This window comes from Mesorhizobium sp. M0998 (assembly GCF_040318885.1).
Lineage (GTDB): Bacteria > Pseudomonadota > Alphaproteobacteria > Rhizobiales > Rhizobiaceae > Mesorhizobium.
Map to the genome: position 1 here is coordinate 1 of NZ_JAMYND010000040.1, position 45,813 is coordinate 45,813.

Annotated in this window: 35 protein-coding genes and 5 pseudogenes; 16 read left to right on the forward strand and 24 right to left on the reverse strand. The window is 59.7% G+C overall.

Going from position 1 to position 45,813, the window contains the following annotated elements; translation table 11 throughout:
* Nucleotides 1-872 precede the first annotated feature (872 nt).
* From NKH59_RS27280 to tnpA, 17 genes and pseudogenes are all read right to left on the reverse strand, one after another.
* A complete protein-coding gene (locus NKH59_RS27280) occupies nt 873-1,481 on the reverse strand; it encodes a hypothetical protein (RefSeq protein WP_353023605.1) in 609 nt (202 codons plus the stop codon).
* A 296-nt stretch (nt 1,482-1,777) separates the two neighbouring features.
* A complete protein-coding gene (locus NKH59_RS27285; RefSeq protein WP_352542952.1) occupies nt 1,778-2,326 on the reverse strand; it encodes a class I SAM-dependent methyltransferase in 549 nt (182 codons plus the stop codon).
* Nucleotides 2,327-2,450: 124 nt separating this feature from the next.
* Nucleotides 2,451-3,281 carry a PA3715 family protein gene (locus NKH59_RS27290; protein WP_352542953.1) on the reverse strand — a complete coding sequence of 277 codons (831 nt, stop codon included), beginning with the start codon at nt 3,279-3,281 and terminating at the stop codon, nt 2,451-2,453.
* Between the two features lie 494 nt (nt 3,282-3,775).
* Nucleotides 3,776-4,132, reverse strand: a complete 357-nt coding sequence (locus tag NKH59_RS27295; protein WP_352542515.1) for a GYD domain-containing protein — start codon at nt 4,130-4,132, stop codon at nt 3,776-3,778.
* Nucleotides 4,133-4,207: 75 nt separating this feature from the next.
* Nucleotides 4,208-6,508 (reverse strand): AGE family epimerase/isomerase, encoded by a 2,301-nt coding sequence (locus NKH59_RS27300; RefSeq protein WP_352542514.1) that lies wholly within the window; start codon nt 6,506-6,508, stop codon nt 4,208-4,210.
* A 1,100-nt stretch (nt 6,509-7,608) separates the two neighbouring features.
* A complete protein-coding gene (gmd, locus tag NKH59_RS27310) occupies nt 7,609-8,679 on the reverse strand; it encodes a GDP-mannose 4,6-dehydratase (protein ID WP_352502827.1) in 1,071 nt (356 codons plus the stop codon).
* A gap of 460 nt (nt 8,680-9,139) precedes the next feature.
* Nucleotides 9,140-9,838, reverse strand: coding sequence for an FkbM family methyltransferase (locus NKH59_RS27315; RefSeq protein ID WP_352542513.1), 699 nt, complete (start codon nt 9,836-9,838; stop codon nt 9,140-9,142).
* 720 nt (nt 9,839-10,558) lie between these two features.
* Nucleotides 10,559-11,335, reverse strand: a complete 777-nt coding sequence (locus NKH59_RS27320) for a phosphatase PAP2 family protein (protein WP_353023608.1) — start codon at nt 11,333-11,335, stop codon at nt 10,559-10,561.
* A gap of 45 nt (nt 11,336-11,380) precedes the next feature.
* Entirely contained in the window at nt 11,381-12,718 is a 1,338-nt protein-coding gene (locus tag NKH59_RS27325) for an NAD(P)H-dependent oxidoreductase (RefSeq protein WP_353023610.1), read from the reverse strand.
* A gap of 46 nt (nt 12,719-12,764) precedes the next feature.
* Complete coding sequence (gene rfbC / locus NKH59_RS27330) at nt 12,765-13,298, reverse strand: dTDP-4-dehydrorhamnose 3,5-epimerase (RefSeq protein WP_352473828.1); 534 nt, start codon at nt 13,296-13,298, stop codon at nt 12,765-12,767.
* Nucleotides 13,299-13,404: 106 nt separating this feature from the next.
* Entirely contained in the window at nt 13,405-14,487 is a 1,083-nt protein-coding gene (locus NKH59_RS27335; RefSeq protein ID WP_352819748.1) for a GHMP family kinase ATP-binding protein, read from the reverse strand.
* 33 nt (nt 14,488-14,520) lie between these two features.
* The gene (locus tag NKH59_RS27340) at nt 14,521-15,576 is read right to left on the reverse strand and encodes an NAD-dependent epimerase/dehydratase family protein (RefSeq protein ID WP_353023612.1); all 1,056 of its coding nucleotides are present in this window, start codon (nt 15,574-15,576) and stop codon (nt 14,521-14,523) included.
* Nucleotides 15,569-16,837: an HAD-IIIA family hydrolase gene (locus NKH59_RS27345; RefSeq protein WP_353023614.1), complete on the reverse strand. Its 1,269-nt coding sequence runs from the start codon at nt 16,835-16,837 to the stop codon at nt 15,569-15,571. The genes NKH59_RS27340 and NKH59_RS27345 overlap by 8 nt, the downstream gene beginning before the upstream one ends.
* Nucleotides 16,834-17,487 carry an SIS domain-containing protein gene (locus NKH59_RS27350; protein WP_353023616.1) on the reverse strand — a complete coding sequence of 218 codons (654 nt, stop codon included), beginning with the start codon at nt 17,485-17,487 and terminating at the stop codon, nt 16,834-16,836. The genes NKH59_RS27345 and NKH59_RS27350 overlap by 4 nt, the downstream gene beginning before the upstream one ends.
* Nucleotides 17,488-17,699: 212 nt before the next feature.
* Nucleotides 17,700-19,271 carry an IS66 family transposase gene (gene tnpC / locus NKH59_RS27355; protein ID WP_353023618.1) on the reverse strand — a complete coding sequence of 524 codons (1,572 nt, stop codon included), beginning with the start codon at nt 19,269-19,271 and terminating at the stop codon, nt 17,700-17,702.
* A 31-nt stretch (nt 19,272-19,302) separates the two neighbouring features.
* Nucleotides 19,303-19,680, reverse strand: a complete 378-nt coding sequence (gene tnpB / locus NKH59_RS27360) for an IS66 family insertion sequence element accessory protein TnpB (RefSeq protein WP_353023620.1) — start codon at nt 19,678-19,680, stop codon at nt 19,303-19,305.
* A pseudogene (tnpA, locus tag NKH59_RS27365) lies at nt 19,661-20,132 on the reverse strand (IS66-like element accessory protein TnpA). Before tnpA ends, tnpB begins: the two are co-directional and overlap by 20 nt.
* Nucleotides 20,133-20,227: 95 nt before the next feature.
* Between tnpA and NKH59_RS27370 the strand changes: the two are divergent.
* Nucleotides 20,228-20,347, forward strand: a pseudogene (locus NKH59_RS27370) (bifunctional Delta(1)-pyrroline-2-carboxylate/Delta(1)-piperideine-2-carboxylate reductase); the annotation flags it as partial.
* Between the two features lie 202 nt (nt 20,348-20,549).
* On the opposite strand, the pseudogene NKH59_RS27375 reads toward NKH59_RS27370, so the two are convergent.
* A pseudogene (locus tag NKH59_RS27375) lies at nt 20,550-20,675 on the reverse strand (helix-turn-helix domain-containing protein); the annotation flags it as partial.
* Between the two features lie 271 nt (nt 20,676-20,946).
* Between NKH59_RS27375 and NKH59_RS27380 the strand changes: the two are divergent.
* From NKH59_RS27380 to NKH59_RS27415, 8 genes are all read left to right on the forward strand, one after another.
* Nucleotides 20,947-21,735 carry a WecB/TagA/CpsF family glycosyltransferase gene (locus NKH59_RS27380; protein WP_353023622.1) on the forward strand — a complete coding sequence of 263 codons (789 nt, stop codon included), beginning with the start codon at nt 20,947-20,949 and terminating at the stop codon, nt 21,733-21,735.
* A 162-nt stretch (nt 21,736-21,897) separates the two neighbouring features.
* On the forward strand, nt 21,898-23,217 hold the full coding sequence (locus NKH59_RS27385) for an oligosaccharide flippase family protein (protein WP_352473820.1): 1,320 nt from the start codon (nt 21,898-21,900) through the stop codon (nt 23,215-23,217).
* Between the two features lie 10 nt (nt 23,218-23,227).
* The gene (locus NKH59_RS27390) at nt 23,228-24,952 is read left to right on the forward strand and encodes a GumC family protein (RefSeq protein ID WP_352473818.1); all 1,725 of its coding nucleotides are present in this window, start codon (nt 23,228-23,230) and stop codon (nt 24,950-24,952) included.
* Complete coding sequence (locus NKH59_RS27395; RefSeq protein WP_353023624.1) at nt 24,949-26,310, forward strand: hypothetical protein; 1,362 nt, start codon at nt 24,949-24,951, stop codon at nt 26,308-26,310. The genes NKH59_RS27390 and NKH59_RS27395 overlap by 4 nt, the downstream gene beginning before the upstream one ends.
* A gap of 257 nt (nt 26,311-26,567) precedes the next feature.
* Entirely contained in the window at nt 26,568-27,866 is a 1,299-nt protein-coding gene (locus tag NKH59_RS27400) for a polysaccharide biosynthesis/export family protein (protein WP_352981087.1), read from the forward strand.
* Nucleotides 27,772-29,070 (forward strand): glycosyltransferase family 4 protein, encoded by a 1,299-nt coding sequence (locus NKH59_RS27405; protein ID WP_352473815.1) that lies wholly within the window; start codon nt 27,772-27,774, stop codon nt 29,068-29,070. Before NKH59_RS27400 ends, NKH59_RS27405 begins: the two co-directional genes overlap by 95 nt.
* 277 nt (nt 29,071-29,347) lie before the next feature.
* The gene (locus NKH59_RS27410) at nt 29,348-30,373 is read left to right on the forward strand and encodes a glycosyltransferase family 4 protein (protein WP_352542502.1); all 1,026 of its coding nucleotides are present in this window, start codon (nt 29,348-29,350) and stop codon (nt 30,371-30,373) included.
* A 105-nt stretch (nt 30,374-30,478) separates the two neighbouring features.
* Nucleotides 30,479-30,883, forward strand: a complete 405-nt coding sequence (locus NKH59_RS27415; protein ID WP_352473812.1) for a recombinase family protein — start codon at nt 30,479-30,481, stop codon at nt 30,881-30,883.
* 19 nt (nt 30,884-30,902) lie between these two features.
* Here the strand turns inward: NKH59_RS27415 and NKH59_RS27420 are convergent, their stop codons facing one another.
* The gene (locus tag NKH59_RS27420; protein WP_353023626.1) at nt 30,903-31,814 is read right to left on the reverse strand and encodes a right-handed parallel beta-helix repeat-containing protein; all 912 of its coding nucleotides are present in this window, start codon (nt 31,812-31,814) and stop codon (nt 30,903-30,905) included.
* Nucleotides 31,815-32,334: 520 nt separating this feature from the next.
* On the opposite strand from NKH59_RS27420, the gene NKH59_RS27425 reads away from it, so the two are divergent.
* The 6 genes from NKH59_RS27425 to NKH59_RS27450 all read left to right on the forward strand — a co-directional run bounded on the left by NKH59_RS27425 (nt 32,335) and on the right by NKH59_RS27450 (nt 39,986).
* The gene (locus NKH59_RS27425) at nt 32,335-33,996 is read left to right on the forward strand and encodes a GMC family oxidoreductase (protein WP_353023628.1); all 1,662 of its coding nucleotides are present in this window, start codon (nt 32,335-32,337) and stop codon (nt 33,994-33,996) included.
* Between the two features lie 34 nt (nt 33,997-34,030).
* Complete coding sequence (locus tag NKH59_RS27430; protein ID WP_352542500.1) at nt 34,031-35,191, forward strand: glycosyltransferase; 1,161 nt, start codon at nt 34,031-34,033, stop codon at nt 35,189-35,191.
* A gap of 435 nt (nt 35,192-35,626) precedes the next feature.
* On the forward strand, nt 35,627-37,072 hold the full coding sequence (locus NKH59_RS27435; protein ID WP_352542499.1) for an undecaprenyl-phosphate glucose phosphotransferase: 1,446 nt from the start codon (nt 35,627-35,629) through the stop codon (nt 37,070-37,072).
* A 410-nt stretch (nt 37,073-37,482) separates the two neighbouring features.
* Complete coding sequence (locus NKH59_RS27440; RefSeq protein ID WP_352818828.1) at nt 37,483-38,643, forward strand: PqqD family peptide modification chaperone; 1,161 nt, start codon at nt 37,483-37,485, stop codon at nt 38,641-38,643.
* Nucleotides 38,640-39,641, forward strand: coding sequence for a nucleotidyltransferase family protein (locus NKH59_RS27445; RefSeq protein ID WP_352818825.1), 1,002 nt, complete (start codon nt 38,640-38,642; stop codon nt 39,639-39,641). Before NKH59_RS27440 ends, NKH59_RS27445 begins: the two co-directional genes overlap by 4 nt.
* Before the next feature lie 105 nt (nt 39,642-39,746).
* Entirely contained in the window at nt 39,747-39,986 is a 240-nt protein-coding gene (locus NKH59_RS27450) for a hypothetical protein (RefSeq protein ID WP_352542497.1), read from the forward strand.
* Nucleotides 39,987-41,187: 1,201 nt separating this feature from the next.
* On the opposite strand, the gene NKH59_RS27455 is transcribed toward NKH59_RS27450, so the two are convergent.
* The 3 genes and pseudogenes from NKH59_RS27455 to NKH59_RS27460 all read right to left on the reverse strand — a co-directional run bounded on the left by NKH59_RS27455 (nt 41,188) and on the right by NKH59_RS27460 (nt 43,741).
* The gene (locus NKH59_RS27455; RefSeq protein WP_352922122.1) at nt 41,188-41,607 is read right to left on the reverse strand and encodes a hypothetical protein; all 420 of its coding nucleotides are present in this window, start codon (nt 41,605-41,607) and stop codon (nt 41,188-41,190) included.
* 8 nt (nt 41,608-41,615) lie between these two features.
* Nucleotides 41,616-41,734, reverse strand: a pseudogene (locus NKH59_RS33585) (IS481 family transposase); the annotation flags it as partial.
* A 264-nt stretch (nt 41,735-41,998) separates the two neighbouring features.
* Nucleotides 41,999-43,741: a calcium-binding protein gene (locus NKH59_RS27460; protein WP_352998055.1), complete on the reverse strand. Its 1,743-nt coding sequence runs from the start codon at nt 43,739-43,741 to the stop codon at nt 41,999-42,001.
* Nucleotides 43,742-44,160: 419 nt separating this feature from the next.
* Between NKH59_RS27460 and NKH59_RS27465 the strand changes: the two genes are divergently transcribed.
* Nucleotides 44,161-44,529 carry a hypothetical protein gene (locus NKH59_RS27465; protein ID WP_352818819.1) on the forward strand — a complete coding sequence of 123 codons (369 nt, stop codon included), beginning with the start codon at nt 44,161-44,163 and terminating at the stop codon, nt 44,527-44,529.
* A 271-nt stretch (nt 44,530-44,800) separates the two neighbouring features.
* Here the strand turns inward: NKH59_RS27465 and istB are convergent, their stop codons facing one another.
* Both istB and NKH59_RS27475 read right to left on the reverse strand, forming a co-directional pair.
* Nucleotides 44,801-45,577 carry an IS21-like element helper ATPase IstB gene (gene istB / locus NKH59_RS27470; protein ID WP_353023630.1) on the reverse strand — a complete coding sequence of 259 codons (777 nt, stop codon included), beginning with the start codon at nt 45,575-45,577 and terminating at the stop codon, nt 44,801-44,803.
* 16 nt (nt 45,578-45,593) lie between these two features.
* A pseudogene (locus tag NKH59_RS27475) lies at nt 45,594-45,813 on the reverse strand (IS21 family transposase); the annotation flags it as partial.

Consider the following 45,813-nt stretch of genomic DNA (forward strand, 5'->3'; position numbering starts at 1 on the left):
CTCGTTGAAACGATCGAGGCAACCGAATGCAACAACTACTTCGCAAACGCCGGCTACGCTTCCATCAAAACGTGAAAGGCTCTAAACCCGCGAGGGCCTACATCGTTCCGTTAGCTGCGGCTAAACGGGGTTGGTCGGCGGGCTCTTGCGGCTTTAAGTTCCTCTTATGGGTCCTCTCTGGTTCTCTCTGACTTCGGATAGGAGGCGCGGGGGTCGCTTTCGCCGCTTCGGCGGTCCCGTCCGGCTGTGCTTTTCGGACAAACGCAAGGTATGAGTCCGAAGTATGCTACAATTTTCGGACACGCGTTGGCGGCCTCCATCGTCCTTCGGACGTGGCGCTCGGCCACCAGGCCGCGCGGCTGGTTGTCATCGTCCTCGGCTTCAATGCTTCAATTCACATAGTGGCTACGCAGGTATTATTTGAGAAGTTGCACAGCGCATGGAATTTCAAAGGATACACGGCCTTCGCGCTAATACGATAGCATCCCACCTTCCAGCTTCTCAAATTAAGCGCCTATCCTGACGCCAGTGTCCGTAAGGACCACCTGTCCTGGCATTGCCTATCAGTGCAACGACTTCGAGCGGGCCGCCGAGCCGGAGCAACTGTTGCACAGGACCAAGCAGCGTGGCCCAAATGGCTCAGCGCAGTGCAGCTCTGCCATGCATGCCTTTGATCGATCAGGTGAAACGCGAAGTGGTCCGCGGGGCGTTTCTCGAAACGGCCAAGGAACAAGGAAACCTACTGCCTCGTTAGCATCTGCGACTGAAAGCCCTACTCTCGGCCGGGCTCGAATCTAACAAAGAGCATCGTCGGCTCTGCAGCAAGGCGGCGGTCATGGAACTGGCAAGCGAGGACCCATTGGCTTGTCCGACTATCGTTGCGCCTTCAGCAGACGCTCTAGCGTTGAAAAGTCACTCATGTCGCGGTAGGGCGTCAGGTCAAGATCCTTGGGAATCTTCTTGAGCTTCTCTTCGGAGATCGGTTTTTCGTTCTTTTTGTTGACGGCCTGGTAAGCGGACCAGCCAACACCCGCCGCCTTCACGGCATCGCGTTCGGCTCGAAGGGCGATCTGATGCGCGTGCAGGTAATGAAGCCCGAGTTTGTCCAGGAGCGCCTTTTCAACGATCTCGTGCGTTAGCAGAAATGGGGCAAGCCGGACCTTGGCCGATTTCCAATCCATAGTGCGAGGCATATGGCGATCGATATAAATCGTCCTGCCATCTTTGCTGTAGCCAGCAATGTATGGGATATCGAAATCATGAACGATCTTAACCCGACGATGCAGCGCCCGCACAGCGTCACTCAGTACATCATCGTCCAAGTCTTCGGAAACGTGGCGGACTTCATCTTCAAGCTTCATTTTTTCCACGCTGACACCAGCGGCGCTTCCTCCCATAGACCGGGAGCCTTCCCGTGGACGGCCAACTGGGTGACCGGTGCCGGCCGGAAGAACTGCCATATCGCCGGCCTTCAAGGACAATGTACGGCCCCTGTTGCCCCGAACCGAACCTTGCCGGTTCCGCGCGCAACCCCAAGCATTTCATTTTTGCGGGAATGGTAATGAACGTAGTGGTAGATGCCGTCCCGCCAGCCGCTACTCCAGCCATTGGCCTTGAAAAGCTCTTCCAGCACGGCTGCGGAGTCAACCTCAATGTCAAAGGCATAGGCCCGAAGTCCATCCGCAAGGTGCTTTCTGCCGGCGAATCGGGCTCTCCCGGGACTGCGTTGCAGGCAGGCAGCGGGTCTGCGCCCGCTGCTGCCACATGGATGTCATCTCTATGGCTGCGGATTTCGTAAGGCGGGTTTCTCAAGCACGAGCACATGACTACCAAGAGGCGATGTGTGAGTGCTCTTGACCTGGAACCCCTCGTCAGAAAGCGTTTCGATGAATTCGCCATCCGTTCCAGGCGGAACGCGGGCAACGACGTTTGAGGTGCGCCTCACAATATTGGAAAGCACCCTTCGCGCCTTGCCTGGGCCGATGTTGCGCTGCATGTGCTGGTAGACGGCCAGCAGCAGGACGATATCGTATTTGGGTAGAAGTATATTGCCGAGGCGCCGGCTGCCAAGATTCAGGCGATCGAACCTGGCATGTACCGGGGAGCCGCTCAATAACATCTTTGCGGTCTCGATATGTGGCTTGGCAATGTCGATCCCATGGATCGAACTGGGTTTCAGCTTGGATATCTCATAGGCGACAACACCCATATTGCAGCCAACATCGAGAATGGATTTTCCGGCGTATTCGACCTTTGCGGAGAATAGCCCGTCAAGTCTGTCGTCCCACGTTCCGGCAAAACCCCTTTTGAATCTTGACCACCACAAATCATCAGCTCCTTTGAGAAGAGCCCCCTTGAGCGCCTCCTACCACGAGAGAATTAACGGTCGATACCCGTTCAACTGGAATTGATGACATTGACGAACCAAGGCAGGGACGTGTGCGGCCACCTCACAACCCCATCACCTTGAGTGCCGCGGGAACCGCATAGCGGCTGCCATCATAGCGCATCCAGTAGGTCCGCTTCGCAGGCTTGCCAGGATGGGACTGGCATTCGCCATTATGGTCGGGGGAGGGATTATCGGTATTCGACCGCTCAACCGCGGTGATATCGTGATAGCCATGATGGCTCGCCGGGCTTATCGCCAGGCTGACCTGGCTGGAATGAAAGTATCCGGCGCAACTACCATCGCTATCGCCGCCAGAGCCGGCCACCACGAGGCCGTCGAGCACCACGCGTAGCGTAGCGCCGGTGAGAGCGTATAGCCGCAGGTCGGTTTCAGTGAAGGGAGCGGTCAGCGAATGGTGCGCCATTTCGATGCGCAGGCCGAATGCGCTGACATTGGGGGCCAGTGCATAGCGGCCGGTGTCGAATTCCACCTTCTCGATGACAATCGCATCATCGGTCATCAGACCGGGCTGGAGCAGGCGCTGGCGCACGCGCAGCGTATTCCTGTCGACGACCAGAAGCTCGATATCGCCGACATGCAGGTGGTCGCCGTTAGCGCTGTCAATCAGCGGCACTGCGACCAACATCAGGTCGACATGGGCGGGCCAAATCTTGCAGACCAGGCCAAATGGCGCTTCGCTCTCCGTGAACGTTGAGGTGATGCTAGTATGAGGTTCAAGCGTGAACGAGGTGCCGTCGGCGCTCTTTCGGGCGTTGGGATAGGCCTGCTGCACCAGCGCGGCGGCATCCCCGCAATCGCCCGCCGCGGCCTTGGCGGGCGACAGGCTGGCAAGGGCGGCGCCGAGCAACAGGACAGGCAACACTATTCGCATGGAGTTCTCGCGTCGCAGGGCCGGGTTCGGCCAGGGCCCTTCTACGCGAGATTGGTGGCGGCGCACAGGGCAGGGAAGTGACGGATAGCTCCACTCGCTGCGTCAGGACCATAGGTATCCTGGAAAGTCGTAAAGTCCGAGCACCCTTAGGGATGGTGATCATGAGAACGCCGCCCCAGCGGCCAATTTTTGCCAATGCTGTTCGCTACCTGAAACAGATACTGACAATGTGATCTCGATTGCCTTGTCGCGCTCCGATTAGATAAAGAAGCGCTCCGAGAAGAAGCCTCTACAAAACCGGACCTCGCCGGTCCGTCAAGCGCACCTTCTAGGGTGTACATTCCAAAATTAACTCGGCATGACCTTCGTTTTTGACCCCCTGACCCGGGCGCGTTCGCTGTCGGCGCGGTATTGAAGCAGAACCAATGCCGCGCCTGCTTCGGCTTTCCGAAACCGCAGCGTGTCTTTCCTTGAGACTTGGCAGCACGGCGCGTTCAACGGAACCGTGCTGCCTTCAATGTACAGCCAGTTATCCAATCAGCCGGCGGTCTTGTAAACGCGGCAGCCTTTTTGGCTGCAGCGAGCGCCGCCTTCATGTCGAGTTCTTCCAGGACAACTAGCTCGTTTATCCAGCCGCTTGCCCGGACCGCAAGTGCTAGGTCCATCCCATCGGCCTGGTCCGGAACCTCAGCATTGATGACAATATCATAGGCGCCGCGAGTAAACATCATACCGCATACCTTGCTACCAACGCTTTCCAAAACCGCCTTGATTGCAGCTTCTCGGTCTGAACTTTGCATCAATCCCTTGTAGGCATGGGGCGGACAGTTTCCCAGGATTGTCACTTTCATGGGTATTCCTCCCGATCTTGTACTACTTTCGTCATTGGTCGTTTGACCAACACGGAGCTATCGCGGACGGTTGGGTCAGCCGTAACCCTGCATCGCAACGCTTTTGCTCACATCCAAAGCTGGCAGCGGGAAAGGTTCGACTTGCCCTGCGGTCTTGTCCAGATACTGCATCAAGGCCGTCACGAGGTGGTAGAAAATGCTCGCGGGCACCTCCGTCGCCAGTGACCTTCCGCGCTCGTCAATTCTGTCGATCCACAAGCCTAGCGGTGCGGGATCGATATGCCATTTGAAGAGGCGGGCGACACGTGCTTCGATCTCAGGTTTGAGATCAGGCCCGCCGATGCCGTCCAGGGCGACGGCCGCCTTGACGGCTTCGCATTGCGGCCAGCTGCGGGAGAGCCGGTCGAAGGGAATTCCCTGCCGCGACACGGCTGCATAAGCCAGGCCCGTGGCCCGGTTCAATCCGCTGGCGATCGCCGACGAATAGAGCTTCCTTGCATAGGCTGCCAAGTCTTTCTGCCCGCTTGCCCGCGCGAAATCGATGAGGAGCGAGGCCCATTCGAAATGGTGCCCTGGTTCGGTCCACTGTCCCTCCTCTCCCGGCAACGGTAGCCAATCGACATCGAAATGTTCCCCAAGCGTCCAGCTCTCCTGATCGAAGAAACGGCACCGGAAGAGATCGACGACACGTGCCGCCCGACGGAGATATGCACGCTCGCCGGTGACGCGATGCCAGGCAAGGAAGGATTCCAGCATGTGCATGTGCGGGTTCGAGAACCGCACCCCCTTCCAGCCGGGGGTCTCGAGGAAACCGTTCAGGCTGACGTCCTCGAGATGGGTGTCGATGAAATGGAACGTCTCTTGTGCCAGTTGCAGGGCTTCCTGATGGCCGCATCGGTGAGCGTGGGCAAGCGCCAGGAGCACGCAGGAATGGTCGTAGGCGTCCTCCGTCGGGTCAGCCACGCTGCCATCGGAATTAAGGATGCGCACCCAGCCACCGCGTTCGGTGCGGCCGTGTTTGGCGATAAACTCGATGCCGTGGTCGATGAGCTTGTCGGCCGGTCCAGCCCAGCCGCGTTCTTTGGCCACCGCGAACGCGTAAATCTGGCGCGCCATCGTCCGCATGCGCTTGGGTTTGCCCAACGGCCTTGCATCGAAACCGAGCGCCTCGTGGAAGCCGCCATACGCATCGTCGACACCTGCAGTGGACCACAGCGGCAGGGTTTCGTTGAAGAGCCAGTGCTCGACCCGCTTGCGCCATGACCCGCTGATGATGACCCGGTCGTCCGACCCCGTGAACTTCGTTTCAAGGCGTCCGCTCTTCTCGAGTTGTTCGACGACTTTCTTCGCGTTCTGGCTGTGGCTGACAGGAGCGACGAATACCGCGTCCGGTGTCGTCACCACCGCCACATCCTTCATTCCAATGACTGTCAGCAGTCTGCCCTGGCTTCTGAGATAGGAGTTGCCGCAATCCATGGCGACAACGTCGCCCATTACGACATTGCCGTCGCGGTCCGTCGGGCTGGCTTCGAGCAGCGATTGCCACGATCCAAGGTCGTTCCAGCGGAAGGAAGCCGTAACCATCGCAATACCGCGTGCATGCTCCATGACTGCGTAGTCGATCGACGTCGACGGGACAGCCGAATAGAAGCCCTGGGGCAGGTAGATGCCCAAGACGTTGGTCCGTGCAGCCTTATGGGCCCGTTCCGCGCTGTCCCAGATGTCTGGCCGGAACTCGAGAAATGCCTTCCGCATCGTGTCGGCACGAAACAGGAAGATGCCGGCGTTCCAGTAGAATCTTCCCGAAGCCACATATTTGCCGGCCGTCTCGGCATTGGGCTTTTCGACAAAATGTGAAACGGCGGCCCCGCCGTCACCATTTGCCGTAACCTCGATGTAGCCGTACCCGGTTTCGGGATGGGTCGGCCTGATGCCGAATACGACAATGCTTCCTGAATCGGCGGCAGGCATGCCAGCCTCGACGGTTTGCCAGAACTGCATTTCGGTCGATATCTGATGGTCGGAGGGCACCACGAGCACAAGCGCGTCACCGCCATATTCGGAGATCGTCTGCAACGTGGCTATGGCCACCGCAGCGGCGGTATTGCGGCCGACGGGCTCGAAAATCGGTCTGCCCCCGTTCAGGCCGAGCGGACCGATGTCCGAGATAACGCGGTCGGCATGCCGTTCGGAGGCTATCAGATAGATCGGCGTCTCGCCGTCCGAGCGCGCCTTGAGGCGTCGGACAGTCTTCGCAAGCATCGAGCCGTCGCCCGAAAGGTCGTGGAATTGCTTGGGATTGTCTTCGCGCGACAGCGGCCACAGCCGCGAGCCGACGCCCCCGCTCATCACAAAACTGACGATCCGCTCCGGCATGATCCAGTCCCCTCAAAATTTCTGGTTGTAGGCTCCGACCTCTGGATTGCGGCGCAGCACGGCATCGACAGCCCCGAACATCTCGCGACGAAGCCGAATGCGTTCGGCCTGGCTTGTCCGACTGTGTCCTGGGTCACGCATTTTGCTCGGCTCTTGCGCGGACAGACGTAGCACGCTGCCGGGCGGGAGGCTCCTTCATGAATTGGGGTAGCCCTAACGCCCCGATTGGCACCCCCTAGTCCAATAGGAGCATGCCTGTCGGCGACCGAAAGGATGTCTCGTGCGTGCTGCTCGGGCTGACGACAAGGGTGGGCTGGGCTGCAACATGCCGGTGACCGCGTTCAAGTTCCGGTTCCGCGAGAATGGCGCCGAAAGGCATTTCGGAGGCTGGCTCGCCTCTCAAGGCTTTCAAGGAGTCAGCGAAACGTCGTCTGTTCAGAGAAGGAATGACGGATTAGGCCGCGCTCTCATTGGACCGACGCAAACGGCGAGTACCCGAACGCACGCCCGCGAGATCGATACCTCACGCGGAACTGGCGTTCAACCGCCGATGGCAGATCTCGCCGGAATGAGAGATGTCATTCGTGGACAGGACGAGAGCGGCTGGCGCCCAGGCTGCCAAAGGCGCAGGCCCATAGGTCTAGAATTGGCGGCGTCTATCTTTCGTGAAGTTGCAGGCACGCCTAGGCCGAAATACTCCCAAAGCGAGGTGAACCAAGCGCTTTTCTGGAGTCGGAGAACGTCAACAAGGGACGCTGACCGGCAACTCCCGGCGTGCCAAGTCGATTTTCCGGAACGGCCGCGAAGGCGGCAAGCGGATCGTCTGCGGCTCCGCGCGCAGCGGCGTGTTGAGGTCGGCCGAACGGAGATCGTTTTGCTGACGCTCCTCGTCGGCGTCATGGTCGGGTCGAAATCGAACAGAAGGTCGCCAGCCTTCACGCTCTGTCCATCGCGCACGTGGGTAGCGCGGACAACGCCCCTCTCTAAAGGCTGGTGCGCCCGCTTGGCACGATCTTGCCGGTCGCGTTTGCGACGATATTGATGCTGCCAAGACGCACATCACGGAGCCGGTAAGTGTTGTTCATGACCGGTGGCGCTTTCTAGACGCTACTGTCCCTATGCCAGCGCTCTCGCTCCAGACGTTTCAGATCGGCCGCCACCATTTCCGCCACGAGGTCGCTGAACGTCGTCTTAGGCGACCAGCCGAGCTTTGAGCGGGCTTTCGCCGGATTTCCCATCAGGAGATCGACCTCCGTTGGACGGAAATGGCGTGGGTCGATTCGGACGAGGATTTCTCCTGTCTTGCCATCCCGGCCGATCTCGTTCACCCCCTTACCTTCCCAGACGATGACGCGGCCGACTGCCCGAAAGGCACGCTCTACGAACTCTCGAACCGAGTGGGTTTCGCCCGTGGCGAGGACGAAGTCGTCTGGCTCGGCGTGCTGAAGAATCCGCCACATGCCCTCCACATAGTCGCGAGCATGCCCCCAGTCGCGTTTCGCATCCAGATTTCCAAGATAGAGGGCGGACTGAAAGCCTCGCTCGATACCTGCAACCGCACGTGTGATCTTGCGGGTCACAAACGTCTCGCCGCGCGTGGGGCCTTCATGATTAAACAGTATGCCATTGGAAGCGAACATTCCGTACGCTTCACGGTAGTTGATCGTGATCCAATAGGCATAGAGTTTGGCCGCCGCATAGGGAGAGCGCGGGTAGAACGGCGTCTTCTCCGTCTGGGGCACCTCTTGGACTTTGCCGAACAGCTCGGAGGTTGATGCCTGATAAAAGCGCACCCGCTCTCCCATCTTCAGGATGCGGATGGCTTCAAGCAGCCTGAGTGTGCCAAGGGCATCGGCGTTGCCGGTATATTCAGGCGTCTCGAAGCTTACCTGGACATGGCTTTGGGCCGCCAGATTGTAGATTTCGGTAGGGCGCGTCTCCTGAACGATGCGAATGAGATTGGTCGCATCGGTCAGGTCGGCGTAGTGGAGAAAAAAGCGTGCGTCCGGTTCGTGCGGATCGACGTAGATGTCGTCGATGCGTTCGGTATTAAAGGAGGAGGATCTGCGTTTCAGTCCGTGGACAGTATAGCCGTTCTCCAGCAGCAGTCTGGCAAGGTAGGCACCGTCCTGACCGGTCACACCAGTTATGAGCGCAATGCGATCTGTCATCGGGTCCCATCCAATCCTTGAGGGCTGTGGTGGCCTCGTCGACCGACGGTCTGCCCCACACTCCTCTAACGAAAGGCGAAAGTGCCTTGTTCTGCCAGAGTGTCTTTGTGGCAGGCACGCCAGCAAAAGAGGTAATCCCCACCGCTCAATGCCCGTCACAGCTACTTCCCGTGCGTCCCTTTCTGCTTGGCTAGCCTCTTCAGCCTATGCTCCTATGGCATGGACGTAGCCGCCCTGCCGCGAGCCGTCACTTCACAAGCGCTTGCGCCACCGCTTCTCCGGGAGCTGCATGCCGGCCATGCTGCCGTCGGCAATGCCGAACATGTGGGTCGGCTGATCAGTGCGGCGCGGGCGATGCCGCCGAGAAACGGTTCTCGGGTCACCTGGCAAGCGTGGCGTCAGGTTGTTGCCGACGATCCCGCCACCGACGGCGGCTTGTCGAAAGTTCTCGTAAGGCTTGCTATCGCGTCAGCAAAAATGACAACTCGTGGCCCGCAGGAGAAACATGGAACAGGGTGTAACCCTGGCCCTTTATCGCTTCCACTGTTCGGTAGGTTTGCTCCACGGGAGTGCGGTGCCACCAGTGGTGAAACTCGACGAGAATCTGTCTCGGTAAGACATCAGATCCAAGCACCTCTGGAAGGACGTCGTGCTCTGCCCCCTCGACGTCGAGTTTCAGCACATCGACAGTTGCCAGTCCGAGCATATCCAGGATAGTAGAATAACGCCTCACGTTGCAGACAATGCTCTTGCCTGTAACCAACTTCGTGGAAAAATTGCTGCGTGTGTCATCTTCGGACACAGCAAACGTTTGCTCCCCGTCGAAATTAGATATTCCCAAGGGGTAGATCCGCACAGTGGGGGGTAATTCCTGAGCGGCAATCCAGTCAAGACTGGCCGGAGTCGGATCAAACCCAAAGACCTTTGCACCGAATACTTTGCTGACTTCCAGATCAAATGAAATATCGTCCCCTAAGCCAAAGGAAAGAACAATAGGGGAGGGAGCAGCTAGAAGAGGCTCGACCGCAACGACCCAACCTCCATATGCGGAGCCGAGTTTTTGTGTAGGAATAGAGCATTCGGGCCGGAGAAGATGATCGAATCCTAAGGCCGCTCTTACAACTCGCTTACAATACCGGAGCCCATCTGGATTGTACATCAATGGTTGCCTTTGGCTTATTCTTAGTAGCTGTTCCGCTTGACTGCGCCGTCCTCACTGTGTCCGCCGTCCTCACTGTGTCCAAAATAGACAACAGCGCCAGATGGGGTTCAGTCTGGCCTAACGCGGAGCGGCTATCGACCTGTGAATTTTATATCGATTCCCTCCCGCGACCAGAGTGTCATTGTGGCAGGCGCTCCAACAAAAGGAGGTAATCCCGTCGCTCGGCGTTCGTAACAGATGCTGCGGAGCATCGCCTTGGGCTCGGCCAACGTCGTCGCCCTACCGCGTAGGAAGTAGGAGCCGCCCGCTGCGAGCGCCGGCTCACGAGTCGCCTCGTCCCCGGGGCCGTGCCGGCTACTGCGGAGCCAAAGAAGTGGCAATCCTGTTCGTTGCGGAGCTGAACGCAGGAAGGGCCGGCAGTTCGAATCGGTCTTGGCGGGTTGCAACGAAATTGACCTTGGGTTCGCCGAGCGAAGAGATCGGGCTTGTCGAACAGCGCGGCGCGCGCAGTGTGCTGGCTACCTCAAAATGGCAGAGGTAGTAGGGCCAGTGGAAGCCGTAGAGCGGCCTTATCCAGCTTGCCGGATGCCTAATCCGCTTCATTGAGGTAATCCGCCGCTGTTGCGAACACCTTTCAGCATGATTGTTGTTGTCCGGCCAAGATGACGCTTCAGCGCGGCGATGCACGTCATGTCGTTGGCGGCTTCACACCAGTTCCTATTGCAGAAGCCCTTTGGCAAGTTCTCGCAACGCCTGGAACGCAACAACAAGGTATGAGGCCAGAAAGCTGCACAGATAGAAGCTTGATGGGGCGCCGCGCTCCCACCGGAGAACCAGGGCGCCGAGTTCAAGGCTCGGGTGCGTTTGTGCTATCCATACCAGGGCGGCGGCCAAGGCGAGGCTACCCAGAGCATTGGTCGGGTAATGCAGCCCCAAGTAGACTCGCGCAAGCTCTACCACCAAGGTGCAGGCCAGGGCGAGGAGTCCGAGTTCGAAGCGAACGGGAAGAATGGCGATCGCTAGACCCGCGAACAGAACCGCTCGCTCGCTGGGGAACCCGGGGGTGCCGGCGAACGGCGCTGAGCGCAGAACGGCAGCGTCGCCCAAAACGTCCGGGATATGAAGTCGAAGTGCGGAGTCAAAAATCGGCTTTGGCGTCGTCGGCAGAGCGCCCTGCAGGAAATGCGCGACGAGCGCCGCGAGGACAGCTGCGCAGACGCCGCTCACCAGCCTTGCCCTCGACTCCGGACCGTCATGGGCGAACCAGCAATACCAAAGCAAGGACACAACTATAGCGCCCTCGGTTGTTGGGTAGACGGCACCGAAAGCGAGCCGGCTGGCGAAGGGCTGATTGCTCGCTACGGTGTTGACGGCCGTTGCGAGGGGCCTGTCGATCCAATCCGGGTTAAGGGCCAGGAAAGTCGTACCCACAAAGAGGAGGCAAAGCGCGGCGGCCTGTGTCAGGCAATGGAAATCGGACATCGGTTCGGCCATCTCAACTCTAAGCTTCGGGCGGCGGAACAACTGGAGTCCCGCTAACTAGGCGGTTGCAGAGACCTCGCGGCGCAGGGAGGCTGCAGAGCGGCCGAAGAAGGCAAGATCCTGCTCCCGGCGCAGTGTGTCGCAAAGCCGCCCGATCGGAAGCTCGATGTCGTCATAGCCGAGCACCTCGTCCCGCTTCACGTCGCGCAGCAGCCGGCAGCCCTCGGCGAGCCCGATCGGCACAAGCCGCTCGGCGTGCACCGTTCGCGCGTTCTCGCAGAGCCCGTAGGTCATGTAATGTCCAAGGCCATCGAGGATCTCTCCGGCACTAAGGTCCCGCTTGGCGGCGGCCACCACATCAACGGTCGGCGCGCCCAGGGGCGCAATCGCAGCATCGCGGAATATTGCGGCCCTCGCCACCGTGGAGGGCACCTCAAAATGACACAGATGATAGGGCCAATAGAAACAGTAGAGCGGTCCGGGGCCCATCTTGTAGAGTGAGAGATAGTGCTTCTCGACGGCATCCTCTGTGGTGCCAAGAACGAAGATGCCGGGGTTGGGCATGGCGCCGACACAATAATCAACTATCCCCGGCCCCTCGAGGAGCTGATTGAGCGGATACCACCCGACCGCCTCCTGGATCGGGGTACCAGGCTCGACCACAGGCCCGTACATGCCGCGCTTCGCCACCCGCATGCCTGTGGCGTTGGCGACGATGGCGTTCTCGAACGAGATCTTCGTGCCGTCCGCGAAGGAGGTGACCATTGGGGCCTTCATCCCCCACTTCTTGGCAAAACCCTCCTGAGTCGTCGGATTTCGGTAGGGATCGTGCAGGCCCTTGATGTTCCCGCAAAGCACCGGACGTATGCCCAGGCCCCTGACCCAACGGTAGAGGTTCATGATAACGCCGGGCTGATCCCCCTCCACATTGGTGAGGACCACTCCTGCCCGGTCGGCATACACTTTCAGGATCGGTCCGATCGTGCCGTCGAGTTCGGCGTTCATCAGGGCAACATGCTTGCCGTGCCGGATCGCCCGCATTGTGACGTGGGCAGCGAACTCGATCGCGCCTGTCGCCTCGACGACGACGTCGATGTCGTCGGCCTCGCAAATGTGCATCGGGTCCGCCGTGATCGAGCGGCGACCGCGCGCCACGAGATCCTCAAGCGCTTTGGTGCTGGTCGCCTCAGTCACATCGTCTTCACCTGCGGCGGCATAGGCATCTCGCGCCTTTTCCACGTGCCTGTTGGAAATCGCCACGAGTTGCATGCCTGGGACATACCGCAGCATCTGCAGCGCGACGCCTCGGGCCATGAAGCCGGCCCCCACCATACCCACGCGAATTGGCCGCCCCTGAGCCTCGAGCCTCTCCAACTCCCTGTCGACAATGAACATTTACATCTCCCCTGTGCTGCTCCCCGAAAGGTCGGGTGGCGAAAGGTTAGCGGTCATAATCGGGCCAGCTTCGGTCCTTTTCAGAAATCAGCGCCGGCGCATCCACCGGCCACTTCACTGCGAAAGCAGGATCGTTCCAGCGAACACCACGCTCGGCCGCCGGTGTGTAGAATTCGGAGACGAGATATGTCGCCTCGGAGTGGTCCTCCATGGTGAGAAAGGCGTTCGCGCAGCCCTTCGGGATGACCAGCATCCGTTGGTTCGCCGCTGACAGTTCCACCGTGAGGTGCTGCTTATAGGTGGGCGATCGGGAACGCAGGTCGATCAGCACGTCGTACAGGCTGCCCCGGATGCAGCGAAGCATCTTGTCCTCGCACTGGGGAGCCAGCTGGTAATGGAAGCCGCGCAGTGTATGCTTGTGCCTGTTGTATGAAATATTCACCTGCACGACACGATCCGGAAGCCCCTGCTCGGCAAACTCCCGCGAACACCAGCCGCGTGCGAAAAAGCCCCGCTCGTCTTCGAATTTCTGCAGTTCCACCAGGGTGGCGCCTGGAATATCGGTCTTTGTGAAAAGCATCGTAGATCCATTGGTCAAATGAGTGTCACGTCGGGTTGCATCTCCGACGACCTCTGCTCAGGGTGGCTCGCGCCGGCGGTCCTCTTGTGCGATCGAAGGACGGCCATCAGACTTGCGCCGGATGCAAGAGGCGCGAGCCGTGGACTTCATAGCCGATAGGCACATAGGCTAGGTGTGAGAGTGCGCGTCTTACACTTTCCCGGCGTTCCGGCTTGACCGCGAACATAAGGAATCCGCCGCCGCCGGCGCCGCACAGCTTGCCGCCTTCCGCACCTGCGTCCCTGGCGAGGTCGTAGTGGCCATTGATCGCCGCGTTGCTCACGCGGGACGCCAAACTCCGCTTCATCTCCCACCCTGCGTGAAGGACGGCACCGAAGCGTTCTACGTCGATGACGGGCTCCGCAAAGATCTCCTGAAGCATGAAGGCATCGTCCCGCATCCGCCTGAGCGTATCGAGATTGCTTGACGTTTTCGCCTTCTGCTCTGCCAGCACGGAACTGGCCGGCCGCTGATGCGACGTCCAGAACATCATCAGGTTGCTGAAGAGATGTTCGATGGCGCCATTGCGCACCCGCTGCGGCTCGACCGTTACCGCGCCGCCCGGCTGGAAGCGGAACAGGTTCATGCCCCCGAACGCGGCGGCATACTGGTCCTGCTTGCCAATCGGCTCCTCGAGGATGTCCATCTCGATGTGACATGCCTCTTCGGCCAGTTGGCCAGGGGTGACACGTTCTCCCCGGAATGCATGCAGGGCATTGAGCAGTCCCACCGTGAACGAGCTCGACCCCCCCATGCCCGTCGAGGCAGGCATGTCTCCGACCGTCGAGATGTAAATCGGCGGTTCGATCTCCAGGAAACGCAGGCATTCGCGAGCGATGTTGTTCTTGATCTCGCCTATGGTGTTTACCTGCTCCGTCTGTGAATAGTTCAAGCGGATGGGTTCATTAAAGATCTCGCTGTGACGCTTGACGGTGACATAGATGTACTTGTCCACTGCCGCGCTGAAGACCGCGCCGCAATCGAGATTGTAGAAATCGGGCAGATCGGTACCGCCGCCAGCAAAACTGACGCGCAAAGGAGTGCGCGTCAGGACGAGAGACGGTAGACGCTGTGCAGCGCGATCGATGATGGTCGGAAGGTCCAGTCCTGACCGGCGCTCCACCGCTTTGGTCCCGTCTAGCTGTTCCATATTTTGCCCCCTCGAAAATCGACGGAATGAAAATTAGGCAACACGCGGCTGTGCGGTTCGCCAGCGCAGCTGACCATCGAGCATCCCCGCCTTGAGCAAATGATCGAGCCAGCGCAGCCGCGTGAAGCGCTTGTCGGTAAAGTCTTCAAATCTAAGTGCGATCGAGCGGAACGCCTCGCAAAGGTCGTGTGCTCCCTTTCGCGCTGTCCACTGAAACTCGAAATCCGGGAAAGTCCGTGAGAACTTGCTGAAGTCCGCCTTGTAGGTCCTTTGATCCGCGCCCAGCTTCGGTGTCATTGTCAGCTGCGCGCCAGCGACGGCCTCAACGGCGATCTCCGCTATCTCGCGCACCTGAAGATTTAGGCTTTCAACACCCATGTTGAACGCCTCATTGTGGATGTCCTGTAGTGGCGCCTCCAGCATCAATTTGAAATAGCGCGCGACATCCTGGACATGAACCACGGGCCGCCATGGCGTGCCATCGCTATGCACTTCGACACGTCCAGTGGTGAAGGCGCTGCCCATGAAATTGTTCAGCACGGTGTCGAAGCGCATTCGCGGCGACAGACCATAGACGGTGCCGTTGCGGCAATAGACGGGCGAGAACCCGTCGTCCGCCAGCGCGCGCAGCGCTTCTTCGGCAACAACCTTCGATCTTGCGTATTCTGTTTGCGGCGCCAGCGGGGCGGTTTCGTCGACGACGGCGGCTTCCGACATGCCATACATGATGCAAGAGGAGGAAAATAGGAACCGCCGGATGCCCGCCGCCTTGGCCATCGTGGCCAGACGAACTGTTCCTTCCGCATTGATCTGCCTCGTCCAATCCGCGTTGAGATTTCCGATCGGGTCGTTCGAGAGTGCCGCCAGATGGATCACCGCGTCAAAGCCCTGCAGATCCGGGGGTTCGATGGCGCGTAGATCCTTTGTGATCTCGGGCACACTGGTATTGTCGGCTCCCAGGGTGCACGCACGAAAATATCCCATATCCAGCCCGACCACCTCATAGCCCGCCGCCTGCAACACGGGCACCATGACAGAACCGAGATATCCATTGTGTCCGGTGACGAGAACGCGTGTTGGTTCATTCATGTCTGCCCTCGCTCCGCTTCGAAAGGAGTTGACGGGTGAGGTCCAGAAGGGAGCATCGCTCGCTTACTTGCGCATATAGGCAGTCCGCGGCTTCGGCCGCTTGACGGTCACGATCGTCATCGCCGACAAAGAGTGTGCGTGTGAGGTCGAGATCAAAGTCGCGCTGTGCCTGATACAGCATACCGGGTTTGGGCTTGCGGCAGTCGCAGCCGTCGTCCCAGCCGTGTGGGCAGTGGTAGATCTTCGCGATCTTGCCGCCGACGGCTTCGCACTCGGCGCACATGCGCTGGTGAAGCGCCTCGAGATCAGCGGCGGTCATCGCTCCGCGCGCTATCCCTGCCTGGTTGGAGATGATGATTATGCGGTAGCCAGCCTCGTTCAGAAGGGCCAACGCCTGCTTTGCACCCGGAACCCACTCCCACTGGTCCCATGAACACACATATTGAGCCCGTGGCGGTCTGCAGTTGAGTACGCCGTCCCTGTCTACGAGCATGGTTTTTTCGCGGCTCATAAAGCGCTCCGTCGCGGGTAGACGCTCGATCGAGCCCACGCTGTAATAGCGGTGCTCGCTCACGAAGCCGGCGAGGCGATGCTGCGTCGCGAGCGGCGTGTAGATGGCCTCCTCGAAGAGGGTGTCCTCGTCGGGCAGGAGTTCGAGGGCGAGATCGGTTAGTATGGCATAGCTGATCTCGACTCCCTGCAGCCCGGGCGTGGTGCGGAGCCGGTCGAAGACGGTCACATTGTCGTTCGCATCAAGGATCACGCTGCCGCGTGAATAGCCGTCCTTGTTGCTGTAGACCGTAATCATTCCAGGCTTGCCGGCCGCACAGAAGCGTTGCCACAGCCGCTCCATGCGCATCGGCCAGTAATTGTCGCAATACAGCAGCAGGAAGCACGGATCTATGAGGTGACGGGCATTGGATACCCGGCTGCTGGTGAGGTCGTCGGGACGGGTGACGGCATATTCGATACTGAGCCCGAACCTGCTGCCGTCGCCGAAATGGTCCATCACCACATGGGGCAAATACCCGAGTAGAAGAAGAACCCTTTCGAACCCCTCCTGCCGCAGCTGTTCGATCTGGTATTCCAAAAAAGGGCGGCCGAGCACCGGCACCATTGGTTTCGGGCGATCGAGTGTGATCGGCCGCATGCGCGTGCCACGCCCGCCGGCCAGGATGACCGCCTGACGCGGCCGGCTGTAGCCGCGGCCTTCGACATCTGCCTTTTGCAGGCAGGGCGAGCTCGGCAGGACAATATTCATTGACCGCGCTCCGGTCGGTCGGCGATGAGGTATCGCGTGATGGCATGACAGATCGCGGCGTGGACGTCCTCGACGAGTTCGTAGGTGCCTTTTTCGGACCGCACCCATACTGGCTGATCGACGAGCTCTTTAAGCGTGCCGCCGTCAAAACCGACAATGCCGATGGTGGCTACCTTCCTTTCGCGAGCGAGTTCGACTGCCCGCACGAGATTAAGCGAGTTCCCGCTGGCTGAAATCACTATGAGCACGTCACCCGGCTTGGCGAAGTTCTCCATCTGGCCGGCAAAGATACGCTCGTAGCCTTCGTCATTGCCGAGTGCCGTCATCCAGGAGACGTTGTCTGTCAGGCCTATGACCCGGATTGGCTGCCTTCCCGAGCGTTTCGTGGCCTTACCGAGGTCATTGACCCAGTGGGAGGCGGTCGCTGCGCTGCCGCCGTTGCCGGCGACGAAGACTGTGCCGCCCGCATCGCGTACGGCGCGCAGCAACTGTATCGCCTCCTGCACGGCGTCCGTATCGATCTGCGCCAATGCGATGCAAAGCGATGCCAGATAATCCTGCGTGAATTCTTTAGGCTGCAACCAGAGGGCATCATCCCGCGAAGATTTGCGACATGCCGTCACTACCTGATCGATCGCGAGCTCTGTCATGCCACCCTCGATTGCTGCAATGGTGAGCGATCATCACAGCGTGCGAGCACTTCGAGTTCAATTGCTATTCCGAACGGGAAGCTGGCGGGCGGCGCTCATCGGAGGTACTTAAAAGGAATATCCCTTGTTCTCCGTAAGCGCGATTTTCCCTGCACGTTGACGCCGGCGCTTTCGACGGATGGCCTTCGAATTGGGAACGGTATCTGGTCTGATCAGACTGCTGTTGCTTTGGCGAAGTTGAAGGGCAGCAGATCGTAGATATCAGCGTCCTCGTTGCGTTGAGGTAGTTCAGTGAGGACGTGGCGCAGCCACGCTAACGGCTCGACGCCACAGGCGCGGCAGGTCAACATCAGGCTGTAGATGACGGCGCTGGCCCTGGCTCCGTCGACGGTATCGCTGAACAGCCAACTTTTCCGGCCAGTGGCAAAGATTCTGATGTCACGCTCGAGAAGATTGTTGTCGATCGGCATGCTGCCGTCCTCGGTGTAACGAGTCAGATATCCCCATTGGTTCAGGGTGTAGGAGACGGCGTCGCCGAGCTTGCTGTCCGGCAAGACTTTTGGGGCGATGTCGTCGAGCCATGCCTTGAGAGCCTGGAGGATCGGGACACTATGTTGCTGGCGGAAGCGGCGAATGCAGTCATCTCGCGTTTCGCCGTCATCGGGGATTTCGTTCCGCGCCTGCCTTTCAACCCGATAGAGCTGTTCGAAGAACCGGAGTGCCTGTTCCGGCGGGCCGCCGCCTTTCTTCCTCGCCTTTAGGGCATCGACGAAGCGCCGCCTGGAATGGGCCATGCAGCCAAGATGCGTTGCCCCTTCCAGCGTGCGCCAGGCGGAATAACCGTCACTCATCACGATGCCGCGGTAATCGCCCAAGAAGGTCTGCGGGTGTATCTGGCCGCGACCCGGCTGATAATCGAGCAGCACGATCGGCTCGTCACTGTCGTGGCCGCTCCGGTATGCCCACATGTACGAGGTGCTGGTGGCCTCTCTGTCCATTTCCTTCAGCACCTGGACCGTGGTCTCGTCGCCATGAATGAGGGGCTGCGATCTGAGCCGCAGCTTCAGCACCTCATAGATGCGGGCGAGATGCTTTTCGCTCGAGCCGATCACCCAGTGACCCAGAGCGCCACGGCTGACAGGAACGCCCGCGCGCTCGAAGGCCTGCGCCAGGCGGTAGAGCGGTGTGCCGTCGACGTATTTGTGAACGAGCGCGAAGGCCAGCGTCGAAGCCGTGGCGATGCTGCCCGGCAAGGGTTGCGCGGGCATCGGCGCGGTCACGACCGGCGTGTTGATGCCGGTACGCTCACAATGACGGCAAGCATACTTGAACCGCACATTCTGCAGGACCTTCGCTTTCACCTCGATATGAAGTTGCTCGGTAACGGCCTCGCCCATGCGATGCATCTGGTGACGGCAGCAAGGACAAGCCTTCTGATCGTCGGGAAGGTCATACTCGACGCGCTCGCGCGGCAGGTTTTCCGGCAAGGCCTTGCGGCCGCGCTTCTTTCCCGTCGCCCCTTCGCTCGCCGGCAAGCCCGTGTCCGGCAGGACAACGACGTCGCCATCTTCGTTGTCGGCGGCGTCCTCATCCGCGGCCTGTTCGGCTTCATTGAAGAGGCGGTCAATGTGCTTTTCACTGCGCGGCGCAAAACGATGCAGTCGTGCAAGCGCCAGCTCTTCCTCGAGTTTGACGACGCGTTCGGTGAGTTGACGGTTCTGCGCCTGCAGCGCAGCAATACGCGCCATCAACGCTTCAACAGTCGGTTCGCCGGGTCGATTCATCAGATTCTTGAATCGAAAGCATGCCGCCGCGTCAACCGCTCAATTCGAGAGCCCTCAACCCGCAACCTGATATTGCCGCACCGGATGGCGGACCAATCGCATCGATGTCGATGCCGTCGAGGATCCAGTGCAATTGCTCGGGCGTAAGCGTGACCACCGCTGCCTCCCGGCGCGGCCACCGGAACTTGTCCTCGGTCAGCCGCTTCAGGACCAGCACAAAGCCCGACCGATCGAAGAACAGGAGCTTCATCCGGTCGCGACGGCGATTGCAGAACGCAAAAACCGCCGGAGCAAACGGATCGAGCGCCATCGTCTCTTGGACCAGAACCGCAAGGCTGTTGATGCCGGCCCGGAAGTCGATCGGCTCGCGGTGCAGGTAAACTTTCAGGTCAGCGCCCAGTCTGAACATGACCCAGTGCTCCGATGGTCGCCGTCAACGCATCCACATCACCGCATTCCAGCGTCAACTTCACGCCGTTCGGCAGCGACGCGCTCACCTTGGCTGGAGAGGAAAAAGGCGCTGTCCTTTTCGATGCCGACCTACGTGCCCCATCGCAAGTCCCCGGCAAATCCACCGCAGCCATGCTGCTCTGTCGCAGCAAGGCCCGATCGGAAGTGCGTTCAATCTGAACCGGGATGAACGCCGATGGTGGGGGCTGTGGGAGGGACTGGGTCTCCGCCCGCTTCTTTATCCACTTCCGAAGAAGGTTCGCATTGACCCCATGTTCGAGCGCAAGCCTCGATACCGACACGCCAGGCTCAAGACAGGCCGAGACAAGACGGTCCTTCGATGCCGGGTCGTATCGGCGTCGCCCCCCGACCGACAAGCCTCACCCGCAGTTTCTGCTCATCTTCTTCCATCACAAGGTGTCCACCTATTTTGGTGGACACCTCATGCATCAGAGCACTCAACAGCAAAAGGTGCGGGGAAATTCGCGCTTACTGTTCTCCGTACAGCTGACACGTCGGCACATGGCCATATCGGCGTCAAGCTCGTCACGGTGTCGCCCGACAACAATGGCGTAGGCAAACCCGCGGTGATGGGGCTTTACCTCCTGCTCGACGGCGCGACGGGCCGCTCCTTCCATGCGCTCTTTCGGCAGCACGGAGAGAACAAGTTGATAGATGGGTAACGCTTTGAACCGGATACCCGACGAGACGCTCCAGTTCGCCGATCCGAGCCAATGCCTTCGAAAGCTCGTCAAGCGCTTCCGACGGCAATGCCGGCGCTGCACCGCCCGGGTCGTCCGCCTCACCTAGCCGGCGTACCGCTCGCGGCGGACCCATGCGACCGCGCAGAGCTGCTGGCCCGCCTGCACGAAACTGCTTCTGCCAGCGATAGAGACCCTTGCCAGAGATGCCGAGCTCCCGCGCCAACTTGCTCATATTGGCGCCCGCAGCCATGCGTTACACCGCCGCTCTCTTGAATTCGCCACTGAACCGCCGCCCCGGGTTCTTCTCTCCTCATCAGCTCTCCTTAACGAATGGAGAACTGTTACCCTTTTCGTGTCTCAGAATCGGGGTGCACCACACCGGTTCGGACAGGATATTCGGATATTCCTTTTAAGTACCTCCGATGAGCGCCGCCCGCCAGCTTCCCGTTCGGAATAGCATTTGCACTCGAAGTGCCCGCACGCTGTGATGATGGCTCACCATTGCAGCAATCGAGGGTGGCATGACAGAGCTCGCGATCGATCAGGGAGTGGTGCGCGAGCAAGTGCTTGGGGTACCCGTGCACGCGCTGGGCTTGGCGCAGGCAGTCAACTGCGTCTTCGACTGGGCCCTGCGGCGGGAGAGCCGAACGGTTTTCCTGTGCAATGCCCACAGTGTCGTCACCGCCCGCCGCAATCGCGCCCATGCCGAAGCGATGGATAGCGCCGATCTTGTCGCGCCCGATGGAGCGCCGGTGGCCTGGATGCTGAGACGGCAGGGACACGTGGATCAGCCGCGCATCGCCGGACCGGACCTGATGTGGATTTGTTGCCGGAGGGCATCGGAACTGGGCTCGGCAATGTTCCTGTACGGCGGCAGCCCGGGCACTCTCCAGCGTCTCGAACAGTGCATTCGAACCGAGTTTGCCGGCATAAACATCGTGGGCTCTTACTCACCTCCGCCCCGCCCTCTGTCGGCCGAGGAGGATGAGGCAGTGGTCGGAATGATCAATCAGTCCGGTGCGAGGATCATGTGGGTGGGGCTCGGATGTCCCAAGCAGGAAAGCTGGATGCAGGCGCATCGCGGCCGGATCAATGCGGTCATGTTAGGGGTAGGAGCAGCTTTCGATTTCCACGCCGGAGACGTCAAACGGGCGCCGCAATGGATGCAGAAGAGCGGGCTGGAATGGCTGCACCGGCTCTTCCAGGATCCCCGCCGGCTGGCGAGCAGGTATCTCGTGACGAACAGCCTGTTCATCCTGGCTTTGTTGCAGGCAACGCTGCTTCCCAGGCGCAGACTTCGTGACGGTTAGAGGGAGGCGGAACCAGTGAACACACTTGGACCGCCGTATTGCCGATCTGCGCCAACTTCTTCACGGCCGGCTGTTCTTTGGCGCTGCTTCTGGGAGGCGGCGCTGCCATATCTGGACTGGGTGGTTTGCATTGCCTCGACAGGCACCTGACTGGAGGCTACCATGACCCTGAGCAAACAGGCCGCCAGTCTGGCTGTCCTGCATGTCACCGACGTCCTGCAGCCGCTGATCATCTTGCCCTATGCCGGGCGTGTCCTCGGACCCATGAGTTTCGGGCGCTACGCGTATGCGCTCGCCATCGGACAACTCGCTGCCGTCGTTGTGGCCTATGGATTTCATTGGACGGCGCAGCGCAGGGTAGCTTCCCTCCGATACGAGCCGGCGGCGATCGCGTCCCTGGTTGCTCAGGTCATGGCCACCAAGGCAGTGCTGTTCATTGCCGTATGCCTGGTGGGCCTTGTGCTGGCCGGCGACGTGCTGGCGCTCAGTAGGCCGACATTCCTGTGCGCGATGCTCTCGGCCGCCGGCGGCATTATTTTTCCGGCATGGCTCTTCGTCGGCCTTGAACGCGCCTGGCAGGCGGCCGTCGCCGTGGTTGTTGCTCGCGTTCTGGCGCTCGTCTGTTTCGTCGCCATGGTCGCATCACCTGACCAGGTCGCACTCGCCGTTGCCATCCAGAGCGCAGTTCCCGTCGTCAGTGGCGTCATCTGCTTACCTTTCATCCTTCCCATTGGGTTCGGCGGCTTCAGGTCCGTCACGCTTTCGACGATTGGAATGCAGCTGCGCAATGGCTGGAGGGGATGCCTTTTCATAGCCGTGGAGACTGCCCTCGTCACCCTCCCTGTTGCCCTTGTCCAGCATTTCGCAGGCTATGTCGCAGCCGGGCAATATTCTGTCGCCGAAAAGTTTCTGTTAGCCTCGAGAGTATTTTTCAAGTTGCTTATGGATACTTTCATACCGAGGGTTTCATACTACGCTCATGTCGATCCGGCTGCCGGGGTTCGATTGATAAGAAGATCACTATTCACCGTAGCGGGCGGGGCGGCGATGAGTATTGGAATGTTCTTTATTGCTCCATACATAATTTTGATTCTGTTTGGAGATAAATTTTCAGGAGCGACACCTATAGTGCGTGCGATGGCAATCATACCATTTCTTATGAATATAAATACATTCACATCAAATGTATTTATGTTTAGTTACGGATATGAAAACGAATGGGCGGCCCTTAATGCAGCCGGTCTGCTAGTATTCCTGGTGGCCGCATATTCTTTGTCTTTCGTCATGGCGGAGCAAGCCATTGTTTACGCGATGGTGGCGAAGGAAGTCGTCGTGCTGGTGGTTTCAGCCGGCTTCTTCCTCATTGGCGGAGCGGCAGTCCTTCGCACGGCGGCGGCTTGCGACGCAGGCCGGGTGCGAGCACATCCCCCGGCGTCCCAATCCGCGCCGTTGGAGCACGAGGCCGATCGTTTCCAGTCGTAGGAGAGTCTGTATGTTCGCCACCGATCACTTCGTCGTTCAGCCGTCCGGGTCGCCTCACCAGCAGATACCTCCCAAGGATCGCGACGAGCTGACCGTGAAAGACATCTTGAGATTTATTCGAAGCAGTTGGCGCCTTTGCCTCCTCTGGATGGTTGTAAGCCTTGGTGTCGGCGGCGCATATACAGTCCTTTCGCCTGGATATTACAGCGCTTATGCGACGATCCTCCTTTCATCTCCGCCCGCTCCGCAACCGGGCGAAGCTCAGGCGGATGAGAGGGTCTATGTAGAGAGCCAGATACAGGTCATTCAGTCGGACGAAGTCGTCGGACGTGTTGTTGACCACACTGGCTTAGCGGAAGACGAAGAGTTTGTGACGGACGACAGCTTGCGCACCCGGATATCCAGCTATGTGCAGGGCCAATTGGCGTCTCACTTCGGCACCGAACTGCCGACGGCGGAGCCAAATATTCGGGATGAGGCGATGGTCCTTGTGAGGCGCGCGTTTTCCGTTCTTCAGATGGGTTCCTCCAGCGCCGTCGAGATCGGGGTCACCTCTTCCGATCCTCAGTTCTCCGCCATGCTCGCGAACGCGATCGCCGACGGTTACATCGGAAATCAGCGCGAGCGCAGGCAGGCGGCTGGCGCGGAAGAAGCATCTGATCTGCACAAGCGGCTGGCGGAACTTCGGGAAAAGGCTTTTGTGACCGAATCACTGAAGGAACTCCAATCGGACCCTGAATCTGCGGAGAGGGCAAGAGTCCTTTTCCGCGAGCAGCAGAGCGCGGCCGAGGTTTATCGCTCGCTTTACAATGCCCTTCTGCAGCGGACCCTCTCCGATTTTAGCGCCTCGTCGCTGATCCCGAGCGCAAGGGTCATCACCGCGGCCGAACCGCCTCGCCAACGCAGTTGGCCGCCACCCGTCCTGATGGTAGCCCTCTCCGTTATGGCCGGTGGGGTTGCCGGCGTTGGTCACGCATTGATCAGGCAAGCAATGAACCACCGCCTGATAACGGTCGAGGATGTGCACAGGTCGACCGGCCTTGATCGGATTGTAGGGATACGCAGAATTCCCCGCCGCAGGTGGAATGTTGTGGGGCCATGCGAGCAGTCTTTGCAGCCCGTCTACTCAAAGGACGCTCCCGAGCTTCACAGCTCGCTGAGCAAAATTGCCAGCCGTATGCGCGGAGTTCAGGGCCGCCAAGGCGGATTTGTAATCGGCGTTGCTTCACCCCTCGCCAAGTCCGGAAGCTCCACGGTGGCGGTTCATCTCGCAAGGCTCATTGCGGCGACCGGGCAAAAGACACTGCTCATTGATGCCAATTGGCAAAAGCCATCGATGAACCAGCCAATGGTGAACGCGGAGCCAGGTCGCAAGCTCGCAAGGGCGTTTGCCATCATTCCCGCGCATCAGGGAGGGCTGGAAGTTCTGGTTCTCAGGCCCACCGGGTCAATCTCCGAGTTGAATGCCTCGCTCTCCATCTCCGCTGCACTCCAGCATCTGCAGCAAGAATACAGTTGTATAGTGGTTGATTTTCACAGCACCGATCGCATCGCTGATCTGGAAGCTGCCATGGGCGTCATCAACGAGGTCCTTTTGGTGTTGCAGGCACGCCGCACTTTCGCGGATCACCTCAAGGGAATCCTGCGCATCATCCCTGCAGAGAAACTCTCGGCAGTAATTTTGACCAGGATGAACCGTGCGGCTTTCAGTCCTAACCGGGAATACAGGCCATGACCTCGCCAGCGACATTGTCACGCAGGAAGGGTTCAAAGCCGGTCGACCTCGTTTCCAGCCATTCCCCTGACGTGCTCGACTACACCCTCTTTCTCTCGGGCATTTGGCTGGCCTGCGCCCTCGCAATATCCCTGCGCCTGCTTGGCCTTTTCTTCATAGTGGTCCCGGTCGGTGTCTGTCTGGCCTATGCCTTGCTGCGGCAGACGGTGCCGCCTCGTCTGCTCGCGGTCTACACCGCCTTCTGCCTCTTCATTGCCCTGCTGTCCAGATACAGGCTGATGCCGGATTCCTGGCAGGTTCACTTCCTTCAAGAAGCAGTCACAAGGCAAATCGTCCCGATTGCTGGATTCTTCGCCGTCGCATGGGCGTCCAAGGCTTATTTCCGCCGCAGGCTGATGAGCGGCAATGCCTTTTTTGGTGCACCCGTTTTCCTGTTCCTGTCTCTCGTTGTCGCGCCGGCGGTGATGTTTCAGCAGGACGTGCAATATCCGCGCGCATCTGGGCAAGCCGCGATAGTGATTCTTTATGGTGCGCTGATCAACAACATGGTCATTGCCGTGTTTTTCATTGCAGGCGGTATCTTTCTGACGAACGACTGGCGCCGATACGGCGGCATTTTGCTCCTTTTGGGAATAGCCCTCGCCAGCCCCTTGGCTCAGTTCAAGGTGCTTGCGGTCACGACGATCGTCATTCTGATTGGCGTGCCCGGCCGGTTGATGGCCGCAGCTTTGGCGACCGCACTGACTTCGGCTTATGCCGTCGGGCTCAACTTCATACCTCAAACCTTTGCTCTGGACCCGAACTCCGGGATCCGACTCGCGTTCATTTCGGACGCACTCGTATCCGTTGCGGATACATACGGGTTTGGCATCGGATTTGGGAGGGAATCTGTCCGATGGCGATACGAGTTTCCCGGATTCGAGGATATTACCTTTCTTCCCGACACCCATAATATTACGCATGCCAGAATGCTTGAGGTACTCTCGACAGGAATTCACAATTCGTTCTTTCAAGCCATATTGCGGACGGGGGTCATTGGTTTCATTTTGATCGTGTCTGCCATTTTGGTGGCCTTCCCGCCAAATCGACTGCCACGCGGTGTTCGCAATCATGCGTCCACGGTCTTCATCACGATTTTCCTCGCCATGTTCGTCAATCCGGCCCTGGAGAGCCCTCTACAGATTGTGGGAATTGCTTTCTCATACGGCTATTTGATTGCGCTTCGCGCCAGCGTTCCGGCCTTGGCTGTGGAACTTCCTCCAGTTGAACCGGATCGAACGCAGCATTACGCTTGTTCATACATCGGAACGAACATGGATGCGGCCTCCCGACATAGGGCAGGCTATCGGTCTCGGTAGAAGGGATCGCGTTGTACGATTTTGGCGCGGCAGGAGCAGGGGAGCCGTCCACTGATGTGCCCGCTCATGCGGCGGCGCCGTGCCGGTCCGGTCCATCAGGAGTGCCTCGAAAGAGCCAGCGAGCCAGCCATTTTGCCTCGGCCTCGGCTATGCCTCTTCTGGTAGCATAGGGCCATCCACTGCGCAGGTTCGCCCGCGCCGGAGAAACCCGTAATAAGCCGCCCGTAGAGATACGGGGGCAACCCGTTGGGGGACCCATGAAGCTGTTGAGATCCTTGTTGTCGGCGCTGTCGATGACCATGGCTTCGACCCGCCTCGCTTCGTTTGCTGGCGCCATCGCTCTGATTCCGACAGCGGCACTTGCCGACTACAAGCTAAAGCCCGGAGATACGCTGGAAGTATCGGTCCCTGGTATTCCGGATTTCAGGCAGCGATTGCTGATCGGAGTGGACGGCGAGGTGAACTTGGCGCTGGTTGGAGCGGTTCAAATCAGCGGCCTTTCCGTTCAACAAGCGCAGGAAATAATCGCCGGCAGTCTCGCCAGCAAGCCCTATCGGCGGGGGACCGAGGACGGCCGTGAAATAACGCAGCTGATCCAAACGGACCAGGTCTTCGTTTCGCTTGCCGAATACCGGCCCATCTATGTTTATGGTGATGTGGCCAGGCCGGGAGAGTACATCTTCCGGCCGGGTATGACCGTCCGACAGTCTGTGGCGGTTGCGGGTGGCTACAGCGCTGCCCAGGTTCGCATCGCCAATCCGCTCATGGAAGCGGCCGATTTCCGTTCCGAGTACAAAGCCCTATGGGCGCAATTCGCAACGGAACAGGTTCGCATTTGGCGCCTTCGCACCGAACTCGGCGAAGAAGTCGAACATGTCGAGAACGCACCGGTGCCTGAGGCGCTCGCCGAACGATTGAAGCAAACGGCAACAGCGCATATCGAAGCTCGTCAGTCAGACAGTGAAAAGGACAAGGAGCTTCTGCGACGTGCTGTCGAGGAGGCTAACATGCAACTGGGGCTCCTGTCTGAAAAGAAGAAGAAGGACGAGGAGGGAAGCCAGGCCGACACCGACGACTACGAGAGAGTCAGGACGCTGTTTCAGAAGGGCCTGGCGGCGACCACGCGCCTATCTGAAGCCCGTCGAGCGGCGCTTATGTCATCAACCCAACTGCTCGATACGATCGTCCAGGCATCGAACATCGAGCGCCAGCGCGGCGAATATGTCAGACAGATGAACAAGATCGACAGTGAACGACGAATCGCGGCCTTGGGAGAGCTACAGGAGGCCTATATGAATCTGGCCCAGACCTCGGCGCGTCTTGAGGGTACTGCGCAGAAGCTGGCGCTTACAGGTCAAGCGCAATCCACCTTGCTGATAGCCGCGGGTCGGCCCGAGATAACAGTGCATAGAAAGCGAGAGCAGGGCGCCGAGACGCTCCCTGGCAGCGAAGATCTCGGGCTTGCGCCCGGCGACGTTGTGGAGGTCGTTTTGCCAAAGGTCGACTTTTCCGGAGCCGTCGCGTCGTCGCCACCGGCGTCCGGGATGCCGAATTGAGATTCGGACGTGGCGGACTGCGATGCGCGTCTTAATGGTTCATAATTTCTACCAGATAAGGGCCGGAGAGGACAGCGTGGTTCGGGAGGAGCTCGCGTGCCTCAAGCAGAATGGGGTCGACGTCGAGCTGTTCTCCGCCACGAATGACGATATCGTGTCGGTCGCGCGGAAGATTTCTAGCGCCGTGGGGGTCATCTACAACCCTCATTCACGGCGGACCCTGTCCCGAAAATTGGCGGAATTTTCACCGGATGTCGTCCATATCCACAATTTCTTTCCTCTCCTGAGCCCCTCCATCCTGGATGCGTGCCGCGAGGCCGGCGTGCCATCAGTGATGACCTTGCACAATTTCAGGATTCTCTGTCCCAGCGCCTTGCTTTATCCCGATGAGAGGCTTCGGGAGCGAAGTCTCCGCCACGCCTGCTGGTGGACTGTTCCGAAGAAGGTCTACAGGAATTCCCTGGCGGGCACGCTCGCCGTCGCCGCAATGGTCGAGTTTCACAAGCGGGCCGGCACCTGGTCCCGCAAGGTCGACCGCTTCATTGCCCTTACCGACTGGGCCAGGCACAAGCTTGTGGAAGGCGGCCTGCCGGCCGAACGCATCGTCGTCAAGCCGAATGCGGTTGCCAGGCCGCCGATCTTCGGTGACCTTCGTCGCAATGGAGGGCTGTTCGTCGGACGACTGGATGAGCACCACAAGGGAGTGGCCACGCTGCTCGAGGCGTGGAAGGAGATCGACTATCCGCTGCGGATCATCGGCGACGGGCCGTTGGCTCCGCTCGTCGAGCAGTCTGCGGGCGAGCGCGTGGAATATCTCGGGCGTCAGTCGCGCGACACGGTGCTGAAGGAGATGCAGGCTGCAGCATTCCTGCTCTTTCCGTCGAAAGGCTATGAATTGTTTCCCATGACCGTCATCGAGGCCTTCGCAAGCCGGCTGCCGGTCATCTGCACGGATTTGCCGTGGATCAAGGGGGTCGTTGAGCCAGACGTCACCGGCCTTGTCGTTCCTGTCGGCAATGCCGGCGCGTTGGCCGATCAGGTGCGCTGGGCGCTTTCAAACCGATCTGCCTTGCAGGAAGTGGCAGGCAGGGCCTATGCCGCCTATCAGGAGCGGTACACGCCCGAAGCAAACTTCAATCGGCTGATGGCCATCTATGAACCCCTGGTCAGGCGCCCGATCCGGGCCTTAGCGGCAGTGTCGTGAGGTGGGCCGGAACATGGGCTGGCAGGAACCGACCAGGGCGGCCCATAGGGCAGACCAAGCTTCACGCGTCAACAAGCGCAGTGCGGGCCGGGGTACTCCCCATTTGCTCGAGGATCGATCCTGCCGCCTCGCATACTTCGGCGAGGTCCTCTTTTGCTTCCATTGCTGAAACACGGTGCCACTGGAGGCTGCGGCCGCCCGCAGGCACCTGTTGTCACGGTTCGATCGAATGCGCATTGTCTTGACCCGGCGCGAACCTTTGGATTCACCTGATGGTGTGAGCATCTTCATTGTGGCACTTGCCCAGGCGTTGCTCGAACTGGGGCACCAGGTGCAGATCGTGGTCGGCACCTTCGAAAGCGCGAAATTCCAGCGACTTCTTTCGCCTCGCCTCAAGTTGCCGATAATCGGATTGAGCCGCACGCGGTTGACCGGACCGGCCTCAGTCGCGGCATGGCTGCGGGCGATCGGTATCATCAATCGGTTCCGGCCGGACCTTGTCATCCACAGCGAGACGGTGCCGCTACCGCTGCGTGGCACGATCGTCCAGGTCGTTCACGATCTCGAGAGGCGGAAAGGGCCGCTTGCGGCAGTATGGCGAGCCATTCGACGCGCGAGCATGCGGCGCTGCCACTACGTCGTCGCCTCCACGACCGAGCTTCAGGAGGAACTGGTGCGAGATCTTGGGCTGCCAAGCGACCAAATCCTGAAAATTCCCAAATGCATCGATCGCCAGTCATATGCGTCTCGTGGGCTGGCAGAGCGCGAGCGGGCAATCCTCCATGCCGGCACGTCGCCCTACAAGGTGCCAGAGGCGACGATCCGGGCATTCGGCGCCCTCAACGACCCTTCCGTACGGCTCTACCTGACGGGTGACATCACACGACCGGTGACGAAGGCGGTCGACGCTCTTCCTGAAGCGATACGGGGGCACGTGGTCCTTCTCGGGATGGCAGAGGGAGCACGCGTTCGCGAACTACACAGCCGCGTTCGCGTCGCCGCTTTCCCCACGCGCTATACGGTCCCTGTCGCCTCGGCAACGGTGATGGAGGCGATCGCCACCGGCACGCCCATCGTCGGGTCTTCAAGGCTCAGCCGGGATCTGCTCGCGGATGGCGTGAATGGGGCAGTGGTCGAACCACAGGCCGAGGCGATGGCGGCAGCGCTGAAGGCTGTGCTGGACGATGATGACCTTTGGTCGCGTTTGTCGGCAGGTGCCGGCCAGTGGGTGGGACGGTTCGATGCACAGGGAGTCGCAAAGCAATATCTCGAGCTCGCGGATCTCTGCGGACATGGGAGATGACAAAGGGACTGCCGAGCCGCAGCGGCATTCAGGCTCGCAGATCGTCAGCGGCTTCCTCGGGCACCTTGGACCCTCGCTGAAAGCTTCTTACGATTGGGGATTGCGATGATCATCGGCTACTGTCGTATCAACACCTTCGAACCCGCTGCCAGGCTGGAGGCGCAAAAGCTTTATCTTGCCCGCTTGGGAGCCGAGAAGTTCTTCTGCGAGAAGACTGGCATATTCGGTTCGACGCCGGAGCTCGAGAGGGCGATCGCATGTGTCAGGAAAGGAGACGTGATTGCGGTCACGAAGCCGTACCGTGTTGCGCGCACAACCCGCGAAGTGCTGGCGCTCATCGAAAGGCTTGGCAGCAAGCATGTCGGTCTTCGCATCGTCGACACACCTATCGATACGAGCACGACGACGGGACGCATGATTCTTGCATCAGCGCCTCTCTGGACGCTTGGGATGTCGCCGTCGCGGTCAATGCTGTCAGACCTGCTTCTCTTTTGGCGTCGTCGTCGATAGGGCCACATCGGATCTCTGCTCACTGCCAGTTGAAGGCAAGCCGCAATGGCGGTCTGGGATCAAATGGCTTGCGCTCGATGGACCAACCGGCATGCACGGCCGCCCTTTGCCAGATGAGGTTGCGGGGACTGGCGAGCGCGTAGACGCAGCAGTCCCTAACACTGTGCTTTTCAGCGCCTTCTGATATCCGGGTATGGAACGACAGGCCGTTGGATGTCGGGGCGTCCCTGCCGTCCCGTGGCTCATTGTAGGTGTCCCGGCTCCGGCAGCGGTTGAACGAACAACCGCCACTGCCGACCTTGCCCTGCGGAACGGCCGAGAAGGCGCCGTTGCCCTGTTGAACGGCATCGACCTCATCGACCCGGCAATTGAAGCTTCCCTCCAGCATGACGCCAGCGCCCGTGGGACTGTTGTTGTAGAAGACGAGTCCACGTCGAATTGTACAGCGATCCGAGTGAAAGGCGGAAATGTTGTCCTCGGTCCAGGAGGTGGGACCGTTCTCGGCCGAGAATTCTTCCAGGCTGGTATCCGGAGAGCGGTCGAACTGCACATTCTGTCCACGGGGGAACGGCCCGCGCGCGTCGTGGAGTTCGAGGAAGCTCATCTGGGTGCCTGGACAGTCGAAGACATAGATATTGGAGGAGCCGCGGGACGCCTTGACACGGATGATGATCGCATCGGGGCAGCTTTCCAGCTCTATGTTGTTGCGGTTCTGGCTTGGTTCGGTCCCCGGGGGAACGCCGACATGATCGATCTCGAGATCCTGCAAGCGTATTCCGGCGGCTCCGCGGGCGTATATTCCGCTGCCCATGGCATGACGAATGCGGCAGCTGCGTACGATGACGCCCTGATGGAGTGCCGTGATCCCGTTGCCATAGGGGGCGTAAATGTCAAGGTTTTCAATGATCTGCCCATCCGCGCGCGTGAGCACGGGTCCACTTGGACGCGCAAGGGAGACGGCACCCCCGAACCATTTATCGCCCGATCGCCCCTGGGCCAGAGGCACCGCTGCACCGACGGCACCCGAGGCAGGCAGCGCTAGCAGCCCGGCAAGGAGACGGCGCCGATTAAGGCGCCGGGGTTCAAGAGACTGCCGGCCGCGCAACATGAAATTTATCAGCCCGCCCAGTTCGGGTGCCAAACGTCGATTCGGCTTGTGCGGAGACGTCGAGGTGGCCAACGCGATGCAGATAAACCCTACCTCTCGGCAAGGCGGCTTCTTCGGTCAGGTTGTCGTCAGGCATCCCCATTCTTCCCCTGTGCGCCAGCGGCGCAGGTTCGCGAAGAATGCACATCGGCGGCAGGCTTATGCACGCACAGCACTTCGCACACCATCTCTCCATTCTGGCCGCCGCGAAAGCCCTTCATAAGGCTTAACTCCGATGGGCAAAGTGCCATCGGCCGGATTCCCTGCCATTCTCTGAAGCTGGTAATAAGCGGAGCGCGAGGCGATGTCGGTTGAAGCGGACGTCTTTGACTATGTGATCGTCGGAGCCGGGGCGGCAGGCTGCGTCTTGGCCAATCGTCTGGCGGCTGATGGGACCAATATGGTCTGCCTGCTCGAGGCGGGCCCGGCCGACAGCAGCATCCTTCTGCACATTCCGGCGGGACTCTACAAGACATCCTCGAATCCGAAATATGCCTGGCAGTTCGACACGGAGCCTAGTCCGGGGACGGCCAACCGTTCTATTCCGATGTCGCAGGGCAAGACACTAGGCGGTTCGACCGCAATTAACGGGATGAACTACAACCGCGGCGCGGCTGCAGACTTCGACGAGTGGGCCCACCAGGGCAATCGAGGCTGGGGCTACGCCGACGTGCTGTCCTATTTCAAGAGAACCGAGCGGAGGCTTGGGGCATGCGATCCCTTCTACCGCGGGACGGACGGACTGCTTCCAGTTACAGATTGCGATTGGCGACATCCACTATGTGATGCATTCATCGAGGCCGCGCTCAATGCCGGCATCCCGCGTAATCCCGACTACAATGCGGCAAGCCAGGCCGGTGTGGGCTACTATCAGCGCTATATCGATAACGGATGGCGCGTGAGCGCAGCGCGGGCTTTCCTACGGCCGATCGCCAGAAAGAAGAACTTGGACGTCCGCACGAACGCGCAGGCCACGGCCGTCCTGTTCGAGGGAAAGCGTGCCATCGGCGTTCGATATGGACGAGGGGGGCCGGGTCATCCCACCAGCTGTGTGAAGGCCCGTCGAGAGGTGATCCTCTCCGCTGGCGCGGCGAACTCACCAAAGCTGCTGCAGCTGTCAGGCGTGGGTGCTGCGAGAATGCTCTCCGGCTTTGGAATTCCGGTTGTGCACGAATCCCCCGGTGTCGGTGCAAATGTTCAGGACCACTACATAGTCCACCTGATCGCCCGGGTGGAGGGCATCGAAACGGTCAGCGGACACGGCTTCGCCCTCCTGCGCGAGGCAGCGAAATGGATGCTGGGCCGCCCGAACTTTCTCGCCGTCAGCCCGTCGCTCGTCTACGGGTTCGTCAACTCGCGGGATCTTCACTCCACCCCCGATATCCAGCTTGACCTTGCCCTGGGCAATTATACCGATCACGGCGGCGCGCGGCGGTTGCCGGTCATCAAGCTTGGCTATTATCAGTTGCGACCGAAGAGCGTCGGACATGTTCGGGCGGTCTCGGCAGATCCGTCACAAGCGCCGCTGATCCAGCCCAACTATCTCGCCGATGATCAGGACCGACAGGTCGTCATCAACGGCATGAAGACTGTGCAGCAGCTGTTTCGGGCCCCCGAGCTCAGGCGCTACAACTGCACGGAAGAGCTTCCCGGCCCGAAAACAACGGACGACGCCGACCGGCTGCAGTTTGCCCGCGAAACCGGGCTGACAGCCTATCATTTGTGCGGATCGTGCCGGATGGGCCCATCCGCTAGTGTTGAATCTGTCGTGGACGACCAGTTGCGGGTCCACGGCCTCGAGGGCCTGCGGGTCGTTGATGCTTCCATTATGCCCTCCGTTCCCTCGGCCAACACTTCGGCCGCTGTCTTTATGATCGCGGAAAAGGCAGCAGACATGATCCTGGGTCGGCAACCCCTCCCGGCACTGGAGCACTATGCGCCGGGCCAACCTGCGGCGGCCGAATAGTTGAAAGTCGAATGACAAGTGCCGGGAGAATTCCTTGAAGAGACGTACACTGGTTGCCTCTGAATTCAATGCGAAGGACCGGGCTCACTTTGCGTCGGCGTATGAGTTTTGCCGCATCGTTGCCGAATGCGAGGATGCCGATCTGATCGCCCCTGGCATCGACAACTACCTAACGAGACGCTTTCACGCCATTTTGCCAAAGCACGACCCTCACAACGTCCAGCGTGACTTCAACAGACTGACAAACGCGTTTCGCAAAGGGCTGGGGTTAATGAATGCGCCAAGCATTGAGCATGTTCGGCTCACGCAAGATTATGACCTTTTCTTCTTCGTCGCCTGGAGTCCGCAAAGCCTTGTAGAATTGTCTCGGATCCACGACTGGCGCCGCCGATGCAAGGTTGCTGTCGCGTATCTGTTCGAGCTCTGGTCGAGCACTCTCGAAGAGGACCGCCGATATCTGAAGCTCCTGGACCAGTTCGACCACGTGTTCCTGTTGCACAGCGCGTGCATACCTCGCCTGCCTCAATACACCCGCACGCCCTGTTCCTTCCTTGCCACGGCCGTCGACGGCCTCATTGCAACGCCGTACCTATCGCCGGTCAAACGCGTGATCGACGTATACTCGATCGGGAACCGAGCCGCGAAGATACACCGACAGCTTCTGAAGCTGGCCGAAGAGCGGGACCTCTTCTATCTCTACGACACGCTCGCAAGCACAGATTCCCGGGTGAAGGCGTGGCATGAGCATCGTTTGCTGCTCGCCAATATCATCAGGCGCACGCGCTATTTCATGGCTTTCAGTCCAGCGACGCTTGCAAACTCGAAGGCCGTCACGGTTGCCGGCGAGCAGGTGCTGCCTGCCCGTCTTTTCGAAGGGGCCGCGGGGGGCGCCGTCATGCTTGGGACCGCGCCGCAATGCGCCGAATTCGGCGCGCACTTCGACTGGCCAGACGCAGTGATCGAGGTATCACCAGACTCGAGCCATATCGCAGACGTAATTGGCGAACTCGACGCAAACCCCTGCCGTACGGAATTGTTGCGCCGGACAAGTACGGTCCGTTGCCTGGAGATGCACGATTGGGTCTACCGTTGGGATCACATCCTAGCCACGATCGGCATGCAGCCGCTCCCACGCCTCCACGTTCGCAAGCTCCAGCTGCGACGGATCGCCGCCGATGCTATGGCGCTCGCCTAGACGATCAGGCCCTAAAATGAGACCCGGTTTCGGGTTCGGCGCTCAGCGGTGCCCAAAAAAAGAGAAAGAGCGGCAGTTTCGAACCGGTCGCTTCCGTCGGAGCGTCCGCCGCTCCAGGCCTGCGCGCGAGAGCATATCATTTCGAGGTACTCGAAAGACTAACAGGCGCCGGAAGCGGGCAAGGAAGGTCGGTGTGTCCGCCGGCTCTACCCTTTGGGGTTAGAGCTTATGCCGAATTGGATTCGCGCAGTGTCGCTGCCATTCTCTGGCCATTCCCCGTGCTACCGCAGCCACCGCAATCGAACTTCGCGTGAAGGGGCAATGATCGCAGGCGAGGGGTGCCACGTCACGCTGGGCACTCCGGTGGTTTTCAGCAGAGGAGGGGGGTCGTCCGATGTTGGTCGATGAATGCGGCTTCGAACGCAGGTGAACGTCATGGCACTTCTTCATGAAGGCCCCCGTGCGGGCGCCACGTCAAACGCACCGCGGTGGAACGCGCCCCTCAAGGTCAATGTTCTTCTGCAGTCGTCTCCGCTTCTCGAGGCAATGTCCGTCGTGCTGCTCAGCATCGGCTCGGGAATGGTATATGATCTTGTGAGTTTCGGACATTTCGGCGAGTACGGCCGGAACTTCGGGCTCGGTGTTGTTGTAGCCGCCCTTTTTTCGACTTCCGCATATGCGCGCGGCCTGTATCTGAGTTCCGAGCTGCGGTCGCTGGCCTCTCAGATCAAGGAGGTCGCGCTGATCTGGACGGCGGTCTTTCTTTGCCTGTCGGTTGTGGCGCTTGCACTCAAGGTGGGAGACATGTTTTCGCGCCAAGCCCTCATGCTGTTCTTCGTGACGGGACTTGGCGGCATCATCTTCGTGCGCCTTGGCGCCGGACGACTGTTTGCCTCGCTGACCAGGTCGGACATGCTTGCCAAACCGCAAGTAGTGATCGTAACGCAATCGGACGTGCGCGTGCCAAGCGGCGTTGTCCAGGCAATCGAGGCTTCCGGATGCCAGGTCTGCCAAACGATTACATTGCCTGCTGCATCCAGCGAGAGCTCGCTCCTTGAGTGTATGGATAAGCTCATTGAACATGTGCGTCGGCGTTCGGTCGACGAGATAGTCCTTGCTGTCAGTTGGGCTGACATATCCCTGATTGAGAAAATCACGGCCCACCTTTGCGTGGTCGCGGTACCCGTAAGGCTCCTACCGGACCACGTCGTTAGCGCACTCTTGAAGCGACCTGTCGTCAACCTGGGGGGGACGAGGGCGATAGAATTGCAAAGCGCGCCCCTGACGGCGCCTCAGCTCCTGATGAAGCGGCTCTTCGATCTTGTGCTGACCACTGTCGCCCTCCCATTTCTTCTGCCCCCTTTGGCCGTTGTTGCGGCGCTGATTGCGCTCGAATCCAGGGCGCCGGTGCTCTTCTGTCAGCGTCGGGCCGGGTTCAATGGCCGCACGTTCAAGATCTATAAGTTCCGAACGATGACGATCCTGGAGGACGGGCCCATTGTCCATCAAGCCTGCAGGGGCGATCCCCGCGTCACCCGCGTTGGGCGCATATTGAGAAGGTTTAGTATCGACGAGATTCCACAGCTATGGAACGTGCTGAAGGGCGACATGTCGTTGGTAGGCCCACGGCCGCACGCGCTCGCGCATGACAGCGAATACAGCCAGATCATCTCTCTTTATCCGGCTCGGCACAAGGTGAAGCCGGGGGTCACCGGCTGGGCACAAATAAATGGCTGGCGCGGCGCGACGCCTGATGTTTACATGATGATCAAGCGTGTCGAACACGATATGTGGTACGTCAACAACTGGTCGGTCTGGCTCGACGTAAAGATCCTGCTTCTGACCATCCCCCGCATCTGGACGGGGCGAAACGCCGTCTAGCCCAACTTTGCCGATTTATGTGGCAAGTGATTGATTTGCAAGGAGTGGCGGCTGGCCGACGACCCATCGATTAACTGCCAAGCGACACCCCACTCGGAAAAAGCGAACCTCTTCTTCGGTATAAATTGAATACGACTTTGGGTGAGGCTCGACACCATGAGAGGTGCGGCTCTACTACAAAAGGCGCTGTTACAGAACAACTGAATGCAAGCGATGATCAGGGCGAAAAACAGCGACCGCTCAATGCATAACCTGCGACTTCAAGCAAAAGTGCCCGCACGGCAACGGCGTTGGCAAGTTACCGCTTTGGGAGCGGAGGGGGAATGCCATGAAGATCGTGTCTCTCTGGTCGTGAGTTCCACTCGAATCGAACGATCTCCACGCCCAGACAAACGAGGATGACGGCTTCTGTGAGCCCGCAACAAACCCGAACCACTGACCGAACTGCGGGGCCTCCCCTTGTAGAGTACGCTACGGCGAGGTTAGTTCCCCAAGGTCGGCTTGCATGCATCAAAGGGCAAAACATCCTGCTCAGTTCAACGCAGGGGGTAGTCTTTGCGCTCAATGACACTGCGGCGGATATCTGGCGCTCGCTTGAAGAAGGCGTGCCGGTCCAGGCTATCTTGGGCGAGATGGCAGCCCGTGGCGTTGATAGGCAAGAGGCCTATGGCTATGTCGAGGCTGCCCTTCAAGACTGGGAACGGCTCGGCCTAATCCAGCCTGCTCCACCGCCGTGCCCAACCGCAGCTCATCAACATATCTGCCAGGTCGTTGCTGTTCCAGGCGTGTGTGTGCGCATACTGTATCCGGCTGCCGTCGCCTTTCCGGCCGCGACCGTATTTCAGCATCTCGAAGTTCGAAACAGGGCCGTCGACGTCCTATTCCATCTGGTTGAGCGTGGGCAGCGGATCCACCTGTTCCGGGATGGCCACTGGACTAATTCCTGTGGTCGAGACCAGATACCGATTATGGTCAAAGGGCAACTGCTGGCCGAAGTGCTTGGGCACAGTGAATATGAACTCGCCCTGCATGCGGCGGCGCTGTTCAAGAACGGCCGCACGCTCCTCCTTTGTGGTAACCCTGGCTCGGGCAAGACGACCCTGACATTGGCGCTGGTCCACGCGGGGTTTGGCTTCGCGGCAGACGATGTGACACTTCTCGACTCGGCCGGACAGAGTATCGGCCTTGCTTTTGCGCCTTCAGTCAAATCGGGATCATGGTCCATTCTCGGACAATATTTCCCCGAACTCGGCAGGTCTCGGGTTTACCGGCGTCCCGATCGCAGGCGTGTGCGTTTTCTTGTGCCTAGGGATCATGTCCCTACCGTTCCCCGGCCCGTGGGCTGGGTGGTCTTGCTCTGTCGGACACAGGATGCCAAACCTTCCCTGCGCGTGATCGACCCGAGCGAGATCCTGGGTGGCTTGCTGAACGGCGCCTTTGCGCGGAATAAAGAGCTAAGTAGCACTGCATTCGACGCTCTTTGCCAAGTCATCCGCTCGGCAGAGGGCTTTTGCCTGACCTATGCCAAATTGGGTGACGGGTTGGAACTGCTGAAGGCGGCGTGCCGATGAAGCCTACCAGGGATGCGTTCGAGGCCCTGATCGCGGGACTTAACGGGCGCCTGGTGGTAACGGCCGACTGGCTGGCGGTAATTGCACTCGCCAACCACACTCTGCTTACGCCCGTCTTGTGCGCCACTCTTGCGCACACGGGCCAGCTTGACCGGCTCCCCGAAGGGGTGGGCCAGTATCTTCAGTTCATTTACGGCTGCAACCGGGAACGCAATTTGCGCTTGCGCAGGCAGCTGAACGAAGCCGTTGCTGCCCTCAATCAGGGGAGCGTCGTTCCGGTCCTGCTCAAAGGGGCCGTTCCCTTGTTCCTTTCGTCGAGCGGCAGGGTTCCCGACAGAATCATGAGCGATCTCGACTTGGCTGTGGAAACGACAAAAGAAGGGGCTGCCCGGGCTTGTCTTGCCAAGCTTGGCTACGCCGAAGTGACGGTCGCTGGTGGCATGGCGCGCCCGCAAGATGTCGGTCTCCTGGAGCTCCGGCCGTACCGGGAAATTGACCGCGAGCCCCCGAGGCTTGCCCGCCGTCACGGGCTTAGGGCGAAAATCCCCGCCCCACAGTCTAGGGCCCTCCACTGGATCATGCATGATCTCATCAAGGAGGCGGACTACTGGCGCGGAAGGACCGACTTTCGCCACCTTTATGATCTGGCACGGCTGGCGGAGCAGCATAAGCTGGATTGGGCGGAGCTCCGAACATCCTTGCCCGATCAGAATGCGCGGAATGCGTTCGATACTCAACTCTTGGCCTTGAGTCACTTCTTTGGCGTCATAGCACCGGCGCAATATGTGCGGCGTCCCTTGGTTCGCTTTCAACACTGGCGGCGCGTCTTCCCCTTGTACCATCCCGTCCTCGGCGTTCCATTGCGCCTGGTCGGCAATTCGCTGTGGGGTATGTGGCGACTCCTACATGGCGATGGCTGGGGCCGACGGAGTCCGCTCGACTTTGGACGCCGCGCAACCAGCATCCTCCTTGACGGCGATCTCGGGTCAAAAGTGTAGTAATACTTAATTTCCTGGTTGTATCTTGATGGCGCCTTGTCTTCACAAAAGGCATATGTCAAGTTAGAGCGTTGGAGTTGTTACACAAGGATAGGAGTACATTCGATGAAGAGCGGGAAGTCTTCCAAAGGAAATACAGACAGCCAGGTGCCGGAAGAACAGGCGCGTCGAGAATTTCTAAAGAACGCCGGGCGTTTTGCTGTTGTAACACCTCCATCCATTGCTCTGTTGCTTGGCACGAGCTTAAACTCGCAAGCTATTGCCGCATCGCATGGCGCGCGTCCCGGGAATGGATTCGGCGACACGGGCCACGTCCACTCTGGTCCTCCTGGGCAAAATCCTTAGAATGGTTGCTTTGGTCGTTCTGACCGTTCCTCGTCTCTGCGGTCTATCCTGATCCCGGCATACCGGGCCTGAGTTTCTCGCGGACCTGTTCGGGGAACTGAGAGACCTGCACGGAACCTTTCAATTCGTAGTAGGGCTCACGCGTCACTTCCTCATGGGGCGCGTCCGCCGGCAACGGTCTGCACCTCGCCGATCGCGACCGGCGTCGAGCGAGCCTTGAACGAAGGCAGTCGCATCTCGGCAGGAAGGCCCTCGGCAACATTGTTGATGAGTTGATGTCGACAGGCGACTCTTCGCCGGACGGTCAAGTGTCGTCATCAGGGATGATCTCCATCAAGGTTTCGCCGGCGCGAACCGACGGCTCCTATCGTGTGTACCTTAAAGCCGACAACGCTCCCGGACCGCGGTGCGCGCTCGGTCGGTTGAGCACGTCATCTGCAACGTGCAGCTTTTCGCCAGCTTCGGCGAGGTTGGCGACTTGTCTCGGCAATCGTGACTAGTTGCTGCCGTCGCTCGTCGGCCCGAACGTAGCGCCGGCACCGCGGCAGCCCGTCTGGGATGGAGGGCGCGCCGGACGGCCGGCGTCAGAGGCAGGCGTCCGGCAATCGGCGGGTTCTCCTGGAATATGCTTTCCAGGCGCACATGGGCGCTGCGCGCCGACGCGATACTTTTCCATTGCATGATCTCGTCGGGGCAAGCGCCCGACCATAATGAGTGACGCCGCAAACAGGACGCGCCCCGGAGATTTCCTGGTTAATAACCAGGTACGCACCGACTCCCATTATGGCCGTTTGAATGGCCATGCGCAGAAACTTGGATAACGCAAGAAGAGTGCCGCCGCGCTTGCCCGCGCTGACGGACTAACCGAGCCCTTCCTCGGGGATACCGGTGCACGATGACCGTGACAGCGGGCCTATCCCGAGCCGCCGGCGCTACCGTCGGCCGTTCCCAAAGCGGCCTGACGGCATGCTACGACGGCTCGCTATGGCGCAAGATGTCGACGAGACCGAAGTACGATCGGGTAGGTTGGCGTGGAAAAGGCGGGGCTGTGGGCTCTGGATGCCCGCGCATCTGCCTTCCTGCTGGTTAGGAGAGGGACAGCCCGCCAGGCGGTCAATTGTAGGTTGGCCGACAGACGGGTGCTCCCGCGGCGCAACCGGACGCGTTTGCCTGGAGAGAAGCAAACACCGGTTTCCTGCGGCTATAAGGCTTGCCGCGGCGCATATGCGGAATCGGCGGCTCGCTCGCAGTGACGATAGAGCTGTTCCCGACCCGCTACGCAGATCTGAGCCTTTAGCGATCCGACCGGATCGTAATGCCGCATGGATAAACTCGGAATTACACGAACTTGTCTCAGTGCCGAGGCGTCCGCTGCTTCGAGGATCAGAGTATCCGTTCGATGAGAAGCCATGTCGCGCGACGCCGGCGACCCAGGCGCCGGCAATGACGCAGTCGACACGTTATAGCCCGCGGGCAGTCGCAGGATGAAATCGTGAACGCCGGCGAGCGATGCCCGCTCCATGGGGATAGCCGGATCGGCGAGCGCGATGTTCTCGCGAATGGACCGGTTGAAGAGCATGTTCTCTTCAAAACGACGCCGATCTACATCGACCAGCTTCACAGGCCGGCTCGCTTCGACACACCATAGGCCTGCGCCGCAAGGCTTGGGAAAGATGTCGCTCGATGGCCGAACGAGCCAGTTCCTCTCGACGCCACGGCGTCAGACGGGCATTCTTGTGAATATTGATTTAGTACCCTCCGGTGAGTGCTGAAAGTCTGTAACTCCAGTCTCCTCGGTTCGGTCCGCGTGAACTACGGAAAGCTCACAACTCGAGTCTGTTCCATCCCGATGATATCGGGATGGAACTCCATGAGCGTGATCTTCTCCGAAACCGGGCTCCCCTTTTTGGTACGCTGACCTTCGGTTCGGGATCATGGCTTTGAGGTACTGTGATCCAGTCCCTATTTGCCAGGGCAGCCCCTCGCGGGATATTGGTTCCCCGCGTAGTCCTTCAGGTCACAAAGAACGAGGCTGCGGTGAGCGACAGATGTGGGGAGAGGGTGGCGAACTGCGTTTGAGATGCGCCGCCGGCCCCGTCATCGTCGAAAGAGAGAGCCCCGGTTTCACTGTTGTAGATGATATGATCGGAGCTGTCATGCGCGGCTGCACCTACAAAGAAAGCTTTGAACGGAAGCCCTCCCGACTGAAGCCCGGCAAAAACGGTATCGCTGAGATGGAAAGTGTCCTGGGAGCGCTTGAAGTCGGTGATCTTGTCGACATTGCCGGCTCCAAGAGCCGTATTGAACGAGAAGGCATCGTGGCCTCCGTAACCGGTCAAAACGTCGGCGCCGAGTCCGCCGTTGATGACATTGTTGCCGGCATTGCCCTCGATGGTCTGGGCGAACTCGTTGCCGGTGGTGCTCATCGCCTGCGTGCCGGACGGGTTGTTGGTGGCGAGATGCTCGATCTCCGAGCCGGCCGAAAGCGCATAGCTCACCGAGGCGATCACACTGTCGTTACCGCCGTCCACAGCCTCAACCGCCTTCTCGTTGGCATTATCGACATTGTAAGTGTCGTTGCCGCCATAGCCGATCATCGCGTGGCCGCTGGTTCCATGCAATACATCGGCGCCGCCGGTGCCGTACAAGGTGCCATCGCTGGTGCCGCCGGAAGGAGCGGCAATCCCGGTTCCAGACCCAGTTTCGGTCCCGGTCGAGCCAGTGATTGGCGGGGTGACGTTCGCGCCCGTGACAGTGTCGGTCGAGCTATCCCCTGCGTAGTCCCAGGTGAACTGGTTGTCGACGTGTGCCGCTGGGGTGGCGGTGGGATCCTCGTGCACGTCGGCTACGACCGCCTTTGACGCGTCCCAGATGGTGTTGTTGGGATTGCCAGGGTTGGTGTAGCTCGAGTTCAGGACGCTGACCCCGCCGGAGCTTACATTCCAGATCAGTCCATTCGACGAGGGCAGCCCGCGGCCTTGATCCTCATTGATACCGTCGAACGACCTCGTGTGATCGAAGGTCACATCGCTCGCGTAGGAAGAGAACGCGCCATTGCCCTGATGGATGGCGTCAACGTGATCCACCCTGCCGCCGGTCGATCCGTTCTCGAACATAACGGCCACGCCGGTCTGAGAGTTGTTACCGTCGATCACCCCATTTGAGATCGTCGTATTCGGGCTGCCATATACCGAGACGATGTCCTCCGGATGCGAACTGCCGGCGTCGTTTACGGCATAGAAGTCGGTTAGCGAACTATTGCCCGAGTTGTTGAACTGGACGAACTGACCGCGCGGCATTGGGCCATGGAAGTCGTAGCCATCGACGTGTGAAAGACTCGCGCCGGGCGAGTTCACGAGATAGATGCCAGTCGAGCCTTCCCGCACTGTGGTGTTATGAACGGTCAAGTTCGAGGCGTTTTCTGCGTTGATGTTGTTGATGTTCGGGCTCGTCTCGGGGTCGATTCCCGCCGGCGGGTCGGCGTTGATGACTTCGGTGTTCTCGATCGTGACGCCGTTTGCGCCCGATACCACCACCCCGTCACCTTCGACGTGATGAATAAGACAATTGCGCAGGATGACATTGTCGTGCGTAATCGTGACCGCGTCCCCGTTGGTGACGTAGATGTCAAGATTTTCAATCACCTGGCCATCATACTGCGATTGGATCGGTGTCGTGGTGTAGGTAAGACCCTGCGCCGGCTGCGTCGTTGCCGTCGACGCGGAAACGGTGGAAATGGGAGCTTCGGTCGTCACTCGGCTGCCTCCGTCGTCGCGCGTAAGTTGTTCAACCATTCCGAGTGTGTTCGCAGTATTTCCTTGTAGCGACTCATCGATCTCATGTGTTTCTCCAGTTAAGCAGTAATCTGTATAAGTATCTACAAAGACACTCACGGGCAATAAAACGAAGATCTATCGTCTTAACGAAATTCTGACAATACAACCAGAAATTTCATATGGGATATAATGCTAACGTTCATGACCATAATGCGGCCTTGATAAGGCTATACTGAGACTCTCCCGGGCGATTGGCGTTGCGCTCAAGCTTGCGCCTACGTCGAATTGCAAACGTCGTCTAGTATGTCGGATTACGTGTGAACTTACCCCCGAGGACAGGAGACAAGGTCATGCACGCATGAACGTTACCGACACGGGTCCGGCACAGCTCGAAACAGGTGATCTACGAGGGCTATCCTGAATCGGCTACAACTACCGACCGACCTGCACGCTGCCATCGGCGTGAGCAACTGCAACGGCTTCCCGCACTCGTCACGCGGCGGCGGCAGCTTGCGGCGCAATTCGGTGCGCGCCTTCGCGACATCGCCGAACTGGAGACACCTACCGAGCCTTGCTGGACTCGCAGCAATTGGCAAAGCTACTGTGTGAAATTCCCCCACTGGTTCGACCAGCGGCCCGTCTGCCTCCGGGAGGGCATGCCCTATTGCGATACCGCGGCGATGCGGGAGCACCTCGCCGAGATCAGTCGGAGCGCCGACGACGGCGCGCATGCGGTGCTGATCCTGATCAGGCCGGATCGCAAGTGACGCGGCCGGACAACATCACTCTGATGTTCGTGCCGCGCGCTCACTGGAACTGAACCCAGTCGAAAACCTGCGGCAATTCATGACAAGGGGCTCTCCAACCGTATATTCAAGGACTACGACGAGATCCTCAATCATTGCTGCGCCGCTAGGAACAAGCTCCTTTTCTGCGCATTTCGCAAAAACGGGACAGTCGTTCCGCTAAATCGCGGACAGCAGTTTCACTAAGTCGCGGACAGCTGGATGTGGTCGGCCCTCGGTTGCCTGGTTGAACTCATTTGCGATTGATTTCGCCGTTTTCGGCGTCGGTCAAGAGCGGCGGTGGTTTCTGTTTTCTCATGCTGTCGCCTTCGAGGGTGACGCGATGGGCGTTGTGGACGATCCGGTCGAGAATGGCGTCGGCGATTGTCGGCTCGCCGATCATGGCATGCCACTGGGCGATTGGCAGTTGCGCGGTGATCAGCGTCGATTTCCGGCGATAGCGCTCCTCGAAGATTTCCAGCAGATCGAGACGCTGCTGGTCGGTCAGGCTGTGGGTGCCCCAGTCGTCAAGGATGAGCAGTTGCACCCGAGCCAGCTTGTCGATGAGACGGGGAAAGCGGCCGTCGAGATGCGCCAGGGCGAGATCCTCAAACAGACGTGGCGTGCGCAGGTAGAGCACGGAATGATCGAGCCGGGCGGCCTGACGTCCGAAGGCGCAGGCCAGCCAGGTCTTTCCGGTGCCGGTCTGCCCGCTGATGATGAGGTTTTCATGCGCCTTCAGCCAGGCGCCCTGGGCCAGCGACAGCGTATTGCGCCGGTCGAGCCCGCGATGCGCGGCGAAGTCGATGTTCTCGATGCAGGCGTCGACAAAGCGCAGCCTGGCAACGGCGAGATGGTTGGTCACACGCTTGTCGGCACGCCTGGCGGCTTCACGATCGAGCATCAGGCCAAGCCACTCGTCGCGACTGAGATCGTCGGCGTTGCTCTGGTCGGCCAGGTCCCGATAGGCGGCGGCCATTCCGCCAAGGCCGAGAGCCTGCATCTGGTCGAGGGTTGGATGTGTCAGCATGGTTGGTTTCCTTCCTTCACTGATAATAGGAGCCGCCGCGGATGTTGGTGTGCGATGGCGTGGGCTTGACCGGCTCGGCCGCGGGCGGCACGCGGTCGAGGCCGGATTTGAGGATGGCGTTGACGGAGGAGTAGGTGATCGCATTGATGGCCAGCGCCCGCGCGCAGGCCGCCTCGAGCCGATCCCGCTCGTAGCGACGGGCCAGCGAGAGGATGCCAAACGCGGAGCGGTATCCC

Bases quoted from the DNA above. Each gene is read 5' to 3' on its own strand.
- NKH59_RS27400 (WP_352981087.1), top strand. From the start codon at position 26,568: ATGAAGCTGTTGAGATCCTTGTTGTCGGCGCTGTCGATGACCATGGCT.
- NKH59_RS27300 (WP_352542514.1), bottom strand. From the start codon at position 6,508: ATGCCGGAGCGGATCGTCAGTTTTGTGATGAGCGGGGGCGTCGGCTCG.
- NKH59_RS27345 (WP_353023614.1), bottom strand. From the start codon at position 16,837: ATGAATATTGTCCTGCCGAGCTCGCCCTGCCTGCAAAAGGCAGATGTC.
- NKH59_RS27290 (WP_352542953.1), bottom strand. From the start codon at position 3,281: ATGCGAATAGTGTTGCCTGTCCTGTTGCTCGGCGCCGCCCTTGCCAGC.
- NKH59_RS27295 (WP_352542515.1), bottom strand. From the start codon at position 4,132: ATGAAAGTGACAATCCTGGGAAACTGTCCGCCCCATGCCTACAAGGGA.
- NKH59_RS27450 (WP_352542497.1), top strand. From the start codon at position 39,747: ATGAAGAGCGGGAAGTCTTCCAAAGGAAATACAGACAGCCAGGTGCCG.
- NKH59_RS27335 (WP_352819748.1), bottom strand. From the start codon at position 14,487: ATGGAACAGCTAGACGGGACCAAAGCGGTGGAGCGCCGGTCAGGACTG.
- NKH59_RS27380 (WP_353023622.1), top strand. From the start codon at position 20,947: ATGACAGAGCTCGCGATCGATCAGGGAGTGGTGCGCGAGCAAGTGCTT.
- tnpC (WP_353023618.1), bottom strand. From the start codon at position 19,271: ATGAATCGACCCGGCGAACCGACTGTTGAAGCGTTGATGGCGCGTATT.
- NKH59_RS27435 (WP_352542499.1), top strand. From the start codon at position 35,627: ATGGCACTTCTTCATGAAGGCCCCCGTGCGGGCGCCACGTCAAACGCA.
- NKH59_RS27320 (WP_353023608.1), bottom strand. From the start codon at position 11,335: ATGGCCGAACCGATGTCCGATTTCCATTGCCTGACACAGGCCGCCGCG.
- istB (WP_353023630.1), bottom strand. From the start codon at position 45,577: ATGCTGACACATCCAACCCTCGACCAGATGCAGGCTCTCGGCCTTGGC.
- tnpB (WP_353023620.1), bottom strand. From the start codon at position 19,680: ATGTTCAGACTGGGCGCTGACCTGAAAGTTTACCTGCACCGCGAGCCG.
- NKH59_RS27395 (WP_353023624.1), top strand. From the start codon at position 24,949: ATGACCTCGCCAGCGACATTGTCACGCAGGAAGGGTTCAAAGCCGGTC.
- NKH59_RS27390 (WP_352473818.1), top strand. From the start codon at position 23,228: ATGTTCGCCACCGATCACTTCGTCGTTCAGCCGTCCGGGTCGCCTCAC.
- NKH59_RS27350 (WP_353023616.1), bottom strand. From the start codon at position 17,487: ATGACAGAGCTCGCGATCGATCAGGTAGTGACGGCATGTCGCAAATCT.
- NKH59_RS27340 (WP_353023612.1), bottom strand. From the start codon at position 15,576: ATGAATGAACCAACACGCGTTCTCGTCACCGGACACAATGGATATCTC.
- rfbC (WP_352473828.1), bottom strand. From the start codon at position 13,298: ATGCTTTTCACAAAGACCGATATTCCAGGCGCCACCCTGGTGGAACTG.
- NKH59_RS27415 (WP_352473812.1), top strand. From the start codon at position 30,479: ATGATCATCGGCTACTGTCGTATCAACACCTTCGAACCCGCTGCCAGG.
- NKH59_RS27445 (WP_352818825.1), top strand. From the start codon at position 38,640: ATGAAGCCTACCAGGGATGCGTTCGAGGCCCTGATCGCGGGACTTAAC.
- NKH59_RS27385 (WP_352473820.1), top strand. From the start codon at position 21,898: ATGACCCTGAGCAAACAGGCCGCCAGTCTGGCTGTCCTGCATGTCACC.
- NKH59_RS27425 (WP_353023628.1), top strand. From the start codon at position 32,335: ATGTCGGTTGAAGCGGACGTCTTTGACTATGTGATCGTCGGAGCCGGG.
- gmd (WP_352502827.1), bottom strand. From the start codon at position 8,679: ATGACAGATCGCATTGCGCTCATAACTGGTGTGACCGGTCAGGACGGT.
- NKH59_RS27325 (WP_353023610.1), bottom strand. From the start codon at position 12,718: ATGTTCATTGTCGACAGGGAGTTGGAGAGGCTCGAGGCTCAGGGGCGG.
- NKH59_RS27315 (WP_352542513.1), bottom strand. From the start codon at position 9,838: ATGTACAATCCAGATGGGCTCCGGTATTGTAAGCGAGTTGTAAGAGCG.